Origin of the sequence: uncultured Azohydromonas sp. (genome assembly GCF_937926365.1) — a bacterium.
Taxonomy (GTDB): domain Bacteria; phylum Pseudomonadota; class Gammaproteobacteria; order Burkholderiales; family Burkholderiaceae_C; genus Azohydromonas.
The window spans coordinates 1-54,682 of sequence record NZ_CALAOH010000179.1 but is presented as its reverse complement, the minus strand read 5'-3'; the positions used below and the strand labels follow the sequence as shown (position 1 = coordinate 54,682).

The 54,682-nt window shown below is 69.7% G+C and carries 49 protein-coding genes, 1 pseudogene and 3 riboswitches (1 of these 53 cut by a window edge); of the genes and pseudogenes, 25 read left to right on the top strand and 25 right to left on the bottom strand.

Features of this window, described 5'->3' with window-relative positions; all coding sequences use genetic code 11:
- From Q0741_RS19460 to aroC, 5 genes are all read left to right on the top strand, one after another.
- On the top strand, positions 1-170 hold the end of the coding sequence (locus Q0741_RS19460; RefSeq protein ID WP_298234849.1) for a YihY family inner membrane protein. 1,054 nt of this gene lie to the left of the window's left edge; 170 of the gene's 1,224 nt are visible here — the last part of the coding sequence; its start codon lies off the left edge, out of view; its stop codon occupies positions 168-170.
- Positions 171-264: 94 nt separating this feature from the next.
- Entirely contained in the window at positions 265-1,479 is a 1,215-nt protein-coding gene (gene kbl / locus Q0741_RS19455) for a glycine C-acetyltransferase (protein ID WP_298234848.1), read from the top strand.
- Between the two features lie 26 nt (positions 1,480-1,505).
- Complete coding sequence (locus Q0741_RS19450; RefSeq protein WP_298234847.1) at positions 1,506-2,450, top strand: NAD-dependent epimerase/dehydratase family protein; 945 nt, start codon at positions 1,506-1,508, stop codon at positions 2,448-2,450.
- A gap of 75 nt (positions 2,451-2,525) precedes the next feature.
- Complete coding sequence (locus tag Q0741_RS19445; RefSeq protein ID WP_298234846.1) at positions 2,526-3,005, top strand: CBS domain-containing protein; 480 nt, start codon at positions 2,526-2,528, stop codon at positions 3,003-3,005.
- Between the two features lie 88 nt (positions 3,006-3,093).
- Positions 3,094-4,197, top strand: coding sequence for a chorismate synthase (gene aroC / locus Q0741_RS19440; RefSeq protein ID WP_298234845.1), 1,104 nt, complete (start codon positions 3,094-3,096; stop codon positions 4,195-4,197).
- Between the two features lie 108 nt (positions 4,198-4,305).
- Here the strand turns inward: aroC and Q0741_RS19435 are convergent, their stop codons facing one another.
- Positions 4,306-5,067: a phasin family protein gene (locus Q0741_RS19435; RefSeq protein ID WP_298234844.1), complete on the bottom strand. Its 762-nt coding sequence runs from the start codon at positions 5,065-5,067 to the stop codon at positions 4,306-4,308.
- Between the two features lie 178 nt (positions 5,068-5,245).
- Positions 5,246-6,265: a substrate-binding domain-containing protein gene (locus Q0741_RS19430; RefSeq protein WP_298234843.1), complete on the bottom strand. Its 1,020-nt coding sequence runs from the start codon at positions 6,263-6,265 to the stop codon at positions 5,246-5,248.
- 206 nt (positions 6,266-6,471) lie between these two features.
- On the opposite strand from Q0741_RS19430, the gene Q0741_RS19425 reads away from it, so the two are divergent.
- The 3 genes from Q0741_RS19425 to Q0741_RS19415 all read left to right on the top strand — a co-directional run bounded on the left by Q0741_RS19425 (position 6,472) and on the right by Q0741_RS19415 (position 7,572).
- Entirely contained in the window at positions 6,472-6,960 is a 489-nt protein-coding gene (locus Q0741_RS19425) for a gluconokinase (protein WP_298234842.1), read from the top strand.
- A gap of 104 nt (positions 6,961-7,064) precedes the next feature.
- Positions 7,065-7,238, top strand: coding sequence for a hypothetical protein (locus Q0741_RS19420; RefSeq protein ID WP_156901540.1), 174 nt, complete (start codon positions 7,065-7,067; stop codon positions 7,236-7,238).
- 139 nt (positions 7,239-7,377) lie between these two features.
- Entirely contained in the window at positions 7,378-7,572 is a 195-nt protein-coding gene (locus tag Q0741_RS19415) for a DUF3606 domain-containing protein (protein ID WP_298234841.1), read from the top strand.
- Between the two features lie 118 nt (positions 7,573-7,690).
- Here Q0741_RS19415 and Q0741_RS19410 read toward each other — a convergent pair whose 3' ends face one another.
- The 5 genes from Q0741_RS19410 to Q0741_RS19390 all read right to left on the bottom strand — a co-directional run bounded on the left by Q0741_RS19410 (position 7,691) and on the right by Q0741_RS19390 (position 15,879).
- On the bottom strand, positions 7,691-9,082 hold the full coding sequence (locus Q0741_RS19410; protein WP_298234840.1) for an L-serine ammonia-lyase: 1,392 nt from the start codon (positions 9,080-9,082) through the stop codon (positions 7,691-7,693).
- A gap of 38 nt (positions 9,083-9,120) precedes the next feature.
- Positions 9,121-12,009: an aminomethyl-transferring glycine dehydrogenase gene (gene gcvP, locus Q0741_RS19405; RefSeq protein ID WP_298234839.1), complete on the bottom strand. Its 2,889-nt coding sequence runs from the start codon at positions 12,007-12,009 to the stop codon at positions 9,121-9,123.
- Between the two features lie 135 nt (positions 12,010-12,144).
- Positions 12,145-12,522, bottom strand: a complete 378-nt coding sequence (gene gcvH / locus Q0741_RS19400; RefSeq protein ID WP_028997490.1) for a glycine cleavage system protein GcvH — start codon at positions 12,520-12,522, stop codon at positions 12,145-12,147.
- A 113-nt stretch (positions 12,523-12,635) separates the two neighbouring features.
- A complete protein-coding gene (gcvT, locus tag Q0741_RS19395; RefSeq protein WP_298234838.1) occupies positions 12,636-13,790 on the bottom strand; it encodes a glycine cleavage system aminomethyltransferase GcvT in 1,155 nt (384 codons plus the stop codon).
- A gap of 44 nt (positions 13,791-13,834) precedes the next feature.
- Positions 13,835-13,962, bottom strand: a riboswitch (glycine riboswitch).
- Between the two features lie 9 nt (positions 13,963-13,971).
- Positions 13,972-14,066, bottom strand: a riboswitch (glycine riboswitch).
- 127 nt (positions 14,067-14,193) lie between these two features.
- Positions 14,194-15,879, bottom strand: coding sequence for an electron transfer flavoprotein-ubiquinone oxidoreductase (locus tag Q0741_RS19390; RefSeq protein ID WP_298234837.1), 1,686 nt, complete (start codon positions 15,877-15,879; stop codon positions 14,194-14,196).
- A 170-nt stretch (positions 15,880-16,049) separates the two neighbouring features.
- On the opposite strand from Q0741_RS19390, the gene Q0741_RS19385 reads away from it, so the two are divergent.
- Genes Q0741_RS19385 through Q0741_RS19375 form a run of 3 tightly spaced genes read left to right on the top strand, consistent with a single transcriptional unit; the run spans position 16,050 to position 17,923 of the window.
- Positions 16,050-16,835, top strand: a complete 786-nt coding sequence (locus Q0741_RS19385) for an SDR family oxidoreductase (RefSeq protein ID WP_298234836.1) — start codon at positions 16,050-16,052, stop codon at positions 16,833-16,835.
- Positions 16,835-17,488: a YceH family protein gene (locus Q0741_RS19380; RefSeq protein WP_298234835.1), complete on the top strand. Its 654-nt coding sequence runs from the start codon at positions 16,835-16,837 to the stop codon at positions 17,486-17,488. Before Q0741_RS19385 ends, Q0741_RS19380 begins: the two co-directional genes overlap by 1 nt.
- A gap of 15 nt (positions 17,489-17,503) precedes the next feature.
- Complete coding sequence (locus tag Q0741_RS19375) at positions 17,504-17,923, top strand: thioesterase family protein (RefSeq protein WP_298234834.1); 420 nt, start codon at positions 17,504-17,506, stop codon at positions 17,921-17,923.
- A 51-nt stretch (positions 17,924-17,974) separates the two neighbouring features.
- Here the strand turns inward: Q0741_RS19375 and Q0741_RS19370 are convergent, their stop codons facing one another.
- On the bottom strand, positions 17,975-18,562 hold the full coding sequence (locus tag Q0741_RS19370; protein ID WP_298234833.1) for a LuxR C-terminal-related transcriptional regulator: 588 nt from the start codon (positions 18,560-18,562) through the stop codon (positions 17,975-17,977).
- Between the two features lie 98 nt (positions 18,563-18,660).
- Here Q0741_RS19370 and Q0741_RS19365 point away from each other — a divergent pair, with 98 nt between their 5' ends.
- Both Q0741_RS19365 and Q0741_RS19360 read left to right on the top strand, forming a co-directional pair.
- Positions 18,661-19,362 (top strand): CoA transferase subunit A, encoded by a 702-nt coding sequence (locus Q0741_RS19365; RefSeq protein ID WP_298234832.1) that lies wholly within the window; start codon positions 18,661-18,663, stop codon positions 19,360-19,362.
- A gap of 12 nt (positions 19,363-19,374) precedes the next feature.
- A complete protein-coding gene (locus Q0741_RS19360) occupies positions 19,375-20,013 on the top strand; it encodes a 3-oxoacid CoA-transferase subunit B (RefSeq protein ID WP_298234831.1) in 639 nt (212 codons plus the stop codon).
- Between the two features lie 63 nt (positions 20,014-20,076).
- Here the strand turns inward: Q0741_RS19360 and Q0741_RS19355 are convergent, their stop codons facing one another.
- Complete coding sequence (locus tag Q0741_RS19355) at positions 20,077-21,489, bottom strand: phosphatidylserine/phosphatidylglycerophosphate/cardiolipin synthase family protein (RefSeq protein ID WP_298234830.1); 1,413 nt, start codon at positions 21,487-21,489, stop codon at positions 20,077-20,079.
- 74 nt (positions 21,490-21,563) lie between these two features.
- Here Q0741_RS19355 and Q0741_RS19350 point away from each other — a divergent pair, with 74 nt between their 5' ends.
- Positions 21,564-23,429, top strand: a complete 1,866-nt coding sequence (locus tag Q0741_RS19350) for a gamma-glutamyltransferase family protein (protein ID WP_298234829.1) — start codon at positions 21,564-21,566, stop codon at positions 23,427-23,429.
- A gap of 10 nt (positions 23,430-23,439) precedes the next feature.
- Here Q0741_RS19350 and Q0741_RS19345 read toward each other — a convergent pair whose 3' ends face one another.
- Positions 23,440-24,477, bottom strand: a complete 1,038-nt coding sequence (locus Q0741_RS19345) for a quinone-dependent dihydroorotate dehydrogenase (protein ID WP_298234828.1) — start codon at positions 24,475-24,477, stop codon at positions 23,440-23,442.
- 41 nt (positions 24,478-24,518) lie between these two features.
- Here Q0741_RS19345 and rpiA point away from each other — a divergent pair, with 41 nt between their 5' ends.
- Positions 24,519-25,178 (top strand): ribose-5-phosphate isomerase RpiA, encoded by a 660-nt coding sequence (gene rpiA, locus Q0741_RS19340; protein WP_298234827.1) that lies wholly within the window; start codon positions 24,519-24,521, stop codon positions 25,176-25,178.
- Positions 25,179-25,229: 51 nt separating this feature from the next.
- Here rpiA and mnmC read toward each other — a convergent pair whose 3' ends face one another.
- The 3 genes from mnmC to earP all read right to left on the bottom strand — a co-directional run bounded on the left by mnmC (position 25,230) and on the right by earP (position 28,984).
- Positions 25,230-27,194, bottom strand: a complete 1,965-nt coding sequence (gene mnmC / locus Q0741_RS19335; RefSeq protein ID WP_298234826.1) for a bifunctional tRNA (5-methylaminomethyl-2-thiouridine)(34)-methyltransferase MnmD/FAD-dependent 5-carboxymethylaminomethyl-2-thiouridine(34) oxidoreductase MnmC — start codon at positions 27,192-27,194, stop codon at positions 25,230-25,232.
- Between the two features lie 87 nt (positions 27,195-27,281).
- Positions 27,282-27,836, bottom strand: a complete 555-nt coding sequence (gene efp, locus Q0741_RS19330) for an elongation factor P (RefSeq protein WP_298234825.1) — start codon at positions 27,834-27,836, stop codon at positions 27,282-27,284.
- Positions 27,837-27,946: 110 nt separating this feature from the next.
- Positions 27,947-28,984, bottom strand: coding sequence for an elongation factor P maturation arginine rhamnosyltransferase EarP (gene earP, locus Q0741_RS19325; RefSeq protein WP_298234824.1), 1,038 nt, complete (start codon positions 28,982-28,984; stop codon positions 27,947-27,949).
- A 36-nt stretch (positions 28,985-29,020) separates the two neighbouring features.
- On the opposite strand from earP, the gene uvrC reads away from it, so the two are divergent.
- From uvrC to Q0741_RS19305, 4 genes are all read left to right on the top strand, one after another.
- A complete protein-coding gene (gene uvrC / locus Q0741_RS19320) occupies positions 29,021-31,009 on the top strand; it encodes an excinuclease ABC subunit UvrC (RefSeq protein ID WP_298234823.1) in 1,989 nt (662 codons plus the stop codon).
- Between the two features lie 43 nt (positions 31,010-31,052).
- Entirely contained in the window at positions 31,053-31,508 is a 456-nt protein-coding gene (locus Q0741_RS19315) for a hypothetical protein (RefSeq protein WP_298234822.1), read from the top strand.
- A gap of 66 nt (positions 31,509-31,574) precedes the next feature.
- Positions 31,575-32,141 (top strand): CDP-diacylglycerol--glycerol-3-phosphate 3-phosphatidyltransferase, encoded by a 567-nt coding sequence (pgsA, locus tag Q0741_RS19310; RefSeq protein WP_298234821.1) that lies wholly within the window; start codon positions 31,575-31,577, stop codon positions 32,139-32,141.
- Positions 32,142-32,185: 44 nt separating this feature from the next.
- A complete protein-coding gene (locus tag Q0741_RS19305) occupies positions 32,186-33,034 on the top strand; it encodes a DMT family transporter (RefSeq protein ID WP_298234858.1) in 849 nt (282 codons plus the stop codon).
- A 34-nt stretch (positions 33,035-33,068) separates the two neighbouring features.
- On the opposite strand, the gene Q0741_RS19300 is transcribed toward Q0741_RS19305, so the two are convergent.
- The 7 genes from Q0741_RS19300 to Q0741_RS19270 form a co-directional block, all read right to left on the bottom strand.
- On the bottom strand, positions 33,069-35,234 hold the full coding sequence (locus Q0741_RS19300; RefSeq protein ID WP_298234820.1) for a TonB-dependent siderophore receptor: 2,166 nt from the start codon (positions 35,232-35,234) through the stop codon (positions 33,069-33,071).
- Positions 35,235-35,281: 47 nt separating this feature from the next.
- Positions 35,282-35,383: riboswitch (TPP riboswitch) on the bottom strand.
- Between the two features lie 140 nt (positions 35,384-35,523).
- Positions 35,524-36,630, bottom strand: a complete 1,107-nt coding sequence (locus Q0741_RS19295; RefSeq protein ID WP_298234819.1) for an NAD(P)/FAD-dependent oxidoreductase — start codon at positions 36,628-36,630, stop codon at positions 35,524-35,526.
- 12 nt (positions 36,631-36,642) lie between these two features.
- Positions 36,643-36,966, bottom strand: coding sequence for a ferredoxin FdxA (gene fdxA, locus Q0741_RS19290; RefSeq protein WP_298234818.1), 324 nt, complete (start codon positions 36,964-36,966; stop codon positions 36,643-36,645).
- Positions 36,967-37,041: 75 nt separating this feature from the next.
- Positions 37,042-37,803 (bottom strand): uroporphyrinogen-III C-methyltransferase, encoded by a 762-nt coding sequence (gene cobA / locus Q0741_RS19285; protein WP_298234817.1) that lies wholly within the window; start codon positions 37,801-37,803, stop codon positions 37,042-37,044.
- 16 nt (positions 37,804-37,819) lie between these two features.
- A complete protein-coding gene (locus tag Q0741_RS19280) occupies positions 37,820-38,548 on the bottom strand; it encodes a phosphoadenylyl-sulfate reductase (RefSeq protein ID WP_298234816.1) in 729 nt (242 codons plus the stop codon).
- A gap of 5 nt (positions 38,549-38,553) precedes the next feature.
- Entirely contained in the window at positions 38,554-39,060 is a 507-nt protein-coding gene (locus tag Q0741_RS19275; RefSeq protein WP_298234815.1) for a DUF934 domain-containing protein, read from the bottom strand.
- Positions 39,061-39,089: 29 nt separating this feature from the next.
- Positions 39,090-40,805, bottom strand: a complete 1,716-nt coding sequence (locus Q0741_RS19270; protein WP_298234814.1) for a nitrite/sulfite reductase — start codon at positions 40,803-40,805, stop codon at positions 39,090-39,092.
- Positions 40,806-41,054: 249 nt separating this feature from the next.
- Here Q0741_RS19270 and Q0741_RS19265 point away from each other — a divergent pair, with 249 nt between their 5' ends.
- A complete protein-coding gene (locus Q0741_RS19265; RefSeq protein WP_298234813.1) occupies positions 41,055-41,978 on the top strand; it encodes a patatin-like phospholipase family protein in 924 nt (307 codons plus the stop codon).
- A 203-nt stretch (positions 41,979-42,181) separates the two neighbouring features.
- On the opposite strand, the gene phaP is transcribed toward Q0741_RS19265, so the two are convergent.
- On the bottom strand, positions 42,182-42,748 hold the full coding sequence (gene phaP, locus Q0741_RS19260; RefSeq protein WP_298234812.1) for a TIGR01841 family phasin: 567 nt from the start codon (positions 42,746-42,748) through the stop codon (positions 42,182-42,184).
- Positions 42,749-42,942: 194 nt separating this feature from the next.
- Between phaP and Q0741_RS19255 the strand changes: the two genes are divergently transcribed.
- The 4 genes from Q0741_RS19255 to Q0741_RS19240 all read left to right on the top strand — a co-directional run bounded on the left by Q0741_RS19255 (position 42,943) and on the right by Q0741_RS19240 (position 47,513).
- The gene (locus tag Q0741_RS19255; RefSeq protein WP_298234811.1) at positions 42,943-43,899 is read left to right on the top strand and encodes a histone deacetylase; all 957 of its coding nucleotides are present in this window, start codon (positions 42,943-42,945) and stop codon (positions 43,897-43,899) included.
- 92 nt (positions 43,900-43,991) lie between these two features.
- On the top strand, positions 43,992-45,413 hold the full coding sequence (locus Q0741_RS19250) for a sodium:proton antiporter (protein WP_298234810.1): 1,422 nt from the start codon (positions 43,992-43,994) through the stop codon (positions 45,411-45,413).
- Between the two features lie 43 nt (positions 45,414-45,456).
- Complete coding sequence (locus tag Q0741_RS19245; RefSeq protein WP_298234809.1) at positions 45,457-46,443, top strand: D-glycerate dehydrogenase; 987 nt, start codon at positions 45,457-45,459, stop codon at positions 46,441-46,443.
- A gap of 98 nt (positions 46,444-46,541) precedes the next feature.
- Positions 46,542-47,513 carry a tripartite tricarboxylate transporter substrate binding protein gene (locus Q0741_RS19240; RefSeq protein WP_298234808.1) on the top strand — a complete coding sequence of 324 codons (972 nt, stop codon included), beginning with the start codon at positions 46,542-46,544 and terminating at the stop codon, positions 47,511-47,513.
- Positions 47,514-47,609: 96 nt separating this feature from the next.
- On the opposite strand, the gene Q0741_RS19235 is transcribed toward Q0741_RS19240, so the two are convergent.
- From Q0741_RS19235 to Q0741_RS19220, 4 genes are all read right to left on the bottom strand, one after another.
- Positions 47,610-49,637, bottom strand: a complete 2,028-nt coding sequence (locus tag Q0741_RS19235; RefSeq protein WP_298234807.1) for a M3 family metallopeptidase — start codon at positions 49,635-49,637, stop codon at positions 47,610-47,612.
- Between the two features lie 100 nt (positions 49,638-49,737).
- Positions 49,738-50,598 (bottom strand): bifunctional methylenetetrahydrofolate dehydrogenase/methenyltetrahydrofolate cyclohydrolase FolD, encoded by an 861-nt coding sequence (gene folD, locus Q0741_RS19230; protein ID WP_298234806.1) that lies wholly within the window; start codon positions 50,596-50,598, stop codon positions 49,738-49,740.
- A gap of 64 nt (positions 50,599-50,662) precedes the next feature.
- Positions 50,663-51,289: a response regulator transcription factor gene (locus tag Q0741_RS19225; RefSeq protein WP_298234805.1), complete on the bottom strand. Its 627-nt coding sequence runs from the start codon at positions 51,287-51,289 to the stop codon at positions 50,663-50,665.
- Positions 51,286-53,838, bottom strand: coding sequence for a PAS domain S-box protein (locus Q0741_RS19220; RefSeq protein ID WP_298234804.1), 2,553 nt, complete (start codon positions 53,836-53,838; stop codon positions 51,286-51,288). Before Q0741_RS19220 ends, Q0741_RS19225 begins: the two co-directional genes overlap by 4 nt.
- Positions 53,839-53,999: 161 nt before the next feature.
- Here Q0741_RS19220 and aceE point away from each other — a divergent pair.
- Positions 54,000-54,682, top strand: a pseudogene (aceE, locus tag Q0741_RS19215) (pyruvate dehydrogenase (acetyl-transferring), homodimeric type); the annotation flags it as partial.

Here is a 54,682-nt window from a genome sequence, read left to right as displayed (position 1 = left end):
GCCGCCTGGAGGAGGGCGGCGCGCAGCGCCTGGTGCTGCTGTGCGACCCGGGCCGCACGCCGGCGGCGCCGCTGATCGACCGGCTGCTGCTGGAGCCCAGCGTCGAGACCCAGGCCTTCAGGCTCCAGGCCGGCGTGGAAAGCGTGTCGCTGGAAGAGCTGCTGCGCTGAGCGCGCCGCCCCGCGCGCAAGATCCTTGCTGACACCAGGGCGGCATGCCGCTACGGTGCCATCAGCCGCAGCCGATGCCGCGAGGGAGCCGCCTATGAACGCCAGCGAGAAATTCATTGCCCATATCGGGCGCGAGCTGCAGGGCTTGCGCACGGCCGGCCTGTTCAAGCAGGAACGCGTGATCGCCGGCGCGCAGGGGCCGCGCGTCGTGCTCGCCGACGGGCGCGAGGTCATCAACCTGTGCGCCAATAACTACCTGGGCCTCAGCGCGCATCCGCGCGTGGTGCAGGCGGCGCAGCAGGCGCTGCAAAGCCACGGCTACGGCATGAGCTCGGTGCGCTTCATCTGCGGCACGCAGGACCAGCACAAGGCGCTGGAGGCGCGGCTGTCGCGCTTCCTCGGGACCGAGGACACCATCCTGTACGCGGCGGCCTTCGACGCCAACGGCGGGCTGTTCGAGCCGCTGTTCAGTGAGGAGGACGCCATCGTCAGCGACACGCTCAACCACGCCTCCGTCATTGACGGCATCCGGCTGTGCAAGGCGCGCCGCTACCGCTACGCCCATGACGACATGGCGGACCTGGAGCGCTGCCTGCGGCAGGCCCGCGCTGACGGCGCGCGCTTCGTGCTCGCCTTCACCGACGGCGTGTTCTCCATGGACGGCAGCGTGGCGCAACTCGACCGCATGCGCGCGCTGTGCGACGCCCACGGCGCGCTGCTGGGCATTGACGACAGCCACGCCACCGGCTTCGTCGGCCCCACCGGCCGCGGCACGCACGAGTACCGCGGGCTGCTGGTGGATGGGCGGGCGCGGGTGGACCTGATCACCGGTACGCTCGGCAAGGCCCTGGGTGGCGCCTCGGGCGGCTTCACCAGCGGGCCGCGCGAGGTGATCGAACTGCTGCGGCAGCGCTCGCGGCCTTACCTGTTCTCCAACTCGCTGGCGCCGGCGATCGTGGGCGCGTCGCTGGCCGTGCTGGATCTGCTGGAGGAAAGCGCCGGGCTGCGCGAGACGCTGATGGACAACGCGCGCTGGTTCCGCGCCGCCATGGCCGGGGCTGGCTTCGAGCTCAAGCCGGGCGAGCATCCGATCGTGCCGATCATGGTTTACGACGCACCCAAGGCCCAGGCGCTGGCGGCGCGGCTGCTGGAGCTGGGCGTGTACGTGGTGGGCTTCTTTTACCCGGTGGTGCCGCAGGGCCAGGCGCGCATCCGCGTGCAGCTCAGCGCCGCGCATGCGCGCGCCGACCTGGAGCAGGCCGTGGCGGCATTCCGGCAGGCCGGACGCGAGCTGGGTCTGGTGCGGTGACGGCGGGCCCCGCAGGGAGTGCCGGCATGGGTGAGGCTTTGAAAATCCTGGTGGTAGGGGCCAACGGCCAGATCGGCAGCGAGCTGGTCGAGGCACTGGTGCAGTGCCATGGGCGCGAGGCGGTGGTGTCGGCCGACCTGGCGCCCTCGGGCCGCGTGCCGGGCGTGGTGCACGAGGTGCTGGACGCCACCGACGCCGCCGCACTGGGCGAGGTCGCGCGCCGGCATGGCATCACGCAGCTCTACCTGCTGGCCGCGGCGCTGTCGGCGCGCGGTGAACAGCACCCGACCTGGGCCTGGGACCTGAACATGAAGAGCCTGCTCAACGTGCTGGAGCTGGCGCGCACGCTGCCGCTGCAGCGCGTGTTCTGGCCCAGCTCCATCGCCGCCTTCGGCGCCTCCACGCCCAAGAAGGCCACGCCGCAGCATACGGTGATGGAGCCCGACACCGTCTATGGCATCTCCAAGCTCGCGGGCGAGGGCTGGTGCGCCTGGTACCACCGCCGCCACGGCGTGGACGTGCGCAGCCTGCGCTATCCCGGCCTCATCAGCTGGAAGACGCCGCCCGGCGGCGGCACCACCGACTACGCCGTGGAGATCTTCCACGCCGCGCTGGCGGAGAACCGCTACACCTGCTTCCTGCGCGAGGACCAGGCGCTGCCGATGATGTTCATGCCCGACGCCATCCGCGCCACGCTGGAGCTGATGGCGGCACCGGCCGAGGCCATCCGCGAGCGCCGCAGCTACAACCTCGCCGGCATGAGCTTCACGCCGCGCCAGATCGCCGATGCGATCGCGCAGCGCCTGCCCGGCTTCACGCTGCGCTGCGAGCCCGATTTCCGCCAGGCGATCGCCCAGAGCTGGCCGGCCTCCATCGACGATACGCCCGCGCGCACCGACTGGGGCTGGCAGCCGCGCTACGACCTGCAAGCCATGGTGGACGCGATGCTCAAAGCGCTGCGGCGATGGTGATTGCGCGTAAGGGATTGCACTGGGCGCTGTGCTATGTTGGATGCAGTTCGATTTCTTTATTTCCTGGGGAATTTCATGAAGGTCAGCGACATCCTTCGCGTCAAGGGCAACACCCTCTTCACCGTCTCGCCGGACCAGTCCTTGGCGCAAGCGCTGGAAACCATGGCCGAGTACGACATCGGCTCGCTGGTCGTGGTGAGCTATGGCGACGTGGTGGGCATGCTGACTTTCCGCGAAGCCATCAAGGCCGTGGTGCGCACGGGCGGCAAGCTCGAAGACGCCACGGTGCGCAGCGTGATGGACGACTGCCCGCTGAGCTGCACGCCCGAGACGCCGATGGACGAGGTGCGGCGCATGATGCTGCAGCGCCATGCGCGCTACATGCCGGTGCTGGACAAGCGCACGCTCATGGGCGTGATCTCCTTCTACGACGTGGCCAAGGCCGTGGTGGACGCGCAGGATTTCGAGAACCGCATGCTCAAGGCCTACATCCGCGACTGGCCGGCCGAGGAAGAGGGCGCCGCCGCCGCGGCGCCGCTGCCCCCGGCTGCCTGATCGGCGGCTGCGCGGCTGTCACAATGCAGGGCCCGCGCGAGCGGGCCCTTTTTCTTTGTCCGACCGATTCACTTCGCAGCGCACCAGCATGTCCGGCAGCACCCTTGGCGAACTCTTCCGCGTCACCAACTTCGGCGAAAGCCACGGCCCGGCCATCGGCTGCGTGATCGACGGCTGCCCGCCGGGGCTCGCGCTCAGCGAGGCCGACATCCAGCCCGAGCTGGACCGCCGCCGCCCCGGCACCTCGCGCCACGTCACCCAGCGCAACGAAGCCGACGCGGTGGAGATCCTCTCCGGCGTGTACGAGGGCCAGACCACCGGGACGCCGATCTGCCTGCTGATCCGCAACACCGACCAGCGCAGCAAGGACTACGGCAACCTGCTCGACACCTTCCGCCCCGGCCATGCCGACTACGCCTACTGGCGCAAGTACGGCGTGCGCGACCCGCGCGGCGGCGGGCGTTCCTCGGCGCGGCTGACGGCGCCCACCGTGGCCGCTGGCGCGGTGGCCAAGAAGTGGCTGCAGCACAAGCACGGCATGCGCTTCATCGGCTGGATGTCGGCGCTGGGCGCGACCGAAATTCCCTTCGAGGGCTTCGAGCACATTCCCAACAACCCCTTCTTCGCCGCCAACGCCAGCCTCATTCCCGAGCTGGAGGCGCAGATGGACCAGTTGCGCCGCGACGGCGACTCCATCGGCGCGCGCATCAGCGTCATCGCGCAGGGTGTTCCGGCCGGGCTGGGCGAGCCGCTGTTCGACCGGCTCGATGCCGACATCGCCCACGCCATGATGGGCCTCAACGCCGTCAAGGGCGTGGAGATCGGCGACGGCTTTCGCAGCATCGCCCAGCGCGGCTCCGAGCATGGCGACGAGCTCACGCCCGAAGGTTTCACCAGCAACCATGCGGGCGGTGTGCTGGGCGGCGTGAGCACGGGGCAGGACCTGGTGGTGTCCCTCGCCATCAAGCCCACGAGCTCGATCCGCGTGCCGCGCGCCTCCATCGACCGCGCCGGCCATCTGGCCACGGTGCAGACCTTCGGCCGTCACGATCCCTGCGTGGGTATCCGCGCCACGCCCATTGCCGAGGCGCTGCTGGCGCTGGTGGTGATGGACCACGTGCTGCGCCACCGCGCCCAGTGCGGCGACGTGGAGTTGCCGCTGCCGCAGATTCCAGCATCCGCGCCGCGCTGAGCGCGCTGCCAAGGCGGGGTGCCGCGTCCACCGTGGCGGCCTCGTCCCCGAATAAAAAAACCGGCCCGCGAGGGCCGGTCTTGCTTGGGGGGCTGTTACTTCAGCGCTTCAGTGCTTCCGCGTGGCGTCGTTGAAAAGCGTGCGGCTGGCGTCGGCGAAGTGGCCGGACCAGTTCAGCCAGTCATTCCAGCCGTTGGCCGCCATCTGCGCCACCTGCCGGCTCGCTTCCTGCGCCGGCCACATCAGCGGGCTGGCGGCCATGGGGCTGAGCACATGCTCTACCTCGGCTTCGATCATCTCGGAGGAGCCACCGAGCGCAGTCTGCAGCCTGAAGAAGTTGAGCGCCGATTCCCAATAGGCACTCTGCAGCCTCACCAGGCCGTTGCCCGTGGCCTGCGCCACCTGCAGCCACTGGTCGGTGCCCAGCTCGGTGAGCCGGGTGGCGAAGCGCAGCAGGGCGTCGAAGTCGGCGCGGGCCAGGCCGGTCTGGACGGTGGCGAGGTCGCTGAGGTTGCGGGCCTCGCCAAGTTGCCCGTCGAGCTGCTGCAGGCCCTGCATCACCTGGCGGCTGAGCTCGGCCTGGGCCTCGCCCAGGTGCTGCATGCCGCTGAGCATCGCGTTGATGGCGGCCAGGTGCCAGCGCAGCTGTTCTCGGCCCATGCGTTCGCCCCAGCCGTTGATCACTTCGTCCAGTGTGGCATCGCTGGCGGCGCGGTCCTCGTTGGCGGAAGCCGAGACTTCGATGGCGGGAGTACCCAGGGGGGTGTTGATGGCTGCGCCGTGGGAATGTTCGAGCGTGGCGTCTGCGGCAGCAGCCAACGGGGCGCGCGGGCTGCGAGGGGAGGTGGCGCGTTGCGGGGAAGTCGACACGTGGTTCTCTCCTTCTGTTCCCTCTAGCGGGAGCCGGATCGGGCCGTGCTTCGGCCTGCCGGTACGGGGAGCCCGGACCATAAAGTGCGCGGTCGCGGCGAACAACCCAGGTTTTCCATCTGTAACGGCCGCTGTAACAAGTGCGCCTTGGGCGGTGACCGCTCGCTTACATCAGGAATCAGGTGCTGCCCCGGGTCACCAGGGTGCAGCCCACGTCGATGCTGCTGCGGGGCGTCGGCTCGCCCCGCATCAGCTGCAGCAGCATGGCGGCGGCTTGGCGTCCGATCTGCTCGCGCGGCGTGTGCACCGTGGTCAGTGGCGGCAGCATCTGGTCGCTGCCGGCGAGGTCGTTGAACCCGGCCACGGCCACGCGCTGCGGGACCGGCACGCCCAGGCGCAGCGCGGCCAGCAGTCCGCCCTGCGCCAGGTCGTCGTTGCAATAGAAGAGGGCATCGGCGTCCGGGCACTGGTGCAAGGCGCGCTCGAACAGCTCCGCGCCCAGGGCCATCGAGGAGCGGCGCGGATCCAGCACCTCCAGCGCCGGGTCATAGAGGCCCGCGCCGCGCAGCGCATCCTGGTAGCCCTGCAGCCGCTGCAGCGTGCGCGGGTCCAGCTGCGCGCCGACGAACATCACGCGCCGGCGTCCGCGCTCGATGAGGTGGCGCGTCATCGCGTAGCCCGCGGCCGCCTGCGAGAAGCCCACGCTGTGCACGCCCGGCGTGTCGGAGGTTTCCATCAGGTGCACGCAGGGCACGCCGGCCGACTCGATGAGCTCGCGGCTGCCCTCGGTGCGGTCGAAGCCCGTGAGCAGCAGGCCGGCCGGGCGGTGCGCCATGTAGCCGCGCAGCTGCTCCTCTTCCTCGGCCGGGTCGTAGTGCGTCACGCCGATCAGCATCTGGTAGCCCGCGGGCAGCAGCGTGGCGTGGACCGCCTCCAGCAGATCGACGAACACGGTATTGCTGAGCATGGGCACCAGCACCACCACCTGCGAGCTGCGTGCCGAGGCCAACGCGCGGGCGGCCGGGTCGGGTACGTAGCCCAGCTGCTGCGCCGCTTCTTGCACCCGCGCCACCAGCGCCGGGTCCACGCTGCGCTGGCCACGCAAGGCGCGCGAGGCGGTGATGGGGCTCACGCCGGCGGCCTGCGCCACTTCGTTCAGCGTGATGCGGCCCGTGGCCCGGCGTCTGATGGAACTCATCTCGGTAGTTGCCCTGTGTCGTGATGCTTGCGCTTGTTTTAGGATAGCGCTGTCCAAGCCTTGTTGCAAAGTGTTAAATTGCGTAGGGCGAAGGGTACATTGAGCAAGAGCGGGCGGACCTGATGGTCCGCTTTTTGTGTTGTGACGGGGTAGCGCTGTCCAGTGTCGTCCGCGTCGCTGTGGACCGTCATGCATCGGGAGTTGGCATGGATTCGATCGTGGTCATGGGCGTGGCGGGGTGCGGCAAGTCCAGCCTGGGCGCCGATCTGGCGCGCGCCCTGGGCCTGCCGCTGGTAGAGGGTGACGATTTCCACCCACCGGCCAACCAGCAAAAGATGCGGGACGGCGTACCGCTGACCGACGCGGACCGCGCCGGCTGGCTGGACGCGCTGGCCGGCGAGCTGGCTGCGGCGCCGGACGGCACGGTGCTGACCTGCTCCGCGCTCAAGCGGGCCTACCGCGACCGACTGCGCGCCGCCGCGCCGGGTCTGCGCTTCGTGCACCTGGTGCTGGGCCGGGAGGAGGCCCTGCGCCGCGTGGCCGCGCGCGCCTCGCATTTCTTTCCGTCCAGCCTCGTGGACAGCCAGCTTGCGACGCTGGAGTCGCCGGCTGGCGAGCCCGGCGTGGTCGAACTCGATGCAACGCTGCCGCCCGAGGTCCTGCGGGAGGAGGCGCTGCGTCAACTTGGTTCCTAAGGAAAACCCTAGGAAGCCCAAAAACTTGCACGTTGCTGTCATCCGGTTTGGGGATTGCTCCGTTGTGCGCTGACCGTCCCGATGGACGCCACGACGTATCAGCCATGACGAAGCACGCCGCCCACAACCGTCCCGCCGAGCGCAAGCCTGCCGACCCGCTGTTCGAAGGAACCGACAGTGCCGACAAGGGCCGCAAGTTCGAGCCCTTCTACATCGCTCCGCTGGGACACGACCGGCGCGTCGGCGGCCGTGCCCGCCGCTTCGACCAAAAGCGTTGACAGATCCTTACCGGCGGCTGTCGTCTCACGGCTGCCGGTCTGAGCCAACGCAAGGCGCCTGCTGTGGCGCCGCGCGATGCTGGTCCTGCCAGGCGTTAGGTGGCCGCGCTCGCGGCCCGCGCCGTGCGAAGGAGACACCATGCAAGCTGCGCCTCACACGGGCTTCACGCCCCTGGACCCTGGCCGCGTCAACACCATGGACCCGGTCGAGCTGCGCTACTGGTGCGACCAGCTCCATTGCAGCGAGGATGAGCTGAAGGAAACCGTCGACCGCGTGGGCGAGCACGTGGCCGCGGTGCGCGAGGCGCTGGAACAGCGCCTGCCGCGGCACTAGCCGCTCTTCCCGCGGGCCGCTGCCTCGCGCAGCGCTCAGGCTCGCGGGCCGCGCCTCACAAAGCGAGGGCTCTTCGCTGCCCGCGCGGCTGTGCGCGAGCCCAGCCGCTGGTGGCGGCTCAGCACTCGACGATGTTGACCGCCAGCCCGCCGCGGGCGGTTTCCTTGTACTTGGTGAGCATGTCGGCACCCGTCTCGCGCATGGTCTTGATGACCTTGTCCAGGCTGACGTGGTGCGTGCCGTCGCCGCGCAGCGCCATGCGCGCGGCGTTGATGGCCTTGACCGAGGCGATGGCGTTGCGCTCGATGCACGGGATCTGCACCAGCCCGCCCACCGGATCGCAAGTCAGGCCCAGGTGGTGCTCCATCGCGATCTCGGCGGCGTTCTCCACCTGCGCCGGGCTGCCGCCCGTGACCGCGCACAGCGCGCCCGCAGCCATCGAGCAGGCCACGCCCACCTCGCCCTGGCAGCCGACTTCGGCGCCGGAGATGCTGGCGTTCTCCTTGTAGAGGATGCCGATGGCCCCGGCCGTGAGCAGGAAGTCCACCACGCCCTCGTCCGTGGAGCCCGGCACGAAGCGCCGGTAGTAGTGCAGCACCGCCGGCACGATGCCGGCCGCGCCGTTGGTGGGCGCCGTCACCACGCGCCCGCCGGCGGCGTTTTCCTCGTTGACCGCCAGGGCGAACAGGTTCACCCAGTCGATCACCGCCAGCGGGTCCTGCGGACCCGGCGTCGCCGCCTGTGCCGTGAGCTGGCGCCAGAGTTCCGGCGCGCGCCGCCGCACCTTGAAGCCGCCGGGCAGCACGCCCTCGGTGCGGCAGCCGCGCGCCACGCACTGCTGCATCACGCTCCAGATGTGCAGCAGCCCGGCGTCGATGTCCGCATCGGCGCGCCAGTGGCGCTCGTTGCGCCGCATCAGCTCGGCAATGGAGGTCTTTTCCCGCTCGCACAGCGCCAGCAGCTCCGCGCCGCTGTGGAAGGGATACGGCAACACCGTGGTGTCCGGCGCGACGGCGCGGTGCCGGCTGCCATCGGCCGCCACCTCCTCGCTGACCACGAAGCCGCCGCCCACCGAGTAGTACGTGCGCTCGGCGAGTACCTCGCCGGCCGCGTCCAGTGCCCGCAGCGTCATGCCGTTGGCGTGGAAGGGCAGCGTCTCGGTGCGGTGGAAGCGCAGGTCCGTGGCGGCGAGTTGCACCGGGTGGCTGCCGCCCAGCGGCAGCCGCTCGTCCTCGCGGAAGCGCTGCAGCAGGCTCGGCACGGCATCCACGTCCACCGTCTCCGGGTCGTGGCCGGCCAGGCCCAGCAGCACCGCCTTGTCGCTGCCGTGGCCCTTGCCGGTGGCGCCCAGCGATCCGTAGAGGTCGCACTGCACGCGTGCCGTGCGCGGAAGTGTCCCCTCGTGGCGCAGCCGCTCGGCGAACAGCCGCGCCGCGCGCATCGGCCCCACGGTGTGGGAACTGCTGGGGCCGATGCCCACGCGGAACAGATCGAAGACCGACACCGCCATGAGATCACTCCTTCAGGCGCTGCCGGCCGCGCGGCGTTTCAGTCCTCGTAGGACGCCGTGGGCGGGCAGGTGCAGAACAGGTTGCGGTCGCCGTGCACGTTGTCCACGCGCCCGACCGGCGGCCAGTACTTCTGGCGCCGCAGCGCGGCCACCGGATAGGCGGCCTGCTCGCGGCTGTAGGCGTGAGGCCACTCGGACTTGAGCAGCATCTCGGCCGTGTGCGGCGCGTTCTTCAGCGGGTTGTCCTCGCGCGGCCAGGCGCCGGACTCGACCTGCGCGATCTCCTCGCGGATGGCGATCATCGCGTCGCAGAAGCGGTCCAGCTCCACCAGCGGCTCGCTCTCGGTGGGCTCCACCATCAGCGTGCCGGCCACGGGGAAGGACAGCGTGGGCGCATGGAAGCCGTAGTCGATCAGCCGCTTGGCCACGTCCTCGGCCGTCACGCCGGAGCTGTCCTTGAGCGGACGCAGGTCCAGGATGCACTCGTGCGCCACGCCGCCGCCCTGGATGCCTTCGATCTCGCCGCTGAAGTGGATGTCGTAGTGCGCCGACAGCCGTGCCGCCACGTAGTTGGCCGACAGGATCGCCGTCTCGGTGGCGGCCGTGAGGCCGTCGGTGCCCATCATGCGGATGTACATCCAGCTGATGGGCAGCACCGCCGCGTTGCCCAGCGGCGCGGCCGACACCGGGCCCACGCCGCCCTGCGTTTCCGCGCCGCCCGGCCGGCCGGGCAGGAAGGGCACCAGGTCCTCCACCACGCACACCGGGCCGACGCCGGGGCCGCCGCCGCCGTGCGGAATGCAGAAGGTTTTGTGAAGGTTCAGGTGGCTCACGTCGCCGCCGAACTCGCCCGGCGCCGCCAGGCCCACCAGCGCGTTCATGTTGGCGCCGTCCACGTACACCCGGCCGCCGTGCTCGTGCACCAGGGCGCACAGCTCCTTCACGTGCGGATCGAACACGCCGTAGGTGGAGGGGTAGGTGATCATGATCGCGGCCAGCTTGGCCGAGTGCTGCTCGCACTTGGCGCGCAGGTCCGCCAGGTCCACGTTGCCCATGGCGTCGCACTTCACCACCACCACCTTCAGGTTCGCCATACCGGCGCTGGCCGGGTTGGTGCCGTGGGCGGACTCGGGGATCAGGCACACGTCGCGGTGGCCCTGGCCGCGCGAGGCATGCCAGGCCTGGATCGCCAGCAGGCCGGCGTACTCGCCCTGCGAGCCGGCATTGGGCTGCAGGCTGATGCCGGCGTAGCCCGTGGCTTGGCACAGCCAGGCGCGCAGTTGCTCGTCCAGCAGCCGATAGCCCTCCAGCTGGTCCGCCGGTGCGAAGGGGTGCACATGCGCGAAGCCCGGCCAGGTGATGGGGATCATCTCGCTGGTGGCGTTGAGCTTCATGGTGCAGGAACCCAGCGGGATCATCGTGCGGTCCAGCGCCAGATCCTTGTCCGACAGGCCACGCAGGTAGCGCAGCATCTCGGTCTCGCTGTGGTGGGTGTTGAACACCGGGTGCGTCAGGAAGGCGCTCTCGCGCGCCAGCGCCGCGGGCAGCAGCGGGGCGCTGCGCTCCAGGTCGGTGAAGGTCGGCACGGCCTGCTCGCCGGCGAACACCTTCCACAGCGCCTGCAGCTCCTCGCGCGTGGTGGTTTCGTCCAGCGTGATGCCCAGCGAGTCGGCGTCGGCGCGGCGCAGGTTCATGCCGGCGGCTTCCGCGGCGGCCAGCAGGCCGGCGGTGCGCTCGCCGGTGAGCACGTGCAGCGTGTCGAAGGCTTCCTCGTGCGCCAGCGTCCAGCCCAGCTGCTTCAGGCCGGCGGCCAGGATCGCGGTGTACGCCGCCACGCGGCGGGCGATGCGCTTGAGGCCCTCGGGGCCGTGGTAGACGGCGTACATGCTCGCCACCACCGCCGGCAGCACCTGCGCGGTGCAAATGTTGGAAGTGGCTTTCTCGCGGCGGATGTGCTGCTCGCGCGTCTGCAGCGCCAGGCGCAGCGCCGGCGCGCCCTGCGAGTCCACGCTCACGCCCACCAGTCGGCCGGGCATGGAGCGCTTGGCCGCGTCGCGGGTGGCCATGTAGGCGGCGTGCGGGCCGCCGCAGCCCATGGGCATGCCGAAGCGCTGCGTGCTGCCCACGGCGATGTCCGCGCCCAGCTCGCCCGGCGCCTTCAGCAGCGTCAGCGCCAGCAGGTCGGCGGCGACGATCACCTGGCCGCCCCGCGCGTGCACGGCATCGGCCAGCGGTTTCAGGTCGCGCACGCGGCCGGTGACGCCCGGGTACTGGAACAGCGCGGCGAAGCAGTCGTGCTCGCCGGCGGACTCGGCCGGGCCGATGACGATCTCGATGCCCAGCGGCCGCGCGCGGGTGCGCATCACCTGCAGCGTCTGCGGCAGCACGTCGTCGGCGACGAAGCAGCGCGTGCTCTTGCTCTTGCCCACGCGCATGGCCAGGGTCATGGCCTCGGCGGCGGCAGTGGCCTCATCGAGCATGGACGCATTCGCGATGTCCATGCCCGTGAGGTCCGTGAGCATGGTCTGGAAATTCAGCAGCGCCTCCATGCGGCCCTGCGAAATCTCGGCCTGGTAGGGCGTGTAGGCGGTGTACCAGGCGGGGTTCTCCAGCACGTTGCGCAGGATGACTGTCGGGGTCAGCGTGCCGTGGTAGCCCTGGCCGATGAAGCTTTTCAGCACGCGGTTGCGCAAGGCGATTTCGCGCAGTTCCAGCAGCGCCTGGGCCTCGGTGGCCGGCGCGGGCAGCGCCATCGGCTTGCCGCGCGCGATGTTGCGCGGCATCACCGCTTCCACCAGCGCGCGGCGCGAGGCGGCGCCGATGGCCGACAGCATCTGCGCCTGTTCATGCGGCTCCGGGCCGATGTGGCGGGAAACGAATTCGGACCTGTTTTCGAGTTCGGCCAGCGACGGGAAGGATTCAGGCATGGTGAGGAGGCGGCAAGAGAGGGTGTGCGGCGCAGGCCAGGAGCGCCTGCCGGAGACTTGGAGGACTTGAGAGGGGCGCGGCAATCGACTTGCCGCGCCGGCGGCACGGGCGCTCGCGGCCCGTGCCGGGAGGGATCAGGATTCGGACTTCAGCAGCACGTCGTAGGCTGGGCCGTCCATGAGCTCGTCGAACTCGGCCATGTTGGTGATGCGCACCTTGAAGAACCAGCCTTCGCCCATCGGGTCGGAGTTGGCCAGGTCGGGCTGGTCGCGCAGCGCCTCGTTGACCTCCACCACCTCGCCGCTGACGGGCATGTAGATGTCGGCGGCGGCCTTGACGGACTCCACCACGCCTGCCACCTCGCCCTTGGCGTAGGTCTTGCCGACCTCGGGCAGATCGACGAACACCACGTCGCCCAGCGCGTCCTGCGCGTGCTGCGTGATCCCGACCACGGCGGCGTCGTGGTCCTCGATGTTGATCCACTCGTGTTCGGGCGTGTACTTGGTGGTCATGGGCAGGTCTCCTGGGCGGACGGCGCGCTGCGGGCGCCGGGTTGAGAAACGAAGAGGATGTTGCGGGACGGGCGCCAGCGGCGGGTGCCGCGGCCGGCGCCGCGCGGCAATCGTCAGCCGCGGTGGTAGCGGTGGGGCGTGAAGGGCATGGCCACCACGCGCATGGGCTGCGGCTTCAGGCGCACTTCGGCGCTGAGGTCCGCGCCCGGCACGGCATGCGCCGTGTCCACGTAGCCCATGGCGATGGGCTTGGCGAGCTGCGGCGACATCGTGCCGCTGGTGACCTTGCCCACGCGCTGGCCCTGCGCGTCCAGCACCGGCGCGCCCTCGCGCACCGGGGCGCGTTCCAGGCCGAGCAGGCCCACGCGCTTGCGCGGCGCGCCGTTGGCCAGCTGGGCCTCGATGGCCGCGCTGCCCGGGTAGCCGCCGGCACGCGCGCCGCCCGGACGGCGCACCTTCTGGATGGCCCAGGTCAGCGCCGCTTCCACGGGCGTGGTGTCCTCGTCGATGTCGTGGCCGTAGAGGCACAGGCCCGCTTCCAGGCGCAGCGTGTCGCGCGCGCCCAGGCCGGCGGGCTTCACTTCGGGCAACGCCAGCAGCGCCTTGGCCAGGGCCTCGGCGGCCTCGGCCGGCACGGAGATCTCGAAACCGTCCTCGCCGGTGTAGCCGCTGCGGCTCACGAAGCACTCGGCGCCGGCCAGCGTGAAGGTGCCGGTGCCCATGAAGGTCAGTGCCGCCACACCGGCGTCCAGTTGCGCCAGCGCCTGCACCGCCAGCGGGCCCTGCAGCGCCAGCAGCGCGCGCTCGGGCATGGAGATCACTTGGCAGCGGTGGCCGATCTGGGTACGCAGCAGCTGCAGGTCGTGATCCTTGCGGCTGGCGTTGACGACCATGAACAGGTCGTCCGGACGGCGCGCGACCATCAGGTCGTCCAGGATGCCGCCGGCGGTATTGGTGAAGAAGCCGTAGCGCTGCTTGCCCACGGGCAGGTCCGCCACGTCCACCGGCACCAGCGACTCCAGCGCCAGCGCCGCGTCCTGGCCCACCAGGCGCACCTGGCCCATGTGCGAAACGTCGAAGAGGGCCGCCGCCTCGCGGCAGTGTCGGTGCTCAGCCAGGATGCCACCGGGGTAGCTCACCGGCATTTCGTAGCCGGCGAAGGGCACCATGCGCGCGCCCAATTCCAGGTGCAGCGCGTGCAGCGGCGTGCGCTGCAGGGCAGGGGTGGATGAGGCGTCGGCGGGCGAGGAGGCGGTCGGAGCGGTCATGGCAGGTCTCCCAAGGGCGGGCGGCCACCGGTGAAGGTGGGCTGTGTGCCCCCGCTGTCCGCTTTACCTGAGAGATTGGCGAGGGCCCCTGACTTGAGGATGCCACTGCGCTTGCCCCTTCGGTGGACTGCAAAACCCGTGACGGGCGCAGTCTCTCTCCAGTGAGGTGACGTCCTTGGAAGGACGCTTGCCAGTCCTTTTGCCTGAGCGTTCGGAGCCGGGCCCCTGCGCCTTCGGCGGCCCCACGTTCAAGGGGCTCTCTCCTGGCGGGCGGCAGTGTAACAGCCGCGCCCCGGGCTTCAGCCCGGTCCCACCCGGGATGTCGCAAAAGCAACAGCAGCCGTCGCTGCGGGGCAAGTCCTTCCGTACGGAAGCCGTTGGCCGACGGCCGTCGGCGCCGAGCTCACATGCCGGCGTAGTTCGGTCCGCCGCCGCCCTCGGGCGTGACCCAGACGATGTTCTGCGTCGGGTCCTTGATGTCGCAGGTCTTGCAGTGCACGCAGTTCTGCGCGTTGATCTGCAGTCGCTCGCCGCCGCCCTCGGCCGGCACGAACTCGTACACGCCCGCGGGGCAGTAGCGGCTCTCCGGCCCGGCGAACTTGGCCAGGTTGATGCGCACCGGCACGGTCGGGTCCTTGAGCGTGAGGTGCGCCGGCTGGTTCTCCTCGTGGTTGGTGTTGCTGATGAACACCGAGGACAGCCGGTCGAAGCTCAGCACGCCGTCGGGCTTGGGGTAGTCGATGCGCGGGAACTCCGAGGCCGGGCGCAGGTTGACGTGGTCGGGCAGCTTGCGCTCCACGGTCCACGGCGGGTTTTTCATGCCCAGCCGCGGCAGCAGCCACTGCTCGATGCCGGTCATGAGCGTGGCCGTGGAACGGCCCTTCTTGAACCACTGCTTGAAGTTCTTGGCCTGCTGCAGCTCGGCGAACAGCCAGCTCTTCTCGAAGCCTTCCGGATAGGCCGCGAGCTCGTCGCCGCTGCGCCCGGCTTGCAGCGCTTCGAATGCGGCCTCGGCACACAGCATCCCGCTCTTGATCGCGGCGTGGCTGCCCTTGATGCGGCTGGCGTTCAGATACCCGGCGTCGCAGCCCACCAGCGCGCCGCCGGGGAACACCGTCTTGGGCAGGCTCAGCAGCCCGCCGGCCGTGATGGCGCGTGCGCCGTAGCTGATGCGCCGCCCGCCCTCCAGGTGCTGGCGCACGGCCGGGTGCGTCTTGAAGCGCTGGAACTCCTCGAAAGGCGACAGCCAGGGGTTCTGGTAGTCCAGCCCGACCACGAAGCCGATGGCGATTTTGTTGTCCGCCGCGTGATAGATGAACGAGCCGCCGTAGGTGTCGGGCTCCAGCGGCCAGCCTGCGGTGTGCACCACCAGCCCGGGCTTGTGGTTCGTGGGAGGCACCTCCCACAGCTCCTTCAGCCCGATGCCGTAGCTCTGCGGAGCCTTGCCCCCATCCAGGCTGAAGCGCTCGATGAGCTGCTTGCCCAGGTGGCCGCGCGAGCCCTCGGCGAACACCGTGTACTTGGCCGTTAGCTCCATGCCGAGCTGGAAATTCTCGGTGGGCTCGCCGTCCTTGCCCAGCCCCAAGTTGCCCGTGGCGATGCCGCGCACCGAGCCGTCCTCGGCGTAGAGCACTTCCGCGGCGGCAAAGCCGGGGAAGATCTCCACGCCCAGCGCCTCGGCCTGTTCCGCGAGCCAGCGCACCACCTCGCCCAAGCTGACGATGTAGTTGCCGTGGTTCTTGAAACAGTCGGGCAGCAGCCCGTGCGGGGTGGTCTTGAAGCCGGTCTCAGACAGGAACAGGAATTCGTCCTCGGTGACCGGCTGCTTGAGCGGGGCGCCTTTTTCCTTCCAGTCCGGGAACAGCTCGGCAAGCGCGATGGGGTCCATGATCGCGCCGGAGAGGATGTGCGCGCCGGGCTCGGAACCTTTTTCCAGCACCACCACCGACACCTCGCGGTCCGCCGCAGCGGCGAGCTGCTTGAGCCGGATGGCCGTGGCCAAGCCTGCGGGGCCGGCGCCGACGATCACCACGTCGTAGTCCATGGACTCGCGCGGGCCATACTGTTCAAGCAGTTGCTGCGGGGTCATCGAATTAAGGTGTTGTGGGTGGCAAAGCGCGTCATCTTAGTGCGCCACACCCGGGGTGCCAGATACGCAGAAGCCGCAGCGTGCCGGGGGCCGAAGCCGTTCCAGGATGCTCTCGTGGGCGTGCTATCTTGGCCGGCCTCCTTGCCAGCAAACGAGAAGGCTGCCGCCTCATGAGTTACGAGATTGACCTTTCGGGCCGTGTGGCCCTTGTTACAGGCGCTTCAGGTGGTCTGGGCGCCCAGTTCGCGCGCGTGTTGGCGCGTGCCGGCGCGGGCGTGGTGCTCTCCGCGCGCCGCGTGGAAAAGCTCAAGACGCTGCGCGCCGAGATCGAGGCTGCCGGCGGCGACGCGCACGTGGTCGGACTGGACGTGACCGACCCCGACAGCATCCGTGCCGCCGTGGCGCACGCCGAGACGGAGATGGGCGCCATCGACATCCTCGTCAACAACGCCGGCGTCAACGCCCAGCAGAAGCTGCTGGAGGTCACGCCCGAGGACTACGACTACGTCATGAAGTGCAACCTGCGCGGGGCCTTCTTCGTGGCGCAGGAGGTGGCCAAGCGCATGATCGGCCGCTCGCAGGGCGCCATGCCCGGCACCTTCACCGGGGGGCGCATCGTCAACATCGCCGCCATGGCCGCGCAGCGCGTCCAGGCCGAGTCCGGCGCCTACGGCATGAGCAAGGCGGCACTGCTCTACATGACGCGCGCCATGGCGCTGGAGTGGGGCGGTTACGGCATCAACGTCAACGCCATCTGCCCGGGCTACATCGACACCGAAGAGAACCACCACGAGTGGACCCGCACCAGCGCGCAGAACCTGGTGAAGATGACGCCGCGCAAGCGCATCGGCCGCCCGCAGGACCTGGACTCCGTGCTCATGATGCTCTGCGCCAACGAGAGCCACTTCATCAATGGCGCCGTGATCGCGGCGGACGACGGCTTTGGTGTGTGGTGATGGCGACGCGTGAATTGACGCCCGCCGAGGGGCGTGTGCTGGCGGTGCTGGTGGAGAAGCAGGCCACGGTGCCCGATACCTATCCGCTCTCGCTCAACGCGCTGGTTTCAGGCTGCAACCAGAAGACCGCGCGCGACCCGGTGATGAGCCTGTCCGAGGCCGACGTGCTGGAGGCGCTGGAAGGGCTGCGCGAGCTGTCGCTGGTCAACGAGGTCAGCGGCATGCGCGTGACGCGCTACGACCACAACGCCCCGCGCGGCCTGGGCGTGCCCGGCGCGGCTGCGGCGCTGCTGACCACGCTGCTACTGCGCGGCCCGCAGACCGCCGCCGAGCTGCGTGCCAACAGCGAGCGGCTGCACCGCTTTGCCGACACCTCCTCGGTGGAGGGCTTCCTGGAGGAGCTGGCCGAGAAGGAGCCGCCGCGCGTGGTGCGGCTGGCGCGCGCCCCGGGGGCTCGCGAGGCACGCTGGGCGCAGCTGCTCACCGGCGCACCTTCGCTGCCCGTGGCCAGCGCCGAGGAACTGGCAGCGCCGAAGCCGGCGCGTGCCGACGAGATCGCCGCGCTGCGCGCCGAAGTGGCCGAGCTGCGCGCACTGGTGCTGCGCCTGGCCCAGGAGCTGGGCGTGGAAGCGCCGCTCAAGTCCGAGTCCTGATTCCGCGTTCTGCCGATGCGCTTCGACCTGCCCGAACTCAAGCAGCCCGTCTTCGAGATGCGGATCCCGATCCGCTGGGGCGACATGGACGCCCTGGGCCATGTCAACAACACCGTGTACTTCCGCTACCTGGAGATCGTCCGCGTGGAGTGGCTGCAGTCGCACAACGTGGCGCCCGCCCCCGGCGGCAGCGGCCCGGTGGTCGTGAACGCCTTCTGCAATTTCCTGCGGCAGCTGGAGTACCCCGGGGAGCTGCTGGCCCGGCTGTACGTGGGCAACCCGGGCCGCACCAGCTTCGAAACCTACACCACGCTGGAGCGCGTGGACCGTCCCGGCGAGATCGCCGCCAGCGGCGGCGCCAAGGTGGTGTGGGCCGACCCGGCCACCAAGCGCTCCGTGCCGCTGCCGGACTGGCTCAGGGCACTGATGGCCTGACGCCCGTTCGGCCTGAACCCTTCATCGGGCTCAGGCCGCGCGGAATTGGGCTCACGCGCTCAGCAGCTTGTGCACCAGCTCGGGCGTGGTCGAGGCGCCGTACTTGCGCATCAGCCGCGCGCGGTACACGTCCACCGTGCGCGGGCTGATGTTGAGCTTGCGGCCGATGAGCTTGCTGGTCAGGCCCTCGATGAGCAGCGCGGCGATCTCGCGCTCGCGCGCCGTGAGCTCGCAACCCAGGCGGCGGCGCGGGGAGAGGTCTTCGAAGCTCCAGATGCCCGCCGCATGCGGCTGCGCCGGGTCCAGCGCCCGGCCCGAGACGTGGCACCAGAACAACTCGCCGCGCTGCGGCCCGCCCACGCGCCTCATCACCCGCTCATCGGCGTACCAGCCCTGCTGGTCCAGGCTGGCCACGATGCGCTGGCCGGTGCGCTCGAATTCCTCCACGCTCGGGTACAGCAATTCGAAAGAGCGGCCTACGAGGTCTTCCCGCTCTGCTCCGAACATGGTCAACATGTGGCGGTTGCAATCCAGCATCTGCCGATTGCGGGAAATCACCAACCCGATGGGCGCCAAGTCGAAAGCGGTGCGGTAGTCCAGCGGCGCCAATTCAGGCGCATTCGGCAGCGGCAATTGCATTTGTTATGACTCCGTAATCGGCTTTAGGCAATTCTACTTAACAACTACTTAATGCGTTAAGTAGTACATTGCGATCCGTTCCAAGTAGGAGACCCCGGATGAACAAGCTCTACCCGAGCGCCGCAGAAGCGCTGAAGGGCATCGTCAGAGACGGCCAGCTGCTGGCCGTCGGTGGCTTTGGCCTGTGCGGCATTCCCGAAGCGCTGATCGCCGCGCTGCGCGACAGCGGCGTCAAGAATCTCACGGTCATTTCCAACAATGCCGGCGTGGACGGTTTCGGCCTGGGCCAGCTGCTGGAAACCCGCCAGATCAAGAAGATGATTTCCAGCTACGTGGGCGAGAACAAGGAGTTCGAGCGCCAGTACCTCGCCGGGGAGCTGGAGCTGGAATTCACGCCGCAAGGCACCCTGGCCGAGAAACTGCGTGCCGGCGGCGCCGGCATTCCGGCTTTCTTCACCCGCACCGGCGTGGGCACGCTGGTGGCGGAGGGCAAGGAAACGCGCGAATTCGACGGCCATACCTACATCATGGAACGCGCGCTCAACCCCGAGGTGTCGCTGGTCAAGGCCTGGAAGGCCGACAAGAGCGGCAACCTGGTGTTCCGCCGCACCGCGCGCAACTTCAACCCGGCCGTGGCCATGGCCGGCAAGATCACCGTGGTGGAAGTGGAGCAGATCGTCGAGGTCGGCGAGATCGATCCGGACGCCGTGCACCTGCCGGGCATCTACGTGCAGCGCCTGGTGCTCAATCCGCATCCCGAGAAGCGCATCGAGAAGCGCACCACCCGTCCGGCCGCCTGAAGGAGAAGCAACATGCCCTGGACCCAAGACCAGATGGCCGCCAAGGCCGCGACCGAGCTGCAGGACGGCTTCTACGTGAACCTCGGCATCGGCATCCCGACGCTGGTCGCCAACCACGTGCCCGCCGGCATCGAGGTGTGGCTGCAGAGCGAGAACGGCATGCTGGGCATCGGCCCGTTCCCGACCGAGGACGAGGTGGACGCCGACCTCATCAACGCCGGCAAGCAAACCGTCACCACCATTCCCGGCTCCAGCATCTTCGGCTCGCACGAGAGCTTCGCGATGATCCGCGGCGGCAAGATCAACCTGAGCATCCTGGGCGCGATGCAGGTCAGCGAGAAGGGCGACCTGGCCAACTGGATGATCCCCGGCAAGATGGTCAAGGGCATGGGCGGCGCCATGGACCTGGTGGCCGGCGTGCCGCGCGTGATCGTGGTCATGGAGCACGTGGCCCGCAAGAAGGACGGTACGACGGACCTCAAGATCCTGCCCAAGTGCACGCTGCCACTGACGGGCGTGGGCGTGGTGCACCGCATCATCACCGACCTGGCGGTGATGGACGTCACCCCCGAGGGCCTGAAGCTGGTCGAGCTCGCGCCCGAGGTCACGCGCGAGTACGTGCAGGAACGCACCGGCGTGACGCTGCTCTGACGCTACCGTCGCACCGATGAAGGAGCCGCCCACGGGCGGCTTTTTCCATGGCGGCGCCGCCAGTCACAGCCACCACGCCCACAGCCGCGCCGCCTGCTCCGCCAGTCGCTGCTTCCAGGACCGACTCGCCCATTCGGCCGGCTCGATGCGCCGCGAGGCCGCCAGGTCGGCGTTGAATACCTCGCGCATGCGCGCGCCGAACCCCGGCCCCAGCACCACGGCGTTGAGCTCCTGGTTGTGCAGGAAGCTGCGCCAGTCCAGGTTGGTGGAGCCCACGGTGGACCACACGCCGTCGATCACCGCGGTCTTGGCGTGCAGCAGCGCCTCATGGCGCTCGTAGAGCTCCACGCCGGCATCGAGCAGTGCCTGGTAGTAGGCGCGCCCGGCGGCCAGCACGAAGGCGCTGTCGCTGCGGCTGGGCAGCAGCATCTTCACCTTCACCCCGCGCCCGGCAGCCTCCTGCAAGGTTTCGAGCAACTGAGGATCGGGTACGAAGTAGGCGGTGGTGATGAGGATCTCGGTTTCCGCGCTGCGCAGCGCCGAGATCAGCGTGGCGTAGATGAAGCTGTAGGGCTCGTCGGGGCTGCTGCCGATGGCGCGTACCACTTCGCGGCCCTGCGGCTGCAGCGTCGGGAAGTAGTCGCGCGCGGGCAGCTCGGGGCCGTGCTGCGCGCTCCAGGTCTGCATGAACAGCCGCTGGAATTCGGCCACCGCCGGGCCTTCGATCTGCACCTGCGTGTCGCGCCAGGGCAGGGCGCCCCGCTCGCGCTGGCGCTGCTGCTGCTCGGTCACCGAGCGCCCGCGCGAGCCTGAGAGCGAGCCGCCCGAGTACACGCTGCTGATGTTGATGCCACCGAGGAAGGCGACGCGCCCGTCCACCACCACGAGCTTCCGGTGGTCGCGCTGGTTGACGTTCCAGCCGCGGCGCACCTTGAGCGGGTTGACCGGGTTGAACTCCAGCACCCGTGCGCCGGCCTCGCGCAGTGGGTCGAAGAAGCTCTTGGGCGTGCGCAAGCTGCCCACGCTGTCGTAGAGCAGGTTGACCTGCGCGCCCGCGCGCTGGCGTTCCAGCAGCAGTTCGCGGAAGCGCTGCCCGACCTCGTCGTCCTCCAGGATGTAGAACTCCACGTTGACGTGGTCGCGCGCCGCGCGGATGGCGCTGAACATGGCCTCGTAGGTGGCCGGGCCGTTTTGAAGCAGCTGCGCGCGGTTGCCCGCCACCAGCGGCGAGCCTACCAGTGCCTCCTCCAGCGCGAGATGGCGGTCCAGCACGTCGGTGGGCGTGCCGCGCGCCTGCAGCCGCTCCAGGATCGCCTTGCTCTGCGCCGCCGTCAGCGGCCCGCGCGCGCCCTCGATCTGCACCGGCCGGCGCTGCACCGCCATGTCCGGCACGATGCTCGGCAGCCCGCCGCACCCGGCCAGCCACAGGCAGAGCAACAGACACAGCAGCCGCTGGCACCATGGCGTCGTGCTCATGGCAGGGTCCTTGCTGCGGGCGGCTGTTGCATGCCCGTGTCAGGCAAGCGGTATGCGCGAACAAGGAGAAGAACATGCCAAGGCCCTGCGTCAAGGGGATGGCCGCCATGGCCTGCGCACCCGCCGTCTTTGCGTCGAAGTCCAGCCTCAGCCGCCTGGAGGTGTGGCGCCGGGTGCTGCTGTCGGGCCTGGTTGGCGTGGCCCTGGCGGGCTGCTCAGCGCTCCCGTTCGGACTCAAGGGTGGCGCATTTGGGCTTCCGGCTTCGTCCGGTCCCGTGTTCGGCCGCATGGCCGTGGCCGCCGCGCACCCGCTGGCGGCACAGGCGGGGCTGCAGATGCTGCGCGAGGGTGGCTCGGCCGTGGACGCCGCCGTGGCGGTGCAGATGGTGCTGACGCTGGTGGAGCCGCAGGCCAGCGGCATCGGTGGCGGTGCCTTCCTGCTGAGCTGGGACGGGACGAAGGTGCAGGCTTTCGACGGGCGCGAGATGGCGCCCGGCGCGGTGACGGAGAACCTGTTCCTGCGCCCGGACGGCACGCCCATGCCCTTTGCACAGGCAGTGGTGGGTGGCCGCTCGGTGGGCGTGCCCGGCGTCGTGGCCATGCTGGAGGCGGCGCATCGGCAGCATGGCCGGCTGCCCTGGGCGCGCCTGTTCGAGCCGGCCATCCGGCTGGCCGAAGAGGGGTTCAGCGTCTCGCCATACCTGCACCGCCAGTTGCTGCAGGAGAAAGCAACGTTGGCGACCCGCCCGCAGTCCGCCGCCTACTGGCTCGGCCCCGACGGCGAGCCCTGGCCGGTGGGGCATCCACTGCGCAACCCCGCGTTGGCGCAGGTGCTGCGCGCCATCGGGCGCGACGGCGCCGCCGCGTTCTACGAGGGGCCGGTGGCCGCGGACATCGTGGCCCGCGTGCAGGGCCATTCCGGCAATCCCGGCCACCTGACGTTGGCCGACCTGGACGGCTACCTACCCAAGGAGCGTGAGCCGATCTGCACACCGTGGAAAGTGAAGTTCAAGGTCTGCGGCTTCCCGCCGCCGTCCTCGGGGCACCTGGCGCTGATGCAGACCCTGGGCGTGCTGGAGCGGCTGCCCCGAGCCGGCGAGCCGCTGCGGCAGGGGCTGCCGACGCCGAACTGGCTGCACGCCTACACCGAGGCGGCGCGGCTGGCCTTCGCGGACCGCGCCGCCTACGTGGGCGATCCGGACTACGTGCCCGCGCCGGGCAACGACTGGCGCTCGCTGCTCGATCCGGCCTACCTGGCGCGCCGTGCCGCGCTGGTCGGGCCGCAGAGCATGAGGACCGCCAAGCCCGGCAACCCCGGGCCGCTGCCCCAGGCGCAAGCGCCGATGGCCGAGCAGTCGGAGTTCGGTACCAGCCACGTCAGCATCGTGGATGCGCAGGGCCGGGCGGTGGCCATGACCACCACCATCGAGGCCGTCTGGGGCTCGCGGCTGATGTCGGACGGTGGCTCCGGGCTGCCCGGCGGCTTCATGCTCAACAACCAGCTCACCGATTTCTCGTTCGTGCCCAGCGACGCCCAGGGCCATCCGGTAGCCAACCGCGTGCAGCCGGGCAAACGCCCGCGTTCCAGCATGAGCCCCACGCTGGTCTTCGACGCGCGTGACGGTGCGCTGCTGATGACGCTGGGCGCGCCCGGCGGGGCCGGGATCATCCACTACACGGCCAAGACGCTGTTCTTCACGCTGGGCGCGGGCTTGGCGCCCCAGCCGGCCGTGGACCTGCCCAACTTCGCCAGCATGAACGGCCCCACGCTGCTGGAGCGGGGCCGCTTCCCGCCCGCCACGCTGCAGACGCTGCGCGAGCGCGGGCATGAGGTCAACGAAGCGGCACTGGACAGCGGCATCCAGGCGCTGCTGCGCACGCCGCGCGGCTGGATGGGCGCGGCCGATCCGCGGCGCGAAGGGGTGGTGGTGGGAGAGTGAGTGCGGGCGCTCAGCCCGCCGTCGCCTGCGCCGCCTCGCGCACCAGCGCCGGGCCGCGGTAGATCAGGCCGGTGTAGATCTGCACCAGGTCCGCGCCGGCCTGCAGCTTGGCCTTGGCGTCGGCGCCGCTGAGTACGCCGCCCACACCGATGATCGGGTAGCCGCTGCCCAGGGCCGCGCGCAGCTGCGCGATGACGCGGTTGCTGGCCTCGAACACCGGGCGGCCCGAGAGGCCGCCGGTTTCATTCGCATGCGGCAGGCCCTGCACCGCGTCGCGCGCCAGCGTGGTGTTGGTGGCGATGACGCCGTCGATGCCGTTGGCGCGCAGCGTGGTGGCGATCACCTTCACCTGCGCCTCGTCCAGATCGGGCGCGATCTTCACGAACATGGGCACGGTGCGGCCGTGCTGGCGCTGCAGCGCCTGGCGCCGCTCCTGCAGCTGCGACAGCAGCGCGTCCAGCGCCTCGTCGCTCTGCAGCGCGCGCAGGTTCTTGGTGTTGGGGCTGGAGATGTTGACCGTCACGTAGTCGGCATGCGGGTACACGCCGTCCAGGCAGATCAGGTAGTCATCGACCGCGTTCTCGATCGGCGTGGCGGCGTTCTTGCCGATGTTCAGCCCCACCAGCCCGCCGCCGGCGCGGAAGGATTTCGCACGCTGCACATTGGCCAGGAACGAAGCCAGGCCCTCGTTGTTGAAGCCCAGGCGGTTGATCAGCGCATCCTTCTGCGGAATGCGGAACATGCGTGGCTTCGGGTTGCCCGGCTGGCCCTTGGGCGTGACGGTACCGACCTCGATGAACCCGAAACCCATGGCGCCCAGGCCGTCGATGCAGCGGCCGTTCTTGTCCAGCCCCGCGGCCAGGCCGACGCGGTTGGGGAAGCGCAGCCCCGCCACCGTCACCGGCGCGCTCACGCGCGGCTGCGACCACAGACACTGCGCGGGCGTGTTCTGCAGCCGCGCGATGGTGTTGAGCGTGAGTTCGTGGGCCTGCTCCGGATCGATGCCGAAGAGGAAGGAGCGGGTGAGGGCGTAGGGGACCAGGGACATCCCCGGATTGTCTCAAACGGTGTCACCGATAATTCGCGCCCATGAACCAGGACGAACTCAAGGCCCTCGTGGGCCAGGCCGCTGTCGCGCACGTGGTGCCCGGCAGCGTGGTGGGCGTGGGCACGGGCTCCACGGTGAATTGCTTCATCGACGCACTGGCCCGCATCAAGGACCAGATCACCGGCGCGGTGTCGAGCTCCGAGCGCAGCACCGAGCGGTTGAAGTCCCATGGTATTCCCGTGCTGGACGCGGCCACGGTGGAGCGCATCCCGGTGTACGTGGACGGTGCCGACGAGATCGACCACGGCGGCTTCATGATCAAGGGCGGCGGCGCGGCGCTGACGCGCGAGAAGATCGTCGCGGATCTGGCTGAGCGCTTCGTCTGCATCGCCGATGAATCGAAGCTGGTGCAGGTGCTGGGCAACTTCCCACTGCCGGTGGAAGTGATCGGTATGTCCGCGGCGCAGATCGCGCGCCGCTTCAAGGCCCTGGGCGGCGAGGCCACGCTGCGCCCGGGCGTGCTGACCGACAACGGCAACCCCATCCTCGACGTGCGAGGCCTGCGCATCACCGACCCGCTGGCGATGGAAACCGAGATTAACCAGTGGCCCGGTGTGGTGACGGTGGGCATCTTCGCCCGCCACAAGGCGCAGGTCTGCCTGCTGGGCACGGCCGGGGGCGTGAAGACGCTGACCTTCTAAAGCGGCCCTGGGCGGCGACCGTGCCGCCCGAAGTTTCGAGTGACGGCGCCTTCAGGCGCCGTCGTCGCTTTCAGCCCCGGCCTGCGCCTTGCGCACCCTGCGCACGCTGAAGCGCGCCGGGTCCACCGCCTCGACCAGCTCGGCCTCCAGCGGGAAGGGCCCGCCGCCAGCCCAGGCCGCGATCAGCTCGCCCAGCAGTGGCGCCCAGCCGATACCGCGCGAGGCCAGCGCCGTGCACACGTACAAGCCCGGCAGCCGGGGGAGGTCGCGCACACGCTGCGCGGATACGCCCGGCACGGGCACCGCACCCACCACGGGCAGCCGGTCGTCGGCCAGCGTGCGCCAGCCTACGCGGCCAGACAGCGGCACCTCTTCCGCATTCACCTCGATGCCCAGGCGGCGCAGCCGCTGCAGGTTGAACTGCTGGTCCGTGTCGCGCAGCGCGGGGTCTGGATCGTGCAGGCTGGCTGTTGCGCCACATACGAGGTTTCCGTCCTTCAGCGTGAGGGCGTAGCCGCCGCCGGCGACGGGGATGCGCGGGCACCGCAGTTCCGGCGTATCGCCCGGCACGATGGTCACCTGGCCGCGCTGCTGGCCCAGCGGCCAGCGCGGCGCGTCGCCCATCAACGGTTCTAGCAACGTACAAGTTCGTCCCGCATTCGCCAAGACCACGGCGCTGGCCTGCGCAATCTCCTGGCCGCAGCCATCCAGCACGGACCAGCCCCCGTCCATGGGCCGCAGCGCATGTGCCTGCACGCCGGTGCGCAGCGTGATGCCGGGGCGGTCCAGCCAGTGGCGCACCAGCGCGCCCGGCTGCAGCCAGCCGCCGCCGGGATAGAGCCAGGCCGGCTCCCGCAGCGGCAGGCCGCAGTGCTCCGAGGCTTCGGCCGCGGTGAGGACCTGTACGTAGTCGGACGGCAGGCCCTGCGCCGAGACGAGCGTGCGCAGGGCGCCCAGATCGGCGTCGGCGCCGGCCAGGCGCAGCAGGCCTTCCAGCTGGCCGGGAATGCGGCCAGCGGCGATCAGCGGCGCGTAGCTGCGCTGCGCCAGCAGCGCGGCGGCGCGGTTGAAGCGGGCATGCGGCCCGTCCTGGCCGTTGACCACGCCGTGGAACAGCCCGCCGCGGTTGCCGGAAGTTTCAGTCGCCGGCTCCGGGTGGCGCTCCAGCACCGTGCACTGCCAGCCGGCGGCGGCCAGGCCCTGCGCGCAGGCGGCGCCGGCCAGACCCGCGCCGATGACCAGGGCGGTGCGCGGCGCATCCGGCGCTACCCGGGCCGAGAGCGGATGTCCGGCCGTGCGGCGCGGCACGAACACCGGCGCGTAGCGGGCGCGCGTCATCTCGCGCTTGGTGTCGAAGCCCGGCGCGCGCTCGACCTCGAAGCCGGCCGAGCGCAGGCCGTCGCGCACCGGGCGCGCCACGCTCCAGGTGGCGGCGGTGGCGCCCGGCGCGGCGAGCCGTCCCAGCGGCTTGAAGACGTGGGTGCTCCACAGCGCCTCGTTGCGCGCGGGCGCGAAACCGTCGAGGTAGAAGGCGTCCGCTTCCAGCATCAGCTGCGGCAGCCATTGACTGGCATCACCCCAGGCCAACTGCAGCAGCACGCGCCCGCCGTCCAGGTGCAGCGTGTGCAGCTCCGGGCTCAGCGGTGGCCAGTGGGCTACCAGCTCGGCCGCCAGCGCCGGCAGCGGTGAGGCGGCGTGGGCGCGTTGCAGATCGTCCAGGCGCGGCGGGTGCAGGTCGATGGCGACGTAGTGCAGCCGCGCGCAGCGCTCGGGGTCGGCGCGCCAGGCGTCCCAGGTGGCGAGAAAGTTATTCCCAAGGCCGAAGCCGGTTTCCAGGACGGTGAAGCGCGTCCGGCCGCGCCAGCGCTGCGGCAGCCCGTTGCCCTGCAGGAACACGTGGCGCGACTGGGCCAGCGCGCCGGCGCGGGCGTGGTAGACGTCGCCGAAATCGGGCGCGTGCGGCACACCCTGGGCATCGAACTCGATGCGGGCCGGCACGACGGGGAAGCGCTTCATGGCTGGGGCGGGGAACGGGGTCCGGAAACGACAAGGGGCACCGAAGTGCCCCTTGCCAGTCGCTTGACGCGAGGAACGCGCGGCGTCTTAGACGCGCTTGCGGTACTCGTGCGTGCGGGTGTCGATTTCGATCTTGTCGCCGTTCTCGACGAACAGCGGCACGGCGATTTCGAAGCCGGTGCCCTTGAGGCGGGCGGGCTTCATGACCTTGCCGGAGGTGTCGCCCTTGACGGCCGGCTCGGTCTCGATCTCGCGCACCACGGTGGTGGGCAGTTCCACGGAAATGGCCTTGCCGTCGTAGAACACCACTTCCACCGGCATGTTGTCTTCCAGGTAGGAGATGGCGTCGCCCATGTTCTCGGCCTCGACCTCGAACTGGTTGTACTCGGCGTCCATGAACACGTACATCGGATCGGCGAAGTACGTGTACGTGCACTCCTTCTTGTCCAGGATGATCTGGTCCATCTTGTCGTCGGCCTTGAAGACGACTTCAGCCCCGCCGCCGTTGAGCAGGTTCTTCATCTTGATGCGGACCGTGGCAGCACCGCGGCCACCGCGGCTGTATTCGGTCTTGAGCACGACCATCGGGTCCTTGCCCTGCATGATCACGTTGCCGGCGCGGATTTCCTGAGCGAGTTTCATGGCGAGATTCCGTAAGAGAGCGGCGGCACGAATCGAGCGCTCGGTGCTGCCTGGTACTGCGCATTGAACGCTGCGTCTCACGACGCGGCCGTTGCGCAAAGCCCGTGATTCTACCGCTTGGCAACCACGAAGCCCTGGAGCTGGCTCGTCAAATCGTTCTGGTTTTCAAGGCTTTGGCGCCAGCGCCCGCAGGCGGCGCACCAGGGCGCGGCCTCGGGCAGGACCGGCGGCGCGTCGCCGAAGCCGTTCCAGGCCAGCCACAGCGTGCGCACCTGCGCGCTGAAATGCGCGTCGCAGCCGTGCAGCAGGAAGCGGTCCATGAAGGCGTCGAGCTTGCCGGCGTGCACGCCGTCGTACTGCTCGTAGATCTGCCACACGAAGGGGACGCCGGCCCACTGCGCGCGCACGAAGGAGTCCTCGCCGCGCACGAAGTTCAGATCGCTGGCCCAGAGCAGGTGGTCGTAGTCGCGCTGCGTGAGCCAGGGCAGGCGGTGCAGCCGCACGCTGGGCGGCAACTCGCCGATGTCGGCCTGCGCCGCCCCCGGCGTGGCCAGCAGCAGCGTGGGCTGGTCCGCGAGCCAGTGCCACAGCGCCGCGTGCCGGCGGTAACAGAAGAGGCTCACCACGCGTTCCCGCGGCTGCCAGCTCGTGCCCTGCGCCTGCAGCCAGGCGGCGCGGTCGAAGCCGGCGCGGCGCCGGGCCAGGCCGCGCTCGCGCAGCAGCCCGCCGGTGGCGGTGGTGAAGCCGGGATAGAAGAAATGCTTGGTCAGCCCGGCGCCGGCACCGCTGAACTGCGGCGAGGGCAGGCCGTGCGAGCGCTCGACGTAGTCCTCGGCGCTGAGGTATTCCAGGTTGATCCACACCGGCGGCCTGGCTGCCGCCGCCATGCCCGCAACGAAGCCCTGGGGCGGGTCGCAGCCGAAGAGCTCCACCACCACCTCGCCGGGCGGCGGAAACTCGCCCTCGCCGCGCCAGGGCAGCACTTCCACGCCCGCGGCGCCCTCGGGCGCCATCCACGCCAGGGCCGAGGCGTCGTCCACCCACAGCCGCGCGCGCTCGCCGCGCTCGGCCAGATCGGTCGCCAGCCGCCAGGCCACACCAAGGTCACCGTGGTTGTCGATCACACGGCAGAACAGGTCCCACAACATGGCGCGATTATCGGAAGGGCCAGAATCACGCCCTCCATGAGTTCCTCCCTCCCTTCCGAAGAACCCGCCGTAGCGCCCGGTGCCGTGCCCGAAAGCAGCGCCGACAACGCCGAGGCCGTGGCCGCTTCCAACCGTGCCGCGCTGCTGGCCGAGGTGGCGCAATTGCCCGCGCTGCCAGGCGTCTACCGCTACTTCGATGCCGCCGGCAACGTGCTCTACGTGGGCAAGGCCAAGAACCTCAAGCGGCGCGTCTCCAGCTATTTCCAGAAGGACCACGGCGGCACGCGCATTGGCGTGATGGTCCACCGCATCGCGCGGATGGAGACCACCGTGGTGCGCACCGAGGCCGAGGCGCTGCTGCTGGAGAACAACCTCATCAAGGCGCTGAACCCGCGCTTCAACATCCTTTTCCGCGACGACAAGAGCTACCCGTACCTGCAGCTCGTCTCGCACCGCTTCCCGCGCATGGCCTACTACCGCGGCGCGGTGGACAAGAAGCACCGCTACTTCGGGCCCTATCCAAGCGCGTGGGCGGTGAAGGAGTCGATCCAGTTGTTGCAGAAGGTGTTCCGGCTGCGCACCTGCGAGGACACCGTCTTCGCCAACCGCAGCCGGCCCTGTCTGCTCTACCAGATCCGCCGCTGCACGGCGCCCTGCGTGGGGCTGATCAGCGACGACGACTACGCACGCGACGTGCACAACGCCGAGCGCTTCCTGCGCGGCGAGCAGCAGGAGCTGCTGGACCAGTTGCAGCGCCGGATGATGGAACACGCCGAGGCCTTCGAATACGAGAAGGCGGCCGAGCTGCGCAACCAGATCCAGGCACTGTCGCGCGTGCTGCAGCAGCAGTCGGTGGAGGCGAACAGCGCCTCCTCGGCCGGCAAGGACGTGGACATCCTGGCCGTGAAGGTGCAGGGCGGCCGCGCCTGCGTGAACCTGGCCATGGTGCGCGGCGGCCGGCATCTGGGCGATCGCGCCCACTTCCCGGCGCACGTGGAAGAGGGCGCCGTGATCGGCGCCGCCGAGGACGAGGGCGAGGAGGGCGCGAGCGCCGCGCCCGTGCAGCCGGAGGTGCGCGTGCTGGAGGCCTTCATTGCCCAGCACTACCTGGACAGCGCCGTGCCCCCGTCGCTGGTGCTGAGCCACCCGGTGGACGCGGCGCTGATCGAGGCGCTGTCGCAGCACGCCGGCTTCAAGGTTGGTGCACAGCACCAGCCGCGCGAGCAGCGCCGCATCTGGCTGGAGATGGCGCAGCAGGGCGCGGAGCTGGCGCTGGCGCGGCTGCTGGCGCAGGAAGGCTCGCAACGCGCGCGAACCATTGCCCTGGCCGAGGCATTGAGCCTGGAAGTGCAGGACCTGGACACTTTGCGCATCGAGTGCTTCGACGTCAGCCACACCGCCGGCGAGGCCACGCAGGCCAGTTGCGTGGTGTTCGAGAACCACCAGATGCAAAGCGCCCAGTACCGCCGCTTCAACATCACCGGCATCACGCCTGGCGACGACTACGCCGCCATGCGCCAGGTGCTCACGCGCCGCTACGGCAAGCTGGCCGAGGGCGTGGCCGCCGGCACCGCGCGCATGCCCGATGTGGTGCTGGTGGACGGCGGCCGCGGGCAGGTCAGCATGGCGCGTGAAGTCTTCGAGGAATTGGGACTGGACCTGTCGCTCATCGTCGGCGTCGAGAAAGGCGAGGGGCGTAAGGTCGGGCTGGAGGAGCTCGTCTTTGCCGACGGGCGGCCCAAGGTCTATCTGGGCGCGGATTCCGCCGCGCTGATGCTGGTGGCGCAGATCCGCGACGAGGCGCACCGCTTTGCCATCACCGGCATGCGGGCGCGGCGCGCGAGCGTGCGCACCAGTGGCAGCCGGCTGGAAGACATCCCGGGCGTCGGCCCCAAGAAACGGGCCCGTCTGCTGCAGCGCTTCGGCGGTGTGCGCGGCGTGGCCCAAGCCAGCATCGACGAACTCGCCAGCGTCGAAGGCATATCCAAGGATCTGGCGGAGGAGATCTACCGTGCGCTCCACTGAAGCCCCACGCCCACTGCGTTGGTGGGCCCTTGTCGCAACCGCCTTGGGCCTGGGGGCCTGCAGTACACCGCCCTCGCCGCCAAAGCCGGCCGACATCCCGGCCACGTCGCCCGCGGCCATCGAGCCGCCCGCGGCCTCGCCCGCCGTGGCGACGCTGCCCAAGCCGGCCCGGCCGGGGGACTGGACCTCTTACAAGATCCAGGCTGCGCTGCGCCTGGTGGCGGCCAACCCGGACTTGTCCTACACCGGCGAGGTGCCCGATCCGCTGCTGGCCATCCCGGTGCTGGAGATCGAGCTCAACCGCGATGGCAGCGTGCGCAACATCCACGTGCAGCGTGTGCCTCGCCAAGCCAAGGACACGGTGCAGCTGGCCATTGACGCGGTCAAGCGCGCGGCGCCCTTCGGCGACGTGTCGCACCTGCCGCGGCCGTGGAAGTTCAGCGAGGTCTTCCTCTTCAACGACGACCGCCGCTTCAAGCCGCGCATCCTCGACCAGTGAGTGCCTCGCGCCTGCCGGCCCGGCCGGCAGGCCGGGCCGGCGTTGCGCAGCAGGCACAATGCCGGGATGTTCTTCAACCTGCCCACCCTGCTGACCTGGGCCCGCATCGTGGCCATACCGCTGATCGTGGCGGTGTACGAGCTGCCGCTGCAGCCCACGACGCAGAACCTGGTGGCCACGGTCCTCTTCATCGTCTTCGCGCTCACGGACTGGGCCGACGGCTGGCTGGCGCGCAGGCTCAACCAGACCTCCGCCTTCGGCGCCTTCCTGGACCCGGTGGCCGACAAGTTCCTGGTCTGTGCCTCGCTGCTGATCCTGGTCCAGCTCGACCGCGTCGATGCCCTGGTGGCGCTGGTGATCATCGGCCGCGAGATCGCCATCTCGGCGCTGCGCGAGTGGATGGCGCAGATCGGCGCCTCGCGCAGCGTGGCGGTGCACATGGTGGGCAAGCTCAAGACCACGGTGCAGATGATCGCCATCCCCTTCCTCCTGTACGACGGGCGGCTGCTGCAGGTGATCGACACGCACCTCTGGGGCACGGTGCTGATCTGGTTGGCCGCGGTGCTGACCATCTGGTCGATGGTCTATTACCTGCAGAAGGCGCTGCCCGAGATCCGCGCCCGCGCACGTTGAGCGCCTCGACGCCGGCGGTGTCCGGCACCGCGCTGTTGCGCGCCATGCCGGCGGTGTTCGTGCTGATCTGGAGCACCGGCTTCGTGGTGGCGCGCTACGGCATGCCGCACGCGCCGCCGCTGACTTTCCTGAGCTGGCGCTATGCGCTGTCGGTGCTGGCCTTCGGGCTGTGGATCGCCGTCACCCGCCCGGCCTTTCCGCGCAACGGCGCACAGGCGCTGCACCTGGCGGTCACGGGCGTGCTGATGCACGCGGGCTACCTGGGCGGCGTGTGGGCCGCCGTGAAGGCCGGCATCCCGGCCGGCACGGTGGCGCTGATCGTGGGCCTGCAGCCGGTGCTCACCGCGCTGTGGGTGAGCACCAGCGGCCAGGAGGCGCGCGCCAGCGCCCGCCAGTGGCTTGGACTGCTGCTGGGCTTCCTGGGGCTGCTGCTGGTGGTGTGGCGCAAGCTTGGCACCGGCGAGGTAACGGGGCTGAACCTGGCGCTGTCCGTCGGTGCGCTGCTGTGCATCACCGCCGGCACGCTCTACCAGAAGCGCTTCGTGCAGGCCTGCGACGTGCGCACGGCCAGCTTCGTGCAGCTCGCCGCGGCGCTGGCGGTGTCGCTGCCGTTGGCGGCGCTGGAGAGCGAGGGCATGCGCTGGCACCAGGAGCTGATCGGCGCGCTCGCCTGGTCGGTGCTGGCGCTGACGCTGGGCGCGAGCTCGCTGCTGTACCTGCTGATCCAGCGCGGCGCCGCCACGCGCGTGACCAGCCTGATGTACCTGGTGCCGCCCTGCACCGCGGTGCTGGCCTGGCTGCTCTTCGGCGAGCCGCTGGGCCCCGTGGTGCTGGCGGGCATGGCGCTCACTGCCCTGGGCGTGAGCCTGGTGGTGCGCGGCGCGGGGCGCTGAAGGCGCGTTCCCGGGCCGCGCGGGACGGCCGGGTTCAGAAATCCACTTGTACCGACGCGCGCAGCGTGCGCGGCGCCATCGGGTACAGGTAGATGTGGCCGTACTGGTAGGGCGACTCGCGCCAGGCGCGGCGGTCGAAGAGGTTGTCCACGCCGGCGCGCCAGGTCAGCTGCGTGTTGCCGTCCAGGCGCTGGGTGTAGCGCGCCGCCAGGTCCACGCGCGTCCAGCCGCCGATGCGCGGGCTGTCCGCCGCGGGCTGCAGCGTACGGTCGCCTTCGTAGACCAGCCAGCCCTGCAGGTTCAGGCCGGGCAGGGCGCCCACGTCGTGGCCGACCATCAGGCGCAGGGTGCGCGAGGGGACGTTGGGCGGGCGCAGGCCGTTGCGGGTGGGGTCGACGCCGTCCTCGTAGCGGGCGCGCAGCGCCATGGCGCTGGCAGCGAATTGCCACGCACCGGCACGGCGCTCCAGCACGGCTTCCAGGCCGCGGTGGCGCTGGCTGCCGTCCACGAAGTAGTCCTCGCCGGTGTCGGTCACCACCGGGCGGTCGATGTCGAAGGCCGCCACGGACCACTGCACATCGAGCGGACCACGGCCCTTGACGCCGATCTCGGTCTGGCGGCTCTTTTGCGCGGGCAGTGCTGCACCAGGACGGCTGTACTCGGGCAGATTCGGCGTCACGAACGACTCGATGCCCTGGCCCCAGCTGGCATAGACCAGGTGCTGCGGTGCGAAGGCATAGCTCACCGCAGCCCAGGGCGTGGTGAAGGATTGGTCGTAAGGGAGCGTGGTGACGGCGCCGTCGGTGTCGATGCCGCTGCGCGACAGCCTGGTATGGCGCAGGCCCAGCCAGCCGCTCAAGCGTTCGGTGAGCTGGATGGCATCACGCACGTAGAACTCGGTGGAGCGCTCGTCGCGGTTGGTGTTGGGATCTTCGGCCATTGGATTGGCCGTGGTAGGCAGCGGTCCGTAGATGCTGCCGAGACCGGCGTAGTTGTAGGCCTGGTTCTGCAGGCGGCTCTTGAAACGCGTGAACAGCACGCCGGCCGTGAGCTGATGTTCGACGCTTCCGGTAGCGAAGCCCCCGGAAAGCGCCAGGTCCAGTGCGTCGCTGCGCCGGTGCTCGTTCTCGCTGCGGTAGTCGTAGAGATCGAAAGTCCCGTCGGGGCAGTAACGGTCTTCCCAGTAGGTGCCGTCGGCCTGCGTACAGCCATACGGATAAGCCAGCCGGTCGTCCGTCTTCAGCCGCTGCGTCATCGCATGCGCCGTCGCCTTCCAGCCGCCTTCGAGCTTCTGTGTCAGCCGCACCGAGGCGGTGTTGTTGTTGAACACCACCGGCTGCGACCAGGGCTGGTTGTTGAGGTTGATGCGCGGGTCGATGCCGTGCGCGTCCGGCACCACCGGGCCGAGCATGCTGAAGCCCGGCACGCTGGGCTGCGATTGGCGGCCGTGTTCGACCTCCACTTCCAGCAGCGTGTCGCGCGTGAGCTTGACGTCGCCGGCCAGGGCCAGCAGGTGGCGCTCGCCGTGGAGGCTGTAGGTCTGCGGACGCAGCCTTTCCCCGGCGACGTTCAGGCGCAGGCCATAGCGCTCGTCCTCGCCGAAGCGCTGCGACAGGTCCGCCCCGGCCGCCACGGTGCCGTTCTCGCGCCAGCCCAGGAAAGCGCTGCGCACGATGCGGTCCGGGCGCTTGACCGTGTAGTTCACCAGCCCGCCGGGCGCGCTGGTGCCGGCCTGGATGCCGCTGGTGCCCTTGAGCAGTTCGATGCCGGCCTTGTTCTCCAGGCCGATCACGGTCTCGCCGTTGATCGGCAGCCCGTCGCGCCGGTAGTTGAATCGGTTGTCCAGCACGTAGCCGCGCGCGCTCAGGCTGCCGTAGTAGCCCTCGGGGTTGTAGGCGTCGGAGAAGGAGGCATCGAGCCGCGTGATGTCGCGCAGATCGCGCGCGCCGGTGTCCTGCAACTGCGCCTCGCCCAGCACGCGCGCGCTGATGGGCGTGGACGACAGCGGTTCATTGCCGAAGCCGCTGACCGCCGGGGCCGGGGTGCGGCCGGTGACGGTGATGGTGGTGGTCGGCGTGGCCGTGTCGGAGGCTGGTGCGGCGGCGTCCTGCGCCAGCGCGGGCAGCGCCAGCGTGAGGGCGGCCGCGGCGGCCAGGGGAGACAGCGCGAACAGGGTGCGCGGGTGGGTGCAATGGGCCATCGGTGTACAGCGGTGCCGCGACAGGGCCGCACGGCCGCCGCAAGGACCGCGGCATCCGGAAGCTTCCCTGCGCGAGGATTACCTCAATCAGGTTCAAGGGGTCTCTCTCAGCCGGGCCGTCAGACGGCCCAGCACCCCCAGCGAAGAAGCCCGGATTATCGCGGCGGCTTCCGCGCTCCCTGTGGCTCGCGGGCCACGGACGGCCCCAGGCGCGATGCGGCCATCGCTTGCGCCCACGAAAAAGGCCCGCGCTGCGGGCCTTTGCTGGATTGAGCCTGCGGCAGGCGGCTCAGTCGAACACCGGCGTTTCCACGCCCAGCACCTTGTGCAGCTTGGGGCTGGTGGTCGTGTACTGCAGGTGCACGCGCTTCTCCGGGAAGATGTAGGGCACGGCGCCGAAGGCGGCCAGCGCGGCCTCGTGGAAGCCCGACAGGATCAGCTTCTTCTTGCCCGGGTAGGTGTTGACGTCGCCCACGGCGAAGATGCCCGGGACGCTGGTCTGGAACTTCTCGGTGTCCACGACGATTTGCTTGCGCTCCAGGGCCAGGCCCCAGTCGGCGATGGGGCCGAGCTTGGGCGACAGGCCGAAGAACACCAGCAGCATGTCCATCGGGACCACGCGCGTGACGCCGTCGCCGCCGGTGACCTTCACGCCCGTGAGCGTCTGGCCGTCGGCGCTGGTCTCGATGCCCGTGATCTGGCCGACGATGAACTGCATCTCGTAGGCGTCGCACAGCTCCTTCATCTTGGCCACCGAGGCCGGCGCGGCGCGGAAGCCGTCGCGGCGGTGGATCAGGATGACGCTCTCGGCCTTGTTCGGGCCGTCCTGCGCGAAGTTCAGCGTCCAGTCCAGCGCCGAGTCGCCGCCGCCCACGATCACCAGGTTCTTGCCGGCAAACTGGGCGGGGTTCCTGACGCGGTAGAAGACCTGCTTGTCGTTGAAGGCGTCCAGGCCTTCGACCTTGAGCGTGCGCGGCTGGAACGAGCCCACGCCGCCGGCGATGAAGATCGTCTTGGTCAGGAACTTGGTGCCCTTGCTGGTCTCGACGAAGAAGCGGCCGTCGTCCTGCTTCTGCACCGTGGTGACTTCCTGGCCCAGGTGGAAGGTCGCGCCGAAGGGCTCGATCTGCTTGAGCAGGTTGTCGGTGAGCTCCTTGCCGGTGCACATCGGCACGGCCGGGATGTCATAGATCGGCTTGTCCGGATACAGCTCGATGCACTGGCCGCCGGGGTAGGCCAGCGAGTCGATGATGTGGCACTTGATCTCCAGCAGGCCGAGCTCGAAGACCTGGAACAGGCCGCAGGGGCCCGCGCCCACGATCACGGCATCGGTTTCGATCGGGCCGTCGTGGCCGGCCGCCGTCTTGGCGACTTCGTCGTTCAGTTGGGGTTCCATCGTCGTCACGGATTACTTCTTGAGTTCCGGCAGCTTGCCGGTGCGGTCCTTCCACTCCTCGGCATCAGGCAGCGGCTCCTTGCGCTTGGTGATGCTGGGCCACTGCTTGGAGAGCTGTGCGTTCAGCGCAATGAACTGCTGCTGGTCGGCCGGCACGTCTTCCTCGGGCAGGATGGCGTTGACCGGGCACTCGGGAATGCAGACCGCGCAATCGATGCACTCGTCCGGGTCGATCGCCAGGAAGTTCGGGCCTTCCCGGAAGCAGTCCACGGGGCACACATCGACGCAGTCGGTGTACTTGCAGCGGATGCACGATTCGGTGACGACGTGGGTCATGACTTTTGGAGTAGGAGGGGTTGAACGCACGGCCGAAACGGAATGGCCGCCGCGAAATTCGGAAAAACAATGATTTTAAGCCCTGGGGGTTTCCACTGAAACCTGCGCTACATCAAGCGCGCCGGCGGCAGCGGTTTCGATTTCATCCAGCACCGCCGCGCCCGCGCCCACGATCACCACCGTGGGCCGGCCCGCGTGCAGCGCGGCGGCCTCGGCCAGCGTATCCACGCGGTGCGCGCTGGCCCGCTCTTCAGCCGTGCCCGCGGCCGAAACCACGCTCACGGCCTCGTCGGCCGGCCAGCCCGCGTCCAGCAGCCGCTGCGACAGCGCCGCCAGCGCCTGGCCAGCCATGTAGAAGACCTCGGTATCGGCGCTGCGGCTGGCGCGCAGCGTGCCCGCGCGCGTCATGGCCGTGCTCAGGCTCACGTTGCGCCCGCGACCGCGGCGCGTGAGCGGCCGCTGCGTCGCCGCCGCCGCCGCCATCGCCGCCGTCACGCCGGGCACCACTTCGCACTCGATGCCTGCGGCCCGCAGCGCCAGCAGCTCTTCCTCCAGCCGGCCGAAGATGCTCGGGTCGCCGCCCTTGAGCCGCGCCACCAGCGAATGCCGCTGCGCCTGCTCCACCAGCAGCGCGTTGATCCGCGCCTGGCCGGTGCTGTCACGGTAGCCGCGCTTGCCCACGTCCAGCCACTGCGCCCGCGGCGCGAGCTCGCGCAGCGCGGGATCGGTGAGCGCGTCGTAGAGCACGACCTGGGCCGCGGCCAGCCGCTGCGCGCCGCGCACGGTGATGAGATCCGCCGCACCGGGGCCGGCGCCGATGAAGACCACCCGGCCCATCAGCTCAAGCCGCGCCTCAGGCCGGCAGCGGGCTCTGCTTGACGTGCAGCCCGCATTCCTTGGCCGACTCGTCTTCCCACCACCAGCGACCGGCGCGGAAAGGCTCGCCCAGCGAGATGGCCCGTGTGCACGGCGCGCAGCCAATGCTGGGGAAGAACTGGTCGTGCAGCGCGTTGTAGGGCACGTCGTGCAGCTTGATGTAGTGCCACACGTCGCCCCAGGTCCAGTCGGCCAGCGGGTTGAACTTCACCCGGCCCTTGTCGTCCTGGTCTTCGAACGGGACGTTGCCGCGGTTGTCCGACTGCTCCCGGCGCATGCCGGTGATCCAGGCGTCGCGCTCGGCCAGCATGCGCGACAGCGGCTCCAGCTTGCGCACGCCGCAGCAGCCCTTGCGCAGCTGCACGCTCTCGTACATCGCGCGCTCGCCGTGGCGGCCCACGAACTCGATCACGGCTTCCTGCACCGGGCGGTACACCTCGACCTCGATGCCGTAGCGCTCGCGGATGCGCGGCAGCACCGCCAGGGTTTCGGCGTGCAGCACGCCGGTGTCCAGCGTGCCCAGCGCGATGGGCAGCTGGTGGCGGCCGATCAGGTCCGTCAGGACCATGTCCTCGGCGCCCAGGCTGTTGGCCAGCACGACGCGGCCGGGGAAACGCTCGGCGGCGTCGCGCAGCAGGTCCAGGGCACGGGCGACCTTGGACTCGAAATCGGCGCTGGGACGGGCGTGCAGGTCGATGGCGCTCATGGCAATCAGCTCCGGACGTAAGGCTGCGATTCGTGGCGGGCGAACAGCGGTTGCGGATGCACCGTGTCCCCCTGGTAGTGGCCGCCGAAGAAGTCCAGCGCGCGGCGCGCGGACTCGACCTTCTGGTCGCCGCGCAGCTGCACGGCGTCGAAGCCGGTGCGCTGCAGCAGCGGCAGCATGTCCACCAGCACCTCGCCGGTGGCGCGGATCTCGCCCTTGTAGCCGTAGCGAGTGCGCAGCAGGCGCGCCTGCGAGTAGGCGCGGCCGTCCACCCACTTCGGGAACTTCAGCGCCACCAGCGCCAGCCGCGGCAGGTCCTCGGCCAGGTCTTCCACCTCGGCATCGTTGGGCAGCATCACGCCCACGGCCACGCCTTGTGGCCACTCCGCGCGCACGGCGTGCCATTGCTCCAGCGTCAGCAGCCGGTGCGGCGCGGGCGTGGGGTGCGACTGCGGGCCGTCCTCGCCCTGGACCTGCTGCCAGCGGTCGTTCTGGGAATCGATGAATTTCATGGGGTCCAACTTCCGAAGGCTTTTTGTTGTCAGGCAGGCACGGCTTCGCCACGCACGGCGGTGGCACTGCGCACGGCGTCGGCGGCGGTCTTGAACGGGGCGATTCCCAGGCGGCGCACGGTGTCGATGAAGCGCTCGCCCTCGGTGCGCTGGGCACGATAGGTGTCGATGATCGCCTCGATCACGTCCGGCACCTCGTCGGCGGCGAAGGACGGACCGATGACCTTGCCCGCCTGCGTCTTGCCCGAGAGCGCGGAGCCGTCGGAGCCGCCCAGCGTGATCTGGTACCACTCGCTGCCGTCCTTGTCGACGCCGAGGATGCCGATGTGGCCGCTGTGGTGGTGGCCGCAGGAGTTGATGCAGCCGCTCATGTGCAGATCGATGTCACCGATGTCCCACAGCTCGTCCAGGTCCTGGAAGCGCTCGGTGATCGCCGCGGCGATGGGGAGGGAGCGCGCGTTGGCCAGGGCGCAGAAGTCGCCGCCGGGGCAGGCGATCATGTCGGTGAGCAGCCCGATGTTGGGCACGGCGAAGCCCGCGTCCTTGGCGGCGTGCCACACGGCGTACAGGTCGGCCTCGCGCACCCAGGGCAGCAGCAGGTTCTGGTCGTGCGTCACGCGCAGCTCGCCCAGCGAGTAGCGGTCGGCCATGGTGGCTGCGGCCTCCATCTGCGCCGAGGTGGTGTCGCCGGGAGCCTGGCCCACGCGCTTGAGCGACAGCGTCACGGCACGGTAGCCGCTGACCTTGTGCGCGTGCACGTTGCGCTCCAGCCAGCGGGCGAAGGCCTGCTGCTGGTCGCCGTAGCGGCCGGGCTGGAAGCCGCCGGCCGCCGGGCGCACACCCTGGGGCAGCGTGAAGTGGGCAGAAACGCGCTCGAGCTCGCGCAGCGGGATCAGGTGCGCGGCGCCCTCGGCGTCCACTTCCAGGATCTTGCGGAACTCCTCGTTGACGGCGTCGAAAAACTTCTGCCCCTCGGCCTTCACCAGGATCTTGATGCGGGCCTTGTAGAGGTTGTCGCGGCGGCCGTAGCGGTTGTAGACGCGCACGATGGCCTCGATGTAGACGAGGATCTGCTGCCACGGCACGAAGGCGTTGATCTCCGCCGCCACCACCGGCGTGCGGCCCATGCCGCCGCCCACGAACACCTTGAAGCCGACTTCGCCGGCCTCGTTCTTCACCAGTTGCAGGCCGATGTCATGCCACTGGATGGCGGCGCGGTCCTCGGCGGCGCCCGTAATGGCGATCTTGAACTTGCGCGGCAGGAAGGCGAACTCGGGGTGCAGCGTGCTCCACTGGCGCAGCACCTCGGCGTAGGGGCGCGGGTCCACCACCTCGTCCGGCGCGATGCCGGCCAGCGCGTCGGTGGTGATGTTGCGGATGCAGTTACCGCTGGTCTGGATGCCGTGCATGTCCACTTCGGCCAGCAGTTCCATCACCTCGGCGGACTGGTGCAGCGGGATCCAGTTGTACTGGCAGTTCTGCCGCGTGGTGAAGTGCGCGTAGTCGCGGTCGTACTCGCGCGCGATGCGCGCGAGCTGGCGCAGCTGGCGGCTGCTGAGCTCGCCATAGGGCACGGCAATGCGCGCCATGGGCGCGTGGCGCTGGATGTACCAGCCGTTTTGCAGACGCAGCGGACGGAACTCGTCGTCCCCGAGCTCGCCGCGCAGGTTGCGCTCAAGCTGGTCGCGGAATTGCGCAGCGCGGGCGCGCACGAACTGACGGTCGAATTCGGTGTACTTGTACATCTCGGTGGATCGCTTTCTTCCGATGGCTGTCCGCGCCGCGTGCTGCCCCGCGTACGGAAGTTGACTGGCCCGGAATTCAGATGTTGTGCAGGCGTAACACGCTGCTCGAAGCTGAACTGTAGGAACTGGCCTTATATTAAGGAAGAACAGAAAAGTTCTTTGCTTATAAGGAAGTGTAGCTGTGAGCTTGTGCCTGGGTGTTGCAGTGGGGGCTTCTTAAAATCCGTCCTCATGTGCAGAAGCTCTTTCATGCGGCGCAGGCATTTGCTGAGCCTGCTGCCGCTGCTCGCCCTGGCGGCCTGCCAGAGCGTTCCGCCCACCGTCGTCACCAACGTTCCGCCGCCGATCGTCTCTGGGCCGACAGGGTCTGCGCCCGTCAAGCTGCCGGTGCCGCGTGACCCGCCGCGCATCGGTCTGGCGCTGGGCGGCGGCGCGGCGCGGGGGTTTGCTCACATCGGCGTGATCCAGGTGCTGGAGGAGGCCGGCATCCGCCCCAGCCTCGTGGTCGGCACCTCGGCGGGCAGTCTGGTGGCGGCGCTCTACGCCAGCGGGCTCAACGGCCGGCAACTGGGCGAGCTGGCGCTGGCGATGGACGAGTCGGCCATCACCGACTGGGCTTACCCCGGGCGCGGCCTGCTGCGCGGCGAGGCCCTGGCGCGCTACGTGCGCGAGCACACCGGCGCCAAGACGATCGAGCAGATGAAGCTGCCGCTGGGCATCGTGGCCACCGACCTCGACAGCGGCGCGCCGATCCTGTTCCAGCGTGGCGACACGGCCACGGCGGTGCGTGCCTCCAGCGCGGTGCCGGCGGTGTTCCAGCCGGTGCGCATCGGCAACCGCGAGTACGTCGATGGCGGCCTGGTGTCGCCGGTGCCGGTGCGCTTCGCGCGCCAGATGGGCGCGGAGCTGGTGGTGGCGGTGGACATCACCAGCCCGCCCGACGGGCAGCCCACGGGCGACGCCATGCGCATGCTGCTGCAGACCTTTTCCATCATGGGCCGCAGCATCAACACCTTCGAGCTCAAAGAAGCGGACCTGGTGCTGCGCCCGCGGCTCGACGGCGTGGGCAGCGCGGACTTCACCGCGCGCAAGCGCGCCATCCAGGCCGGGCGCGAGGTAGCGCAGTCGCTGCTGCCGCAGTTGCGCCAGCGCATCGCGATGCAGAGCCAATAAGCGACAAAGCCGGCGCAAGGCCGGCTTCTCCGTGGCTGCCCGGCGGCGACCAAAAAGAAAGCCCGGCGGGCGCCGGGCTGAAGGTACCCTGAAACCACTTTCCCCAGGTACCGAGGAGACAACCTTTGGCGGCGGCATCGAAACCGCCTCGTCAACCGGGCTGGCGCCCGGCCGCGCATCAAGGTTGACCAAGCGGTCAGTGCTTAGGCAGCGCGCTTGGCGGCAGCCTTGGCGTTGGCGGCAACGCCTTGCGAGGCCTTGACGGCGCTGGTGGTCATGGCCTGGAAGTTGGACTCGGCCACTTCGGCAGCTTGCTTGGCGGCCTTCTGCACGCTTTCGTAGGCGTTGCTGGCGGCGGCCACGGCGGACTTCACCAGGGCAACGGCGTTCTCGGAACCGGCCGGGGCGTTCTTCACGGCGCTGTCCACGACGGCCAGGATGTTCTTCTGCAGGTCGGCCAGCTGGGCTTCGACGACCTTGCCCACTTCGGCGTTGGTGGCGGCGGCGATGTCATACACCTGACGGCCATAGGCCACGGCCTTCTCGGTGGCGGGCTGCAGCAGGCTGGCTTGCAGCGACAGCAGCTCCTGGGCGTCCTTGGCGGACAGGGCGGCCTTGGTGTTCTCGGCGGCGTCGTTCAGCGCGGACTTGGCGGCCTGCACGTTCAGTTCGACAACCTTTTCCACGCCTTCGAAAGCCTTGTTGGCCAGACCGAAAGCGGTCTCGACGTTGGCCTTTTGGGCAGCGATGAATTGTTCGGCGTTCAGCATTTCAGTCTCCGACAGGGGTTGAGGGAAGGGGGAGGAGCTTTTGCTGCAGTGCAGCATGGGTGCAAGTATAGGGGCATCGTTCCTGCACGCAAGAACTTTTTGCTGCAGCGCAGCAAGGTCTTTGGCGTCTTTGCCACGCCGGCACGGTCGTCCTGGCAGGGATGAAGCGGTGAGGGACTGCGCACAATGGCCCTATGCAGGCTTTCTATGCAGACCAGTTCGTGCTGCCGCTGCCCGAGGGGCACCGGTTCCCGATGGCGAAGTACGCGCTGCTGCGCGAGCGCGTGGCGACCGAGCCCGGCATCCGGCTGCGGCCGGCGCCCGCGGCCAGCGACGGCGAACTCGCGCTGGCGCACGAGCCGCGCTACGTCACGGCGGTGGCCGAGGGACTGCTGAGCGCGGCCGAGCAGCGCGAGATCGGCTTTCCATGGTCGCCGCGTATGGCGGAGCGGGCGCGGCGCTCGGTGGGCGCCACCATCGCCGCCGCGCGTGCTGCGCTGGAGGAAGGCGTGGCGGCCAACCTGGCTGGCGGCACGCACCACGCCTACGCTTTCAAGGGCAGCGGCTACTGCGTCTTCAACGACGTGGCGGTGGCGGCGCGGCTGATGCAAGCCGAGGCGCATCGCCGCGCGCGGCGGCTGCTGCGCGTGGCCGTGATCGACCTGGACGTGCACCAGGGCAACGGCACTGCCGCCATCTTTCGCGACGACGACAGCGTCTTCACCCTGTCGCTGCACGGCGCGCGCAACTTCCCGTTCCGCAAGGAAAGCAGCGACCTCGACGTCGAGCTGCCGGACGGCTGCACGGATGACGCCTACCTGGAGGCACTGGACGGCGCGCTGGAGCGGCTGTGGGCGCACCACGCCGACGCGCCGCCCGGGCTGGCCTTCTACCTGGCCGGAGCCGATCCGCACGAGAACGACCGCCTGGGCCGCCTGAAGCTCAGTGCCCGCGGCATGGCGGAGCGCGACCGCCGCGTGCTGCGGGCCTGTCGCGAACGCGGCGTGCCGGTGGCGTTGAGCATGGCCGGCGGCTATGGGCACGACCTGGCGCAGATGGTGGAACTGCAGTTCGGCACGCTGCAGCTGGCGTGGCAGAGCTGGAGCGCGTGGCTGGCCCGCGCCGGTGCCGCGGGCTGGGATGGTTCCTGAACCGCCGCGCCGGGCGTCCCTAGAATGCCCGGCTCCAAAAAGCCCGGCCGCCCCGCGCCGCCCCCGGCGCCCCGAGTGGCCTGAACGCTCCAATGCCCAAGCTCCCTGTTGCCGCCGCCCGTCGAGCCGCCTGCACCGCGCTGCTGTTCCTTCCCCTGTGGGCCGGTGCGGCCGAGATCGACGGCCGCGACCTCTCCGCCTGGTGGGCCTTGCCCTTTGCCGGGATGCTCCTGTCCATCGCGCTGATGCCGCTGCTGCTGCCGCGCCTGTGGCATCACCACTACGGCAAGGTCGCGCTGGGCTGGGCGCTGGCTTTCCTCGTGCCCTTCGCGGCCGTGTTCGGCCCGGGCGCCGCGGGCGCCGCCTTCGTGCACACGCTGCTGGCCGAATACCTGCCCTTCGTGATCCTGCTCACCGCGCTGTTCACGACCGCGGGCGGCATCTACATCCGCGGCAACCTGCACGGCAGCCCGGGCGTGAACTGCGCGCTCATGGCCATCGGGGCGGTGCTGGCCAGCGTCATGGGCACCACCGGCGCCTCGATGCTGATGATCCGCCCGCTCATCCGCGCCAATGACAACCGCCGCCACGTCGCGCACGTGGTGGTGTTCTTCATCTTCATCGTCAGCAACGCGGGTGGCTCGCTCACGCCGCTGGGCGATCCGCCGCTGTTCCTGGGCTTCCTGCAGGGCGTGTCCTTCGACTGGACCTTCCGCCACCTGCTGCCCGAGACGCTGTTCCTGGTCGGCGCGCTGCTGGCGATCTTTTTCGCACTGGACAGCTGGTACTACCGGCGCGAAGGCGTGCTGCCGCAGGACCCCACGCCCGATACCCAGCGCCTGGGCATGCTCGGCGGTCTCAACCTGCTGCTGTTGGCGGCCGTGGTGGGGCTGGTGCTGATGAGCGGCACCTGGAAGCCGGGGCTGCGCTGGAACGTCGCCGGCACCGAGGTCGAGCTGCAGTCCCTGGTGCGCGACCTGGGACTGATCGCGGTGACGCTGCTGTCCCTGGTGCTCACGCCCGCCACGGCGCGTTTGGCGAACCAGTTCTCCTGGGCCCCGATGCAGGAGGTAGGGAAACTCTTCGCCGCCATCTTCCTGACCATGCTGCCGGTGCTGGCCATGCTCAAGGCCGGCGCGGCCGGGCCCTTCGCCGCCGTGGTGCAGGCCGTCACCGGCGACGACGGGCAGCCGCTGCCCTGGGCCTACTTCTGGGCCAGCGGGCTGCTGAGCAGCTTCCTGGACAACGCGCCCACGTACCTCGTGTTCTTCAACCTCGCCGGCGGCGATCCGCAGGTGCTGATGAACGCGCTGGCGCCCACGCTGGCGGCCATCTCCGCCGGCGCGGTCTACATGGGGGCCAACAGCTACATCGGCAACGCGCCCAACTTCATGGTCAAGGCCATCGCCGAGGACCGCGGCATCCGCATGCCCAGCTTCTTCGGCTACATGGCCTGGTCGAGCGTCGTGCTGTTGCCGCTGTTCGCGCTGATGACGCTGGTCTGGTTCCACTGAGAACCCCTCGTTTCGTACTCACACGCCATCCAGGAGACGAGCCATGTCCGACAAGCCCGCCGTGCTGGTGGCCCGCAAGGTGTTCCCCGAGGTCGTGCAGCGCCTGGCGCAGCACTTCGAGGTCGAGGACAACCCCACGGACCACATCCACTCGCCCGATGAGCTGCGCGCGCGGCTGCAGGGCAAGGCTGGCGCGTTCGTGACGCTGAGCGAGCGCATCGATGCGGCGCTGCTGGATGCCAACCCGCAGCTGCGCGCGGTGTGCAACATGGCCGTGGGCTACAACAACATCGACGTGGGCGCCTGCAGCGCGCGCGGCGTGCTGGTGAGCAACACGCCCGACGTGCTCACCGAAACCACGGCCGACTTCGGCTTCGCGCTGATGATGGCCACCGCGCGGCGCATCACCGAGTCCGAGCGCTTCCTGCGCGAGGGGCGCTGGGACCGCTGGGCCTACGACATGTTCGCCGGCAGCGACCTGCACGGCGCCACGCTGGGCATCCTGGGCATGGGGCGCATCGGGCAGGGCATCGCCCGGCGCGGCGCGCTGGGCTTCGGCATGCAGGTGATCTATCACAACCGCAGCCGCCTGCCCGCCGACCAGGAGGCCCCGATCGGCGCCCGCTACGTGGACAAGGAGACGCTGCTGCGCGAGGCCGACCACCTCGTGGTCGTGGTGCCGTACTCGCCTCAGACCCACCACGCCATCGGCGCCGCGGAGCTGGCGCGGATGAAGCCGAGCGCCACGCTGACCAACATCGCCCGTGGCGGCGTGGTGGACGACGCGGCGCTGGCGCAGGCGCTGGCGCAGGGGCGCATCGCCGCGGCGGGGCTGGACGTGTTCGAGGGCGAGCCACAGGTGCATCCGCAACTGCTGGCGCAACGCAACGTGGTGCTCACCCCGCACATCGCCAGCGCCAGCGTCGCCACGCGCCGCGCCATGGCGGACCTGGCGGCCGACAACCTCATCGCCGCGCTCACCGGCGGCGTGCCGCCCACGCCGGTGAATGCGCAGGTGCTGGGACGCTGAACGGGCCCGGCGTGCCGGCGCCGTGCATGCGTATTCGCCACAACGGCACGCCGGGTGCGGCTTCCTAGACTGAAGCGCTTTCAATACGAGGTCTGGGCATGAGGCTGGGGTTTCAGCCGTCGCGGCGCCGGCTCCTGCGGGGCGGCCTGGCCGTCGCGCTGGCGCCATCACTGTCGCGCGCGCAGGGCGCTACGGCTGCTCGGCCGGTCCGCCTGGTGGTCACGTCCACCGGCAGCGGCGAGGTCCTGGGACGCGCGCTGGCGGCGCAACTGAGCCAACAGCTGGGCGTGCCGGTGGTGGTGGAGCTGCGCGCCGGGTTGGTCGGCGTGGAGTCGGTGGCGCGTGCCGCGCCCGACGGCCGTACGCTGCTGCTGGCGCACACCGGCACGCTGGCGCTGCAGGCGGCTTCCAGCCCGCGCCCGGCGTCCGCGCGCGGCAGCGATTTCGTCGCGCTGGGGCCCGTGGCCAGCCAGCCGCTGGTCCTGCTGGTGGCGGCGTCCAGCCCTATCGAGAACGTGCCGGAGCTGCTGATGCACGCACGCTTTGGCTCGGCACGCCTGGCCTACGGGTCCACCGGCGTGGGCAGCGCGGGCCACCTGGCGGGCGAGCTGCTGCAGGAGCTCGCGGGCGTGAAGCTGCAGCACGTGCCCTACAAGGGTCTGGCGCCGGCACTCACGGAACTGCTGTCGGGCCAGGTGGACCTGATGTTCAGCACGCTGCCGCCGCTGCAGTCCCAGGTGGACGGCGGCAAGCTGCGGGCGCTGGCCGTCACGGGAGCGCGCCGCAGCCCGGCGCTGCCCGGCTGCCCCACGCTGGCGGAAGCCGGCCTCAAGGGCTACGAATGCGCCCCGGCCTACGGGCTGCTGGCGCAGCGTGGCACGCCCACCGACGTGGCGGCGCCGCTGAGCACGGCGCTGGGCAAGGCGCTGGAAAGCGCCCCGCTGCGCGAGGCGCTGCGCCAGGAGGGTGCCGAGGGCCTGGCCGCCGGCGCGGACTTCCATGCCCAGTTGCAGGCCGAGCTCGACAAGTGGAGCCGCCTGCTGGCCAAGGCCGGGGTGCGGCCGGAGTGAAATGAAAAGCCCGCTGCCGCGGAGGCCGTGGCAGCGGGCCTTTCAAGATGAATGCGGGGGGCAGGGTGCCCCGGGCACCCTGCAGGGACTGGCTTTTCAGCCCGCCATGCCCTGGTGCCGCAACAGCGCGTCGATGCTCGGCTCGCGTCCACGGAAGGCTTTAAAGCTCTCCATCGCGGTGCGGCTGCCGCCGGCTTCCAGGATCTCGCGGCGCAGGCGCCGGCCGGTCTCGGTGTCGAACACGCCGGCTTCCTCGAAGGCGCTCCAGGCGTCGGCGCTGAGTACCTCGGCCCACTTGTAGCTGTAGTAACCCGCCGAGTAGCCGCCGGAAAAGATGTGCGAGAAGGCGTGCTGGAAGCGGTTGAACGCCGGCGGGATCAGCACCGCCACCTCCTGCCGCACCTCGTCGAGGATCTGCTGGATGCGCTGCGGCGCGCCGGCCTCGGCGTGGATGCGCATGTCGAACAGCGCGAACTCCACCTGCCGCAGCGTCGCCAGCCCGCTCTGGAAGTTCTTGGCCGCCAGCATCTTGTCGTAGAGCGCGCGCGGCAGCGGCTCGCCCGTCTCCACGTGGGCGGTGAGGCGCTGCAGCACCTCCCACTCCCAGGCGAAGTTCTCCATGAACTGGCTGGGCAGCTCCACGGCGTCCCATTCCACGCCGGAGATACCCGAGACGCCCAGATCCGCCACCTGCGTCAGCATGTGGTGCAGACCGTGGCCGCACTCGTGGAACAGGGTGATGACGTCGTCGTGCGTCAGCAGCGCCGGCTTGTCGCCCACGGGCGGCGCGAAGTTGCACACCAGGTGCGCCACCGGCGTCTGCAGCGGCCCCTCAGGGCGCTGCCAGCGGCCGCGCACGTCGTCCATCCAGGCGCCCGGGCGCTTGCCGGAGCGGGCGTAGGGGTCCAGGTAGAACTGGGCGATGAGCTGGCCGCCGCGCTCGACGCGGAAGAAGCGCACGTCGGGGTTCCAGGTCGGCGCCTGGTCGGGGCGGATCGCCACCTCGAACAGCGTCTCGATGATGCGGAACAGCCCCTCCAGCACCTTGGGCTCGGTGAAGTACTGCTTCACCTCCTGGTCGCTGAAGGCATACCGGGCTTCCTTCAGCTTCTCGCTGGCGAAGGCGATGTCCCAGGCTTGCAGATCCGGGAGAGCGAGCTCCTTGGCCGCGAATTCGCGCAGCTCTTGCAGATCCTTCTCGGCGTAGGGGCGGGCGCGGCGGGCCAGGTCGCGCAGGAAGTCCATCACCTGTTGCGGGCTGTCGGCCATCTTGGGCACCAGCGACAGCTCGGCGTAGTTGCCGTAGCCCAGCAGCTCGGCCTCCTCCTGGCGCAGCTGCAGGATCTCCGCCATCAGCGCGCTGTTGTCGCGCTCGGCCGGGCCCTGCTCGCTGGCGCGGGTGGCGTAGGCGGTGTAGAGCTGGCGGCGCAGCTCGCGGTTGGTGCCGTACTGCATCACCGGGAAGTAGCTCGGGAAATGCAGCGTGATCTTGTGGCCGTCCCGGCCATCGGCCTGCGCGGCGGCGCGGGCGGCGGCCTTGACGTCGGCCGGCACGCCGTCGAGCTGCTCCTCGGTGGCGTAGAGCGCGAACTTGTCGGTGGCGTCGAGCACGTGCTCGCTGTACTTCTGCGACAGCTCGGCCAGGCGCTCCTGGATCTTGGCGAAGCGCTCCTTGGCCTCGCCCTGCAGCTCCGCGCCGGAGAGCACGAAGTCGCGCATGGCGTTGGCGAGCGCCTTGCGCCGCGGCGCGCTCAGCTGCTGCGCGGCCGGGCTCTGCGCGATCGCCTTGTACTTGGCGTAGAGCCGCTCGTCGGCGCCCAGCCGCGTGTAGAACTCCGTGACCTTGGGCAGGTTCTCGTTGTAGGCCGCGCGCAGCTCGGCCGTGTCGGCCACGTGGTTGAGGTGGCCCACCGCGCCCCAGGAACGGCCCAGGCGCTCGGTGGCCACGTCCAGCACCGCCGACATGGCGTCGTAGTCGGCCGGCACGTCCGGCCCCACGGAGCGCTCCAGCGCCGCGCCGGCCTGGGCCAGGAGCTCATCCACCGCCGGGCTCACATGCTCGGGACGGATGCGGTCGAAGGCTGGAAGCTCGGAAGAGGGGGTATCGAGGAGCGGATTGGACATGGACAGGGCAGGCGGGGGTTGAAACCGCACAGGTGGTGGCAATGGGGGCCAACACAAGGCGCCGCGGCGCTGCGCGCGCCGGCCCTGCTTCACTGACGGATCAGGCCGCGGCGGCGGCCACGCGCTCGGCGGCCTCGACGGTGTTGACCAGCAGCATTGTGATCGTCATCGGGCCGACCCCGCCCGGCACCGGGGTGATCCAAGAGGCCACCTCGCGCACGCCCTCGAAGTCCACGTCGCCGCAGAGCTTGCCCTCGTCGTTGCGGTTCATGCCCACGTCGATCACCACCGCGCCGGGCTTGACCATGTCGGCCGTCAGCACGTTGCGCTTGCCCACCGCGGCCACCACGATGTCGGCTTGGCGCGTGTGCTGCGCCAGGTCCGGCGTGGCGCTGTGGCACACCGTGACGGTGGCGTTGGCCTGCAGCAGCAGCATCGCCATGGGCTTGCCCACGATGTTGCTGCGCCCGATCACCACCGCGTGCTTGCCGCGCGGGTCGCAGCCGATGGCTTTCAGCATCTGCATGCAGCCATAAGGCGTGCAGGGCTTGAAGCCTTCCTGGCCCACCATCAGCGCGCCGGCGCTGGCGACGTGGAAGCCGTCCACGTCCTTGACCGGCGAGATGGTCTCGATGACCTTGTGCGCGTCGATGTGCGCGGGCAGCGGCAGCTGCACCAGGATGCCGTGGATGGATGCGTCCTCATTGAGCGCGCGCACGCGCGCCAGCAGCTCGGCCTCGCTCATGCTGGCCGGGTACTGCTCCAGCACCGAGTGCATGCCGGTGTCGTGGCAGGCCTTGACCTTGTTGCGCACGTACACCTGCGAAGCCGGGTTGTCGCCCACCAGGATCACGGCCAGACCCGGCGTGTGGCCCTGGCTGGTGAGGGCGGCGGCGCGCTGGGCGAGCTCGGTACGGATCTGGCGCGAGAGGGCGACGCCGTCGATCAGCTGCGCGGTCATGTTGGGGAACTCCTGGCAATGAAAAAGGGCCGCTGGCGCGGCCCTCGGGGGGTTGGTGAAAGGGTCAGGCGGCCTTGCTGTGCGCGCCCAGCGCGATCTTGAGCAGGTCGGCCACGGTGTTGGCGTTGAGCTTTTCCATGATGTTGGCGCGGTGCGCCTCCACCGTCTTGATGCTGATGCCCAGGTCGTCGGCGATCTGCTTGTTCAGCCGCCCGGCGACGATGCGCTCCAGCACCTGGCTCTCGCGGGTGGTCAGGCGCGACAGCAGCGCGTCGCGGCTGGCCTGTTCCTGGTGCTGGCTGAAGGTATTGCGCGCCTGCTCCAGCATGCGTTCCACCAGCGACAGCAGCTCTTCTTCCTTGAAAGGCTTCTCGATGAAGTCCATCGCGCCCTTTTTCATGGTCGTCACCGCCATCGGCACGTCGCCGTGACCGGTGATGAAGACCACGGGCAGCGGGCTGCGGCGCTCCAGCAGCCGGTCCTGCAGCTCCAGCCCGCTCATGCCTTCCATGCGGATGTCGGCAATCAGGCAGGCCACCTCACGGGGATCGAAACGGGAGAGGAAGGACTCGGCCGAATCGAAGCACTTGACCCGGTAGTCCTTGCCTTCGAGCAGCCACTGCAGCGAATCGCGAACCGCCTCGTCGTCGTCGACGACGTAAACGGTGCCTTTCTTGGGAATCAGGCTCATGGGCTGGTTGTCTCTGTCGTTGAGTTGGAATCGGTAGCCGGTGCCGCAGGCTCGATGCGGGCACCCGGCTCCACCGGCAGGGTGAACGAAAAACGACATCCCACGACTGCGGTGCCATTGTAAATGTTCTCCGCACGCATCCTGCCGCGGTGCGACTCGATGATGGAGCGGCACAGCGACAGCCCGATGCCCAGCCCTTCGGCCTTGGTCGAGAAGAAGGCCTCGAACATGCGGCCGAGCACTTCCTCCTTCATGCCCGGGCCCTTGTCGGTGACGCTGAACTCGATCACCCCGCCTTCCTCCGGCGTGTGACGAGGCACCACGCGCAGCTCGATGTGGCGCCGCCCCGGAGGCAGCTTGGCCATGTCGATGGCCTCGGCGGCGTTCTTGACCAGGTTGAGCACCACCTGCTCGATGAGGATCGGGTCCACCATCAGTGTGGGCAGCCGCTGCGCGACGTAGGTGTGGATCTGCACGTGGCGGCGGCGCAGCTCGATGCCGGCCAGGTCCACCGCGTCCTCCACGATGGCGCTCGCCTGCGAGGGCTGGCGCTGCGGCTCGCTCTTCTTCACGAAGGCGCGGATGCGGTGAATGATCTGCCCGGCGCGCTCGGCCTGGCGCGCCGTCTTCTTCAGCGCCGCGATCAGGTCGTCCTTGGCGATGGTGTCGGCCTGCACGCGCGAGACCATGCCGCTGCAGTAGTTGGCGATGGCCGTGAGCGGCTGGTTGAGCTCGTGGGCCACGGAGCTGGCCATCTCGCCCATGGTCACCAGGCGGCTGGTGACCTGCGCCTTCTCCGCCTGCAGCCGCTGCTGCTCCTCGGCCTGGTGGCGCGCGGTGATGTCGGTGGCGATGAGCATCTGCGCCAGGCGCCCGTCGGTCCACTGCAGGTAGCGCGAGCGCACGTCGAACCACTTCTGCAGCGACTCGATAAGGACCTCGCGCGGGTCCGATCCGGCCTGCGTGAGCTCCTGCACCGGCAGCCCGCCGAAGGTGTCCACCGAGTCCTCCACGGAGCCGGGCTGCTGCGGCGGCGAGCCCGCCAGCAGCGCGTGGCCACGCGCGTCGGCGCCGAACCACAGCCGGTAGGAGCGGTTGGCGAACAGCAGCTCGCTCTGCTCCACCGAGAGCACCGACACCGCCGCGTCCAGGCCTTCCAGCACGGTGGTGAAGCGCTCGTGCGAGGCCGAAAGCTGGTCGCGGATGCGCTTGGCCTCGGTGATGTTGGTCATCGAGGTCATCCAGCCGGTCTGTTGGCCCTTGGGGTCGATCAGTGGCGAGACGTACATGCGCGCATCGAACATTTGCCCGTCCTTGCGCATGACCTTCACCTCCACGCCGCCGGCGGGGCTGCGGCCCTGCAATTCCTGCCGCAGCAGCCGCGCGTTCTCCTCCAGGCGATCGGGCGGCCAGTGCGGGTAGGGCGGGCGCCGGTCGATGAGCTCGGCCTCGGAAAAGCCGGTCATGGCGCAGAAGGCCGGGTTGACGTAGGTGATGCGCCCCTGCAGGTCCATGGCGCGCATGCCGGTGAGCATGGAGTTCTCCATGGCCCGGCGAAAGTTGGTTTCCTGGATCAGCGCGTTCTGGATCTGCGTGCGCCGGCGCATGTGGCGCCAGGCGCCCAGCAGCATCCACACCGTGAGCACCGACAGCGCCACCACCATCCAGAACAGCGTGTTGCTGATGAGGCCGATGGAGGTGCGCCAGCCGATGCCGCGCAGCACCAGCCCCGTGCCCCCCGGCGCCAGCGGCACGTCATGAACGATGGCGGCGCGCTTGCCGGCGTCACCGTGGAGCCCGCCGCCGGTGCCGGTGATCTCGTTGCCGGCCTCGTCCAGCACCGAGATGGCATGGCGCTTGGTGACCTCCGCCGGCACCAGCAGCCGCTCCAGCGCCTGTACCGAGTACTCCGCCACCAGTGCGCCGACGAAGCCGTTGCGGTCGATCAGCGGCACGTGCACCTGGAACACCGGCATGCCCGCGCCGTTGGTGAAGGAGCGCGAATAGACCGGCGCCTGCAGGTCGCGCGCGGTGCTGAAGGCGCGCTCGGGCTCGCTGCGGCGCCCCTCCAGCGGCAGCGAGGGGTCGGACGCGTCGCCGCGGGCATGGCCTTCGAGCCCCGGCGCCAGCCACTGGCCCTGGAGCTGCCGCTTCGGCGCCAACCACAGCAGCTGCGTGAGCTCGGGCCGCTCGGCGGCGAAGCTGCGCGCTTGGCCCTCGAAGCCGCGGCTGTCCACCGTGCGGGTGGCCAGCTCGCGGGCAAGGCGCAGCAGTTGCTCCTGGCTGTCGATCAGGCGCAGCTGGATCTGCTGCTGGGCGATCTCGGTGTCGCGCTTGAGCGAGTCCGTCTCGCGCTCGATCTCTTCGTTCCGGAGATACCAGAACGCCGAAATGATCGCCGCCAGGAACAACAACACGGAGACCAGAGGCCCCACGGTGACGAAGCGATCCTGGCGCGCGGGCGACTGGCTTCGCCACCAGTGGCCGAAAAAACGCCGGCGCGCAGCCGGCGCAACTCGGACAGGAGAGGGTGGGGGCGGGGCGGACATCACCCGGATTATCAAGCCCCCAAAGGAGGGCAACGCGGTCCCTGGACATGCCGCGTCGCAGCAAAATTTCAAATTATGAAATCGCAACGCACTATTTGAAAAATGAAAAGCTTGTGCGACACTGCGCCACCCCTTAGCCCGACCCCAACAGGAGACACCCCATGTCGGCATTGCCTGAACAGTTCATCGGTGCGGCAGCCAATGACCAGGACCCGCAGGAAACGCGTGAGTGGCTGGACGCCTTGTCCGCCGTGATCGAGAGCGAGGGCCGCGAACGCGGTCATTTCCTGCTGGAGCAGCTGCTGGAGCACGCGCGCCAGAACAGCATCGACATGCCGTTCTCCGCGACGACGGGCTACGTCAACACCATCGAGCCGCAAGAGGAAGAGCGCTGCCCGGGCAACCTCGAGATCGAGGAGCGGCTGCGCGCCTACATGCGCTGGAACGCCATGGCGATGGTCGTGCGCGCCAACCGCCACAACCCCCCGGACGGCGGTGACCTGGGCGGCCACATTTCCAGCTTCGCCTCGCTGGCGACGATGCTGGGCGCCGGCTTCAACCACTTCTGGCATGCCGCCACGCCCGAGCACGGCGGCGACCTGCTCTACATCCAGGGCCACTCGGCGCCCGGCATCTACGCCCGCGCCTACCTGGAAGGCCGCATCACCGAGGAGCAGCTGCTGAACTTCCGCCAGGAAGTGGACGGCAAGGGCCTGTCCAGCTACCCGCACCCGAAGCTGATGCCCGAGTTCTGGCAGTTCCCGACGGTGTCCATGGGCCTGGGTCCTTTGATGGCCATCTACCAGGCGCGCTTCCTGAAGTACCTGCACGCCCGCGGCATCGC

What these genes read in the sequence shown, in the direction of transcription:
- Q0741_RS19360 (WP_298234831.1), top strand. Translation starts at nt 19,375, where the DNA reads ATGCCCTGGACCCAAGACCAGATGGCCGCCAAGGCCGCGACCGAGCTG.
- Q0741_RS19420 (WP_156901540.1), top strand. Translation starts at nt 7,065, where the DNA reads ATGACGAAGCACGCCGCCCACAACCGTCCCGCCGAGCGCAAGCCTGCC.
- Q0741_RS19450 (WP_298234847.1), top strand. Translation starts at nt 1,506, where the DNA reads ATGGGTGAGGCTTTGAAAATCCTGGTGGTAGGGGCCAACGGCCAGATC.
- Q0741_RS19370 (WP_298234833.1), bottom strand. Translation starts at nt 18,562, where the DNA reads ATGCAATTGCCGCTGCCGAATGCGCCTGAATTGGCGCCGCTGGACTAC.
- folD (WP_298234806.1), bottom strand. Translation starts at nt 50,598, where the DNA reads ATGACCGCGCAGCTGATCGACGGCGTCGCCCTCTCGCGCCAGATCCGT.
- Q0741_RS19355 (WP_298234830.1), bottom strand. Translation starts at nt 21,489, where the DNA reads ATGAGCACGACGCCATGGTGCCAGCGGCTGCTGTGTCTGTTGCTCTGC.
- Q0741_RS19345 (WP_298234828.1), bottom strand. Translation starts at nt 24,477, where the DNA reads ATGTCCCTGGTCCCCTACGCCCTCACCCGCTCCTTCCTCTTCGGCATC.
- rpiA (WP_298234827.1), top strand. Translation starts at nt 24,519, where the DNA reads ATGAACCAGGACGAACTCAAGGCCCTCGTGGGCCAGGCCGCTGTCGCG.
- Q0741_RS19365 (WP_298234832.1), top strand. Translation starts at nt 18,661, where the DNA reads ATGAACAAGCTCTACCCGAGCGCCGCAGAAGCGCTGAAGGGCATCGTC.
- gcvP (WP_298234839.1), bottom strand. Translation starts at nt 12,009, where the DNA reads ATGCCTGAATCCTTCCCGTCGCTGGCCGAACTCGAAAACAGGTCCGAA.
- aroC (WP_298234845.1), top strand. Translation starts at nt 3,094, where the DNA reads ATGTCCGGCAGCACCCTTGGCGAACTCTTCCGCGTCACCAACTTCGGC.
- Q0741_RS19250 (WP_298234810.1), top strand. Translation starts at nt 43,992, where the DNA reads ATGCCCAAGCTCCCTGTTGCCGCCGCCCGTCGAGCCGCCTGCACCGCG.
- Q0741_RS19305 (WP_298234858.1), top strand. Translation starts at nt 32,186, where the DNA reads ATGCCGGCGGTGTTCGTGCTGATCTGGAGCACCGGCTTCGTGGTGGCG.
- Q0741_RS19375 (WP_298234834.1), top strand. Translation starts at nt 17,504, where the DNA reads ATGCGCTTCGACCTGCCCGAACTCAAGCAGCCCGTCTTCGAGATGCGG.
- kbl (WP_298234848.1), top strand. Translation starts at nt 265, where the DNA reads ATGAACGCCAGCGAGAAATTCATTGCCCATATCGGGCGCGAGCTGCAG.
- cobA (WP_298234817.1), bottom strand. Translation starts at nt 37,803, where the DNA reads ATGGGCCGGGTGGTCTTCATCGGCGCCGGCCCCGGTGCGGCGGATCTC.
- Q0741_RS19390 (WP_298234837.1), bottom strand. Translation starts at nt 15,879, where the DNA reads ATGACCCCGCAGCAACTGCTTGAACAGTATGGCCCGCGCGAGTCCATG.
- Q0741_RS19380 (WP_298234835.1), top strand. Translation starts at nt 16,835, where the DNA reads ATGGCGACGCGTGAATTGACGCCCGCCGAGGGGCGTGTGCTGGCGGTG.
- Q0741_RS19385 (WP_298234836.1), top strand. Translation starts at nt 16,050, where the DNA reads ATGAGTTACGAGATTGACCTTTCGGGCCGTGTGGCCCTTGTTACAGGC.
- Q0741_RS19240 (WP_298234808.1), top strand. Translation starts at nt 46,542, where the DNA reads ATGAGGCTGGGGTTTCAGCCGTCGCGGCGCCGGCTCCTGCGGGGCGGC.
- fdxA (WP_298234818.1), bottom strand. Translation starts at nt 36,966, where the DNA reads ATGACCCACGTCGTCACCGAATCGTGCATCCGCTGCAAGTACACCGAC.
- gcvT (WP_298234838.1), bottom strand. Translation starts at nt 13,790, where the DNA reads ATGACCGCTCCGACCGCCTCCTCGCCCGCCGACGCCTCATCCACCCCT.
- mnmC (WP_298234826.1), bottom strand. Translation starts at nt 27,194, where the DNA reads ATGAAGCGCTTCCCCGTCGTGCCGGCCCGCATCGAGTTCGATGCCCAG.
- gcvH (WP_028997490.1), bottom strand. Translation starts at nt 12,522, where the DNA reads ATGACCACCAAGTACACGCCCGAACACGAGTGGATCAACATCGAGGAC.
- Q0741_RS19265 (WP_298234813.1), top strand. Translation starts at nt 41,055, where the DNA reads ATGCGGCGCAGGCATTTGCTGAGCCTGCTGCCGCTGCTCGCCCTGGCG.
- Q0741_RS19430 (WP_298234843.1), bottom strand. Translation starts at nt 6,265, where the DNA reads ATGAGTTCCATCAGACGCCGGGCCACGGGCCGCATCACGCTGAACGAA.
- Q0741_RS19415 (WP_298234841.1), top strand. Translation starts at nt 7,378, where the DNA reads ATGCAAGCTGCGCCTCACACGGGCTTCACGCCCCTGGACCCTGGCCGC.
- pgsA (WP_298234821.1), top strand. Translation starts at nt 31,575, where the DNA reads ATGTTCTTCAACCTGCCCACCCTGCTGACCTGGGCCCGCATCGTGGCC.
- efp (WP_298234825.1), bottom strand. Translation starts at nt 27,836, where the DNA reads ATGAAACTCGCTCAGGAAATCCGCGCCGGCAACGTGATCATGCAGGGC.
- Q0741_RS19220 (WP_298234804.1), bottom strand. Translation starts at nt 53,838, where the DNA reads ATGTCCGCCCCGCCCCCACCCTCTCCTGTCCGAGTTGCGCCGGCTGCG.
- Q0741_RS19410 (WP_298234840.1), bottom strand. Translation starts at nt 9,082, where the DNA reads ATGGCGGTGTCGGTCTTCGATCTGTTCCGCGTGGGCATCGGCCCCAGC.
- Q0741_RS19445 (WP_298234846.1), top strand. Translation starts at nt 2,526, where the DNA reads ATGAAGGTCAGCGACATCCTTCGCGTCAAGGGCAACACCCTCTTCACC.
- Q0741_RS19425 (WP_298234842.1), top strand. Translation starts at nt 6,472, where the DNA reads ATGGATTCGATCGTGGTCATGGGCGTGGCGGGGTGCGGCAAGTCCAGC.
- phaP (WP_298234812.1), bottom strand. Translation starts at nt 42,748, where the DNA reads ATGCTGAACGCCGAACAATTCATCGCTGCCCAAAAGGCCAACGTCGAG.
- Q0741_RS19300 (WP_298234820.1), bottom strand. Translation starts at nt 35,234, where the DNA reads ATGGCCCATTGCACCCACCCGCGCACCCTGTTCGCGCTGTCTCCCCTG.
- Q0741_RS19275 (WP_298234815.1), bottom strand. Translation starts at nt 39,060, where the DNA reads ATGAAATTCATCGATTCCCAGAACGACCGCTGGCAGCAGGTCCAGGGC.
- Q0741_RS19270 (WP_298234814.1), bottom strand. Translation starts at nt 40,805, where the DNA reads ATGTACAAGTACACCGAATTCGACCGTCAGTTCGTGCGCGCCCGCGCT.
- Q0741_RS19245 (WP_298234809.1), top strand. Translation starts at nt 45,457, where the DNA reads ATGTCCGACAAGCCCGCCGTGCTGGTGGCCCGCAAGGTGTTCCCCGAG.
- Q0741_RS19280 (WP_298234816.1), bottom strand. Translation starts at nt 38,548, where the DNA reads ATGAGCGCCATCGACCTGCACGCCCGTCCCAGCGCCGATTTCGAGTCC.
- Q0741_RS19235 (WP_298234807.1), bottom strand. Translation starts at nt 49,637, where the DNA reads ATGTCCAATCCGCTCCTCGATACCCCCTCTTCCGAGCTTCCAGCCTTC.
- Q0741_RS19295 (WP_298234819.1), bottom strand. Translation starts at nt 36,630, where the DNA reads ATGGAACCCCAACTGAACGACGAAGTCGCCAAGACGGCGGCCGGCCAC.
- Q0741_RS19225 (WP_298234805.1), bottom strand. Translation starts at nt 51,289, where the DNA reads ATGAGCCTGATTCCCAAGAAAGGCACCGTTTACGTCGTCGACGACGAC.
- uvrC (WP_298234823.1), top strand. Translation starts at nt 29,021, where the DNA reads ATGAGTTCCTCCCTCCCTTCCGAAGAACCCGCCGTAGCGCCCGGTGCC.
- Q0741_RS19255 (WP_298234811.1), top strand. Translation starts at nt 42,943, where the DNA reads ATGCAGGCTTTCTATGCAGACCAGTTCGTGCTGCCGCTGCCCGAGGGG.
- Q0741_RS19350 (WP_298234829.1), top strand. Translation starts at nt 21,564, where the DNA reads ATGCCAAGGCCCTGCGTCAAGGGGATGGCCGCCATGGCCTGCGCACCC.
- earP (WP_298234824.1), bottom strand. Translation starts at nt 28,984, where the DNA reads ATGTTGTGGGACCTGTTCTGCCGTGTGATCGACAACCACGGTGACCTT.